Here is a 57,671-nt window from a genome sequence, read left to right on the forward strand (position 1 = left end):
TCCTCACCCAGCGTCAGGATGAAGGCGGCGCCCGCGAGCGGGACGATCAGAAGCCCGGAGAGAATGCCGAGGCCGAGCATCAGTGGGTCCCCCCAGGCACGCCGGAGACGAGGTACCACGTGATCAGGCCGGCGACCCCGACGAGCATCACGAAGGCGTAGTGGTAGACGTAGCCGGTCTGGAGGCGGACGACGCCGCGGGTGATGTCCACCACCCGAGCCGAGATGCCGTTCGGGCCGAGGCCGTCGATGATGCGGCCGTCGCCCTCCTTCCAGAGGAACAGGCCGAAGTTCTTGGCCGGGCGGACGAAGATCCGGTCGTAGATCTCGTCGAAGTACCACTTGTTGAGCAGGAAGCGGTACAGGATCGGCTGCGACTCCGCGAGGCGATGCGGCATGTCGGGCCGGCGGATGTACATCCAGAAGGCCAGAAGGAAGCCGAGCACCAGCATCACGAAGGGCGAGGCGGCGACCCAGCCCGGCGCGTCGTGGATCTTGTGCATGATGTCGTTGCCGGACCCGTGCGGGAGCGCATTGCCCCAGAACTTGTCCATGCCGTGCCCGATGAAACGCTCCTTGAAGATCAGGCCAGCGAACAGGGCGCCGAACGCCAGGATCGCCAGCGGGATCGTCATCACGAGCGGGCTCTCATGGGGCTTGTGGGGCGCATGGTCGTGGTGCTCGACCGCGCTGTGAGAGGCAGGCTCGACATCGTGCCCACGATCGTCATGGGCGACGCCCTCGTGGTGCCCCGGCGCACCGTCGGCCTCGTGCGCGGAGGCGGCGTGGGCATGGTCATGCGCTGCGTGCGCGTGGTCGTCATGACCATGGGCGCCGTGCGCGGCCCAGCGCTGCGGTCCCTCGAAGGTGAGGAAGAACAGGCGCCAGGAGTAGAACGAGGTCATCAGCGCGGCGATCACCGTGGCGAGGAACGCCAGCACGTGGCCGGGGCGGTCCGACATGTAGGCCGCCTCGATGATCGCATCCTTGGAGTAGTAGCCGGAGGTGAAGGGGAAGCCGATCAGCGCGATGGTGCCGATCGTCATCATCGCGGTGGTGAAGGGGATGTAGCGGCGCAGGCCGCCCATGTTCCGCATGTCCTGCTCGTGGTGCATCGCGTGGATGACCGAGCCGGCGCCGAGGAACAGCAGCGCCTTGAAGAAAGCGTGGGTGAAGAGGTGGAACACGCCGGTGGCATAGGCGCCGACGCCGAGGCCGACGAACATGTAGCCGAGCTGCGAGCAGGTCGAGTAGGCGATGACCCGCTTGATGTCGTTCTGCACCAGGCCGACGGTCGCCGCGAAGAAGGCGGTGATGCCGCCGATGACCGTGACGACGGTGAGCGCGGTCGGGGCCAGCTCGAACAGCGGCGAGAGGCGCGCGACCATGAACACGCCGGCAGTGACCATGGTGGCGGCGTGGATCAGGGCCGAGACCGGGGTCGGGCCCTCCATCGCGTCGGGCAGCCAAGTGTGCAGCAGGAACTGCGCCGACTTGCCCATCGCGCCCATGAACAGCAGCAGGCAGGCGAGCGTCAGGGCGTGCCAGTCGTGGCCGAGGAAGTGGAAGGTCGCATCCTTCAGCTCCGGGGCCTTGGCGAAGATCGCCTCGAAGCCGACCGAGCCGGTGAGAACGAAGACGAGGAAGATGCCGAGCGAGAAGCCGAAATCGCCGACGCGGTTGACGATGAAGGCCTTCATCGCCGCGGCGTTGGCCGAGGGCTTCTCGTACCAGAAGCCGATCAGCAGGTAGGAGGCGAGGCCGACGCCCTCCCAGCCGAAGAACATCTGCACGAGGTTGTCGGCCGTCACCAGCATCAGCATGGCGAAGGTGAACAGCGACAGGTAGGCGAAGAAGCGCGGCCGGTGCGGATCCTCGTGCATGTAGCCGATGGAGTAGAGGTGCACGAGGGTCGAGACCGAGGTCACGACCACCAGCATCACCGCGGTCAGCGTATCGACCTTGAAGGCCCAATCGACCACGAGATCGCCGGCGGTGAACCACTGGGCAACGGGCACGGTCTCGGCGCGGCCATCGCCGGTGACGAGGAAGAACGCGCCCCACGACAGCAGCGCCGCGAAGGCGAGGCAGCCCGTCGTCACGAGTTCGCTCATCCGCGCGCCGATGAACCGGCCGAACAGGCCGGCGATCAAGGCGCCGATCAGCGGGAAGAAGACGATCGCGTGATACATGGGTCGGTCGTGCCTCGCAGCAGGCGGACGAAGGGTCGGGGCTCTCTTGGGGGGAGCGTCAGCCCTTCATCATGCTCACGTCCTCGACGGCGATGGAGCCGCGGTTGCGGAAGAACACCACCAGGATCGCCAGCCCGATCGCGGCCTCGGCCGCGGCCACCGTCAGCACGAACAGGGCGAAGACCTGTCCGGTGATGTCGTTGAGGTGGGTCGAGAAGGCCACGAGGTTGATGTTCACGGCGAGCAGGATCAGCTCGACCGACATCAGGATGACGATGACGTTCTTGCGGTTGATGAAGATGCCGAGCACGCCGAGCGTGAACAGGATCGCGGCAACCGTCAGGTAGTGGCTCAATCCGATCATCGGCCTCAGACCTCCACGCCCTGCCGCGAGGGCACCTTGATGGTATCGACCGCCATGCCCTGCGTACGGGCGTTCTGGACGGTGATGTTCTGGCGCTTCACGCCGGTGCGCTCGCGCAGGGTGAGCACGATGGCGCCGATCATCGCCACCAGCAGGATCAGGCCGGCGATCTGGAAGGCGTAGACGTAGTCCGTGTAGAGCACGCGGCCGAGCGCCTCGGTATTGGTGGCGGTCTCACCGTGGGCGGCACGGCCGAGCGGCGCCTGAACGAGGCCCGGATCGATGGTCCAGGTGCCGACGACGAGCAGCAGCTCGATCAGGAAGATCGCGCCGATCAGACCGCCGACCGGCAGGTAGCGCTGGAAGCCCTGGCGGAGGGCGGCGAAGTCCACGTCGAGCATCATCACGACGAAGAGGAACAGCACCGCGACGGCGCCGACATAGACGACGACGAGGATCATCGCCAGGAACTCGGCGCCCATCAGCACGAACAGCCCGGCGGCGTTCACGAAGGCGAGGATCAGGAACAGCACCGAGGTGACGGGGTTCCTGGCAGCGATCACCATGAAGCCAGAGGCCACGGAGAAGCCCGCGAAGAGATAGAAGAAGGCGGCGGCTGCGGTCATGCGATTTTCAGCATCGGCCGCCCAAGCGAGCGGCTCCCTTCTGCCTCGGTGGACCCTCGGCCGCAGGCGGCGGCCCGTCTAGCGCATCGAGAGTGAGGCGCTAGGTTCCTGTTTCCGCATCGTCTTTTTCCGAAGGCCGGAAGCCGCCGTTCGGGACGATGCTCTATAGAACTGGGCTGTGCGGCGCACAACCGATGTCGGTGGCCGAACTAGCGGTACGGCGCGTCGACCGCGATGTTGCGGGCGATCTCGCGTTCCCAGCGGTCGCCGTTCTCAAGGAGCTTCTGCTTGTCGTAAAGCAGCTCCTCGCGGGTCTCGACCGAGAACTCGAAGTTCGGCCCCTCGACGATGGCATCCACCGGGCAGGCTTCCTGGCACATGCCGCAATAGATGCATTTCACCATGTCGATGTCGTAGCGCGTGGTGCGCCGCGTGCCGTCGTTGCGGCGGGGACCCGCCTCGATGGTGATGGCCTGGGCCGGGCAGATCGCCTCGCAGAGCTTGCAGGCGATGCAGCGCTCCTCGCCGTTGGGATAGCGGCGCAGGGCGTGCTCTCCGCGGAAGCGAGGACCCCGATGTCCCATCTCGAAGGGGTAGTTGATCGTGGCCTTCGGCTTGAAGAAGTATTTCATGGCGAGGAAGAACCCCGACACGAACTCCTTCAGGAGAAGGCTTCTGGCGACCTGATCGAGCTTCACGGCGCGATCTCCGATTCGTTGGAAGCATTTCCGAGCGAGGGGTGACCGGCTCGCGGGGAGGAAATGCAACCTCACAAGGGATGGGTCAGGCTCCCGGCGCGAGGCCGGTGAGCTTGAGGACGAAGGCGACGACGATGACCGAGATCAGCGAGAGCGGAAGGAAGACCTTCCAGCCAAGCCGCATGAGCTGGTCGTAGCGGTAGCGGGGCACCATGGCCTTCACCATGGCGATCATGAAGAACAGGAAGCTGGCTTTGAGCGTGAACCAGATCACGCCGGGTACCCAGGTGAAGGGCACGAACGGGATCGGCGAGAGCCAACCGCCCAGGAAGAGGACCGTGCCGAGCGCGCACATGGTCATGATGGCCACGTACTCGCCGAGCATGAACAGCAGGTACGGGGTCGAGGAATACTCGACCATGTAGCCCGCCACGAGTTCCGACTCGGCCTCCGGCAGATCGAAGGGCGGACGGTTGGTCTCGGCCAGCGCCGAGACGAAGAACACGCCGAACATCGGGAACAGCCAGAGCCAGTACCAGCCGAACAGGCCCAGCGCCGTGTCTTGCGCCATGACGATGCGCGAGAGGTTGAGCGAGCCGGCACAGAGCAGCACGCAGATGATGACGAAGCCGAGCGAGACCTCGTAGGAGATCATCTGCGCCGCCGAGCGCAGCGCGCCGAGGAAGGCGTATTTCGAGTTCGACGCCCAGCCGCCCATGATGACGCCGTAGACGCCGAGCGAGGAGATCGCGAAGATGTAGGTGATGCCGACATTGATGTCGGCGATCGCCCAGCCGTCGGCGAGCGGGATCACGGCCCAGGAGGCCAGCGCCAGCATGGCGAAGACCAGCGGCGCCAGCAGGAAGATCGCCTTGTTGGCGCCCGCCGGGATCACCGGCTCCTTCAGCACGAACTTCAGAAGGTCGGCGAAGGATTGGAACAGGCCCCAGGGGCCGACCACGTTCGGGCCGCGGCGCAACTGCACCGCCGCCCAGATCTTGCGGTCGGCGAGCAGCGCGTAGGCGATGAAGACGAGCAGTGCCGCCAGCAGCACGAAGCTCTTCAGCGCGATCAGGAGGACGGTGCCGAGCACTTCCCAGAAGGTCATCGCGGGCGTCCCTTATTCCGCCGCTTCGAGAGCGCGGCCCCGGGCAAGGCCGGAGCACTCGGCGAGCACCCGCGAGGCGCGGGCGATCGGGTTGGTGAGGTAGAAGTCGGCGATTGGCGAGGAGAAGGCGACCTTCGCGCTCTCGCCCGGCAGCGCCGCGAGCGTATCCAGCGTTGCCGCCGCGGCGGACGCTTCGATCTGCCCGACCGCCGCGAGATGCGGGTGCTCGGCATACATCGCCTTCCGCAGCGCGGCGAGCGAATCGTAGGGCAAGCGCTTGCCGAGCACATCCGAAAGGGCGCGCAGGATCGCCCAATCTTCGCGGGCATCGCCCGGCGGGAAGCCCGCGCGGTTGGCCATTTGCACCCGGCCTTCGAGGTTGACGTAGGTCGCGCTCTTCTCGGTGTAGGCCGCGCCCGGCAGGATCACGTCGGCGCGGCTCGCGCCGGCATCGCCGTGAGTCCCCTGATAGATCACGAAGGCGCCCGGCCCGATCACCCGCTCGTCGGCGCCGAGGTTGAACACCACGTCCAGCGCACCCGGCTCCAGCATGGCCGAGAAACTCAGCCCCCCCTCCCCCGGTACGAACCCGAGATCGAGGGCGCCGACGCGAGCGGCCGCCGTGTTGAGCACACCGAAGCCGTTCCAGCCATCGGTCACCGCATCGACATCCTTCGCCAGCGCGGCGGCGGCGGCGAGCGAACCGAGCCCGCCCTCACCGACGATCACGAGTGGACGCTCGGCCTTTTTCAGGATGTCGAGGAAGCTGTGCTCGCCCTTGGCGATGGAGGCCAGCGTGTCGGTGCCGGCGCCGAGATAGGTGTAGGGGTAGGTCAGGTCCGGCTGCTCGTCGAGGATCAGGCCGATCGAGACCGGGGCCATGCGCCAGCGCTTGCGGATGCGCACGTTGAGCAGCGAGGCTTCCGTGCGCGGGTTGGCGCCGACGATGAGAATGGCGTCCGCCTGCTCGATGCCGGCGATGGCCGCGCCGAGTGTGTAGGCGGCTCGGCCCCAGGCCGGGTCGATCGCCTCGCCGGTCTGGCGCGCGTCGAGATTCGTCACGCCGAGCGAGCCCATCAGCGCCTTGAGGGCGAAGATCTCTTCCGCACCCGCGAGATCGCCGACAAGGGCGCCGACGCGCTTGGGATCGGCGCCCTTCACCTTGGCGGCAATCGCCGAGAAGGCTTCACCCCAGGAGGCGGGACGCAGGCGGCCGTTCTCGCGCAGGAACGGACGGTCGAGACGCTGAAGGCGCAGGCCGTCGACCACGTGGCGCGTCTTGTCGGAGATCCACTCCTCGTTGATCTCCTCGCTGATGCGCGGCTCGATCTGCATCACTTCCCGGCCGCGGGCATCGATGCGGATTGCCGAGCCGACCGCATCCATCACGTCGACGGACTCGGTCTTGTGCAGCTCCCACGGGCGCACGTTGTAGCTCTGCGGCAGGTGGACGAGGGCGCCGACCGGGCAGAGATCGGCGACGTTGCCCTGAAGCTCCGAGCCCATCGCCTGTTCGAGGTAGCTCGTGATTTCCATGTCCTCGCCGCGGCCGATCGCGCCGAGATCGGGCACGCCGGCGACTTCCGCGAGGAATCGGACGCAGCGGGTGCAGTGGATGCACCGGTTCATCGCCGTGCGCACCAACGGGCCGATATACTTCTCTTCGACCGCCCGCTTGTTCTCCTTGTAGCGGGTCGAGTCGACGCCGTAGGCCATCGCCTGATCCTGCAGGTCGCAATGGCCGCCCTGGTCGCAGATCGGGCAATCGAGCGGGTGGTTGATGAGGAGGAATTCCATCACCCCCTCGCGCGCCTTCTTGGTCGTGCCCGAGCGCGTCAGCACCTCCGGCGGCTCGCCGTTCGGGCCGGGGCGGCAATCCTTGACCGCGTAGGCGCAGGAGGCGACGGGCTTCGGGGCACCCTTCAGCTCGACCAGGCACATGCGGCAATTGCCGGCGATCGACAGCCGCTCGTGGAAGCAGAAGCGCGGGATCTCCGCGCCCGCGATCTCGCAGGCCTGGAGCAGGGTGTAATCGGCCGGGACATCGACCTCGGTGCCGTCGATGAGGATTTTGGTCATCGGGTCATCTCGAAGGTGAGCATCGGGGCGGCACTCACTCCGCCGCCATCGGCACCGCATCCATGTGCGGGTTGGCGCTGTACTGGTCGATCCGCTTCTCGATCTCGGGCCGGAAGTGCCGGATCAGGCCCTGGATCGGCCACGCGGCGGCGTCACCCAGCGCGCAGATCGTGTGGCCCTCGACCTGCTTGGTGACTTCCAAGAGCATATCGATCTCGCGCTTCTGCGCCCGGCCGGCAGCCATGCGGGTCAGCACGCGCCACATCCAGCCGGTGCCCTCGCGGCAGGGCGTGCACTGGCCGCAGCTCTCGTGCTTGTAGAAGTACGAGATGCGGGCGATCGCGCCGACGATGTCGGTCGATTTGTCGAGCACGATCACCGCCGCGGTGCCGAGACCGGAGCCGAGGTTGCGCAGGGTATCGAAGTCCATCTTGGCGTCGATGATCTGCTCGGCCGGCACCAGCGGCACCGAGGAGCCGCCGGGGATGGAACACAGCAGGTTGTCCCAGCCGCCGCGCATGCCGCCGCAATGCCGGTCGATCAGCTCGCGGAAGGTGATGCCGAGCTCTTCCTCGACGTTGCAGGGCTTGTTGACGTGGCCCGACACGCAGAACAGCTTCGTGCCGGTGTTGTTCTTTCCGCCTAAGCCGGCGAACCACGCGCCGCCGCGGCGCAGGATCGTTCCGGCCACCGCGATCGACTCGACGTTGTTGACCGTCGTGGGGCAGCCGTAGAGGCCCATATTGGCCGGGAACGGCGGCTTCAGCCGCGGCATCCCCTTCTTGCCCTCGAGGCTCTCGATGAGGGCCGTCTCCTCGCCGCAGATATAGGCGCCCGCGCCGTGGTGGACGTAGATGTCGAAGGGGTAGTCGTGGACGTTGGACTTACCGACGAGGCGGGCTTCGTACGCCTCGTCAACAGCGCGCTGGAGCGCGAACTTTTCCGCCACGTACTCGCCGCGGATGTAGATGTAGCAGGCATGCGCTCCCATGGCGAAGCAGGCCAGCATGCAGCCCTCGATCAGGAGATGCGGATCGTGCCGCATGATCTCCCGGTCCTTGCAGGTGCCCGGCTCCGACTCGTCGGCATTGACGACGAGGTAGTGCGGGCGGCCGTCGGACTTCTTGGGCATGAAAGACCATTTGAGGCCGGTCGGAAAGCCGGCGCCGCCGCGGCCGCGCAGCCCCGAGCCCTTCATCTCCTCGATGATCCAATCCCGGCCCATCTCAAGCAGGAACTTGGTGCCGTCCCAGGCGCCGCGCTTCTTCGCGGCGTCGAGCCCCGGCGAGTGCTGGCCGTAGAGATTGGTGAAGATGCGATCCTGATCGGAGAGCATGATCGGCTCCTCAACCCTTGCTGCCGGCGAGGTCGGAAGCCTGTCCGACCCAGTTCTCCCGGTCGATCCGGCCGGGGAAGGCGAGATAGGCACCGACCCAGGCGATCTCTTGCGGCGACCACGCAGCGATCTGGTCGTAGTGCCAGACGCCGAGATCGTTGAGGCGGCGCTGATTGATCGGGCCGATGCCCTTGATCTTGGTCAGATCGTCGGGGCGGTCGTCGCGGGGTACGGCGAGGCCCTTCGGCCGTGTACCGACGGCATCGGCCCGGGCCTCGGGGTTCTCGCCCTCGGGCACGTCGTCCCCGGCGCCGATGGTTGCCGGATGATGCGGCGGCTCGGAGCGCAGGATCTTGTCGTCCTCGACAGCCGGGTCCTGGGCGGGCGGCGCCTTGGCGTCGCGCGCCTCGGCCTGATCCTCGGGCTTCACCGGCGCCTGGCCGGCGCTCGCCCGCTCGGCCGGCGCATCGACGGCGTTCGACTCGTTCGCGCGACCGGAGGACGGACGGGCCGGCTTGGTCTCGTCCTTGACGCGGGCCTCGGTCGAGGCGGCCTCGTCCTTCTTCACGCTCTCCTCACCGGCAGCCTCGGTCTGCTCGAAGCGCTTGCGCCACGCGCTGACACGGGAGCCGTCGAACAGGCTCTCGTCGGTCAGGGTGTTGACCGCATCCTTCGGCTCAGAGGAGATCCGGCCGATCTGCGAGCCGACCTTCACGGGGCGGCCGGCGGCGAGATCGTCGAGGAGCTTGTTGAGGCTCTCCGGCGTCAGATCCTCGTAATAGTCCTGGTTGATCTGCACCATCGGCGCGTTGCAGCAGGCGCCGAGGCACTCGACTTCGAGCCAGGAGAAGTTGCCGTCCGCCGTGACCTTGCCGGAGGGGCCGAGGCGCTCGTGGAGCGCGGCCTTCAGCTCCTTCGCCCCGCAGCAATCGCAGGGAACCGTGCCGCAGAGCTGGATCCAGAATCGTCCGACCGGCTCAAGGGCGAACATCGTGTAGAAGGTCGCGACCTCCAGGACGCGGATATGCGGCATGCCGAGTTCGTCGGCGACCGCCTCGATCGCCTTCTGCGGCAGCCAGCCGCCGTTCTGCTCCTGCGCCTTCCACAGCAGCGGGATCACGGCCGAGGCCTGCCGGCCTTCCGGATATTTCGCGATCTGGCCGCGGGCCCAGTCGGCGTTCTCAGGCGTGAACGCGAAGCTCTGGGGCTGTTCAGCGGCGGGGGCTAGCCTGCGGTTCGCCATGACGTTTCGACCCGTCTCCTCAGCGGTCCACTTCGCCGAACACGATGTCGAGCGTGCCGAGCACGCAGGACACGTCGGCGAGCAGGTGGCCGCGGCACATCCAATCCATCGCTTGAAGATGGGCGAAGCCCGGAGCGCGGATCTTGCAGCGGTAGGGTTTGTTGGTGCCGTCCGACACGAGGTAGACGCCGAACTCGCCCTTGGGCGCCTCGACGGCGGCGTAGACCTCGCCCTCGGGCACGTGGAAGCCCTCGGTGTAGAGCTTGAAGTGGTGGATGAGCGCTTCCATCGAGCGCTTCATCTCCCGGCGCGGCGGCGGCGCGAACTTGCCGTCGAGCGAGGCGATCGGCCCTTGGCCGGCGGGCTCGCGCAGCTTGGTGCAGCACTGCTTCATGATCTTCACGGATTCCCGCATCTCTTCCATGCGGATCACCTGACGATCGTAGGTGTCGCCGTTCTTCCCCACGGGGATGTCGAATTCCATCTCCTCGTAGGCCTCGTAGGGCTGCGACTTGCGCAGGTCCCACGGGATGCCGGAGCCGCGTACCATCACGCCCGAAAACCCCCAGGCCATGGCCTCGTCTACCGAGACGATGCCGATATCGACGTTGCGCTGCTTGAAGATGCGGTTGGCCATGACGAGGTTGTCGAGGTCGTCGACCACCTGCAGGAACGGATCGCAGAACGCCTCGATATCGTCGATCAGCGCAGGCGGCAGATCCTGGTGGACGCCGCCGGGGCGGAAGTAGTTGGCGTGGAGACGAGCGCCGCTCGCGCGCTCGTAGAAGATCATCAGCTTCTCGCGCTCCTCGAAGCCCCAGAGGGGCGGCGTGAGCGCGCCGACGTCCATGGCCTGCGTGGTGACGTTGAGGAGGTGGGACAGCAGCCGGCCAATCTCGCAGAACAGGGTGCGGATGAGTTGCGCCCGACGCGGCACCTCGATGCCGGCGAGCTTCTCGATCGCGAGGCAGAAGGCGTGCTCCTGATTCATCGGTGCGACGTAGTCGAGCCGGTCGAAATAGGGCGTCGCCTGCAGGTAGGTCTTGTGTTCGATCAGCTTCTCGGTGCCGCGATGCAGCAGGCCGATATGCGGATCGACCCGCTCGACCACTTCGCCGTCGAGTTCCAGCACGAGGCGCAGCACGCCATGCGCCGCCGGGTGCTGCGGCCCGAAATTGATCGAGAAGTTGCGGATGTTGTGTTCGGTCATCGCCGCAAGCCCTCAGCTCGACGTCTTCTCGTCGCCCGGCAGCACGTAGTCGGTGCCCTCCCACGGCGACAGGAAGTCGAAGTTGCGGAATTCCTGGGTGAGCTTGACCGGCTCGTAGACGACCCGTGCCTCGTCCTGGTCGTAGCGAACCTCGACGAAGCCGGTCAGCGGGAAGTCCTTGCGGAGCGGATGGCCCTCGAAGCCGTAGTCGGTGAGCAGCCGGCGCAGGTCGGGATGGCCCGAGAACAGGATACCGTAGAGGTCGTAGGTCTCGCGCTCGTACCAGTTCGCCGCCGGGAAGACGGGGATCGCGGACGGCACCGGCGTCGCGGCATCGGTCTGCACCTTCACGCGCACCCGCATATTATGGCGCAGTGAAAGCAGGTGATAGACGACGTCGAAACGGCGCGCCCGCTGCGGGTAGTCGACGCCGCAGATGTCGATGAAGCAGCGGAAGGCACAAGCCGGATCGTCGCGCAGGTAGGTCAGCGCGTAGACGATATCGCTGCCCTGAACGGTGACCGATAGTTCGCCGTGGGCGATGGTCCAATCCGTGACCGCGGGGCCGAGCGCCCCGGCGATGCGCTCACCCATAGCCCGCAGGGCGGTCTCGCCCTGGGCTGCCGCGACGGTGCGGCGGAGCGTGATGCCGTTGGTGGTGATGGCCTCCATCGCGCCCTTCCTCACCGCTCGATCGTGCCGGTGCGGCGGATCTTCCGCTGCAGCAGCAGGACGCCGTAGAGCAAAGCCTCGGCGCTCGGCGGGCAGCCCGGCACGTAGATGTCCACCGGCACCACCCGGTCGCAGCCGCGCACCACCGAGTAAGAGTAGTGATAGTAGCCGCCGCCATTGGCGCAGGAGCCCATGGAGATGACGTAGCGCGGCTCCGGCATCTGGTCGTAGACCTTGCGCAAAGCCGGGGCCATCTTGTTGGTCAGCGTGCCGGCGACGATCATCACGTCGGATTGCCGCGGCGACCCGCGGGGCGCGAAGCCGAAGCGCTCGCAATCGTAGCGCGGCATCGACATCTGCATCATCTCGACGGCGCAGCAGGCGAGCCCGAAGGTCATCCACATCAGCGAGCCGGTGCGGGCCCAGTTGATGAGCTCGTCGGCGCTGGTGACGAGAAATCCACGGTCGGCCAACTCGCTGTTGATCGACAGGAAGGTCGGATCGTTCGCGCCGATGGGGCGGCCGGTCGAGGGATCGATGATCCCCTTGGGTGCCGGCGCGATTTCAGGCGCGCGGGAGAAGGTCGGAGTCAGGGCCATCTCTGCCTCTGAGCGAGAGCGGAAGGGAAGCGACGCGGGAGGAGCCGCGCCGCTAGTCCCATTCGAGGGCGCCCTTGCGCCACTCGTAGACGAAGCCGACGGTGAGGACGCCGAGGAAGACCATCATCGACCAGAAGCCGAACCAGCCGAGTTCCCCGAAGGTGATCGCCCAGGGAAACAGGAAGGCGACCTCAAGGTCGAAGATGATGAACAGGATCGCTACGAGGTAGAAGCGCACGTCGAATTTCATGCGCGCGTCATCGAACGCGTTGAAACCACACTCGTAGGCGGAGAGTTTTTCCGGGTCGGGGCTCGAATAGGCCACGATGAACGGGGCGATCAGCAGCGCCACCGCGATGAACAGCGACACGCCGATGAATATGATGAGTGGCAGGTAATCTGCCAACAGGCCGGTCATGCCGCACCTCTCATATGGTTGCGCGTGAGGATCATGAGCGACGGCCCTCGCTACGATTTCCGGCATGCAGAATCCCTCGGATGGAATTCCTCCAATGCCAGACTGAGCGCGGGCGAGGCTTAGACGAGCCCCCCCGGCGAAACAAGGGCATTGCGCGTCGCACAATCACCTCTTTGGCTGACAGATGGGAGTATCCATGCCCCCATCCACGGGACGGATCGGCGCAGGCGCTGCCACGCTTGATACTTGCCGTTTCATCCCGCCCCTCCACAGATCCCGAGCGGTGGCATTTGGCATACCAGTGATGATGGCCGCAAGCGCGGGGCGGCAACGACTTATCAGTTTGACAAGATGGGTCCCTGCCTCCCCATTGATGGACCACTGGTTCCCAGTCCGAGCTCGGGGCGGGCTCTGCTTGAACCGTCGCCGAACCGTCGCATTCCGCGATCCTGCGGCTTGACAGCCCAAGGCGCCCCACCTAAACCCCGCCTCGTCGCCGACACGAGCCCCAAGCCGGCCGGCGACGCAGAACGCGGGCGTAGCTCAGTCGGTTAGAGTGCCGGCCTGTCACGCCGGAGGTCGCGGGTTCGAGCCCCGTCGCCCGCGCCATGTTCCCGCATCGATCGGGCATACCTCCTCCAAAATCGGTATCAAGCAGCCCATTCCAGCGTTGACGGTTGTCAGGCTGTGACTCGTTGCCGGCCCCCTCTGCGTGGCCGCTGTGCCACAAGCGGACGCCTCGTCCAGCGTTGGGATCGGGCCGCCGCGGTTTCGCCGCACCGGCCGGAGATGCGGGCGCTATCCCCTGGCCGACCGATCCAACTTCGATGCCGAACCTGCGCCTATCCGCCGTCGCGACGCTGATCGCTCTCATGCTCGCCGGCTGCGGCGGATCTCCCGTGCTTGACGCAGGGACGCCGACGCTGCCCATGATCCTCGACGAGCAGGCGGCCGCTGCCGCGATTTCCCGCTACCGGGCGCAGCACGGGCTCGGTCCGGTCACACTCGATCGCAGCCTGATCACCGCGGCCTCGTTCCAGGCGCAGGCCAACGCGAGCGCTGGGCGGCTCAGCCACGAGATCGCCGGCAGCTTCGACAGCCGCATGGCGAGCGCCGGGTTCGGCAAGCGCTACGCCTCCGAGAATCTGAGTGCGGGTTCGGAGACCTTCGAGCAGGTGCTCGCCCGCTGGAAGGCGTCGCCCGAGCACAATCGCAACATGCTCATGCCGCAGCTGCGCCGGGTCGGCATCGCCCGGGTCGATGCGCCGGCGACGCGCTACAAGCGGTTCTGGGCCCTCGTGATGGCGGGCGACTGAGGCGAACGGCCCAAGCCCCAAAGGCCCGGGCCGCCGGCATCACTGCACCTGGGCGAGCAGCGGCTCTATGCGCTTCTGCGTCAGCTTGTTGTGCTGGACGCTCTTGGCGGCTTCGAGGTTGTCGCGCTTGTCGCCGACCACGACGAGCGCAACCATGCCCATCATATAGTGCGGCGAGCACTTGAAGCCGTAGACGCCCTCACGCTCGAACGTAACGACGGCCTCCTGGCCCACGGCCGACTTCACGTATTCCGCACCGTCGGGCGCCATCCCCTTGATGGTCTCGACGTTGTGCCCCTTGTCGGTGGGCAGGAATTTGATGGTGTCACCGGGCTTCAGCCGCACGAAGGCGGGGTCGAACACCATCATCCCACCCGGCCCGCTGTTCAGCATCTTGACCGAAACCTCACCGGCCATCGCCGGCAGGGTGACGGCGAGAGCGACTGCGCCGGCAACAGCCCTGAAGATCATCATTCGTTTCATCATAATAATTCTCGATCCAATCGACGATAAAGGCCGACATTCATCGGATATCGACTCTCATACGATCTATCAAATCCACAATTTACTGCAAAATTGAATAATTACATTTTGAAATACGCTTCCGTTGCAGCCTATGGAGGCATGAGCCGAGCGGCCCTTTCAAACCTGCACGGCTGCGTGTAAACGCGGGGCTTGACGATCATCGCAGCGCCTGCGCCCCCTTGGCACCGCCCTCGAACCGGCGGCGCGCGAGGGCGAGCGCGCGCGAACCCGCTTCAAGGCGCTCAATGCCGAAACGCACCGACATCTCCTCCATTCTCATCATCGGTGCGGGCCCCATCATCATCGGGCAGGCCTGCGAGTTCGATTACTCCGGTACCCAGGCCTGCAAGGCCCTGCGGGAAGAGGGCTACCGGATCGTCCTGGTGAACTCGAACCCGGCGACGATCATGACCGACCCGGACATGGCCGACGCAACCTATGTCGAGCCGATCACGCCGGAGATCGTCGCCAAGATCATCGAGAAGGAGCGGCCCGACGCGCTGCTGCCGACCATGGGTGGTCAGACGGCGCTCAACTGCGCGCTGTCGCTCAAGCGCATGGGCGTGTTGGAAAAGTTCGGCGTGCAGATGATCGGCGCCACGGCCGAGGCCATCGACAAGGCGGAAGACCGCAACCTCTTTCGCGACGCGATGACCAAGATCGGCCTGGAGACGCCGAAATCGGCGCTCGCCAACGCCTCGGCCGCCAAGAAGGCCGACCGCGACCGCTATCTCGCCGAGAAGGCGCGCATCGAGGCCGCACAGTTGGACCCGGCCGCCCGCGTGGCGGCGCTCGCCGAGTTCGAACGGCAGTGGAGCGGCGGCGAGGGCGACCGCCGACGCCGCTACATCGAGCACGCACTCGGTCAGGCGCTGATCGCGCTCGCCGAGGTCGGCCTGCCGGCAATCATCCGCCCCTCCTTCACCATGGGCGGAACCGGTGGCGGCATCGCCTACAACCGCGAGGAGTTCCTTGAGATCGTCGAGCGCGGCATCGACGCCTCGCCGACCAACGAGGTGCTGATCGAGGAGAGCGTGCTCGGCTGGAAGGAGTATGAGATGGAGGTCGTCCGCGACAAGGCGGACAACTGCATCATCGTCTGCTCCATCGAGAACCTCGATCCGATGGGGGTCCACACCGGCGACTCGATCACCGTTGCCCCGGCGCTGACGCTCACGGACAAAGAATATCAGGTGATGCGCGACGCCTCGCTCGCCGTGTTGCGCGAGATCGGCGTCGAGACCGGCGGCTCGAACGTGCAGTTCGCGATCAACCCCGAGAACGGGCGGATGATCGTGATCGAGATGAACCCGCGCGTGTCGCGCTCCTCCGCGCTCGCCTCGAAGGCCACCGGCTTCCCGATCGCCAAGGTCGCGGCCAAGCTCGCTGTCGGCTACACGCTCGATGAGATCGCCAACGACATCACCGGCGGCGCCACGCCGGCCTCGTTCGAGCCGACAATCGACTACGTCGTCACCAAGATCCCGCGCTTCGCCTTCGAAAAATTCCCGGGCGCCGAGCCGACGCTGACCACCGCGATGAAGTCGGTGGGTGAGGCAATGGCGATCGGCCGCTGCTTCGCGGAATCACTGCAGAAGGCCCTGCGCTCGCTGGAGACAGGGCTGACCGGTCTCGACGAGATCGAGATCGAGGGGCTGGGCAAGGGCGACGATCACAACGCGATCAAGGCCGCGCTCGGCACGCCGACGCCGGACCGGCTGCTCAAGGTCGCGCAGGCGATGCGGCTCGGGATCAGCCACGAGGAGATCTACGCTTCCTGCGCGATCGATCCGTGGTTCCTGGAGCAGCTCCAGGCCATCGTCGATCTGGAGAACCGGGTGAAGGCGCATGGCCTTCCCAAGACGCCGGGCGCCTTCCGCCAGCTCAAGGCCGCCGGCTTCTCCGACGCGCGGCTGGCCGTGCTGACCGATACCGACGAGGAGGCGGTGCGCGCCGTCCGCCGCGGTCTCGGGGTTCGCCCCGTCTTCAAGCGGATCGACACCTGCGCCGCCGAGTTCAAGGCGCCGACCGCCTACATGTATTCGACCTACGTCGCGCCCTTCGCCGGCCAGACCGCCGACGAGGCGTATCCGTCGGAGCGGAAGAAGGTCATCATCCTCGGCGGCGGCCCGAACCGGATCGGCCAAGGCATCGAGTTCGACTATTGCTGCTGCCACGCCTGCTTCGCACTGACCGAAGCGGGCTACGAGACCATCATGGTCAACTGCAACCCGGAGACGGTCTCGACCGACTACGACACCTCCGACCGGCTCTACTTCGAGCCGCTGACGGCCGAGGACGTGCTGGAGATCATCGAGACCGAGCGGCAGGCGGGCACGCTCCACGGCGTAATCGTGCAGTTCGGCGGCCAGACCCCGCTCAAGCTCGCCCGCGCGCTCGAAGGCGCCGGCGTGCCGATCCTCGGCACCTCGCCGGACGCGATCGACCTCGCCGAGGACCGCGACCAGTTCAAGCGCCTCCTCGACAAGCTCGGCCTCAAGCAGCCGAAGAACGGCATCGCCTACTCGGTCGAGCAGAGCCGGCTGGTGGCCGCCGAGCTCGGCCTGCCCTTCGTGGTGCGCCCGAGCTACGTGCTCGGCGGGCGCGCCATGGCGATCATCCGCGACGAGACGCAGTTCGCCGAATACCTGCTCGGCACCCTGCCGAGCCTGATCCCCTCCGACATCAAGGCACGCTACCCCAACGACAAGACGGGGCAGATCAACACGGTACTGGGCAAGAACCCGCTCCTGTTCGACCGCTACCTGTCCGACGCGACCGAGGTCGACGTCGATGCGGTCTGCGATGGCGAGAGCGTGTTCATCGCCGGCATCATGGAGCACATCGAGGAGGCGGGCATCCATTCGGGCGATTCCGCCTGCTCGCTGCCGCCCCGCACGCTCGCGCCCGAGGTCATCACGGAGCTGGAGCGCCAGACCAAGGCGATGGCGCTGGCCCTCAAGGTCGGCGGCCTGATGAACGTGCAGTACGCGATCAAGGATGGCACGATCTACGTGCTGGAGGTGAACCCGCGCGCCTCACGCACGGTGCCGTTCGTGGCCAAGGTGATCGGCGAGCCGATCGCCAAGATCGCCGCACGGATCATGGCCGGCGAGCGCCTCGACAGCTTCGGCCTCAAGTCGAAGCAGCTCGACCACATCGCGGTGAAGGAGGCGGTGTTCCCCTTCGCTCGCTTCCCCGGCGTCGACGTGCTGCTCGGGCCGGAGATGCGCTCGACCGGCGAAGTGATCGGGTTGGACGTCGGCTTCGGCGTGGCGTTCGCCAAGAGTCAGCTCGGCTCCGGCACGGCGGTGCCGCGCACCGGCACGGTGTTCGTCTCCGTGCGCGACGACGACAAGCCCCGCGTGCTGCCGACGATCCGGCTGCTGTCCGAGCTCGGCTTCACCATCCTCGCAACTGGCGGCACGCAGCGCTACCTGGCGGATGAGGGCATCCCGACCCAGCGCATCAACAAGGTGCTGGAGGGTCGTCCCCACATCGTCGACGCGATCAAGAACGGCGACATCGCGCTCGTCATCAACACGACGGAGGGGGCCGGCGCCCTCTCCGACTCGCGCTCGCTCCGGCGGGCGGCCCTCTTGCATAAAGTGCCGTACTACACCACTCTCGCCGGCGCGATGGCGGCGGCCGAGGGGATCAAGGCCTATCTTGAAGGCGATCTCCAGGTGCGTGCCTTGCAGGAATACTTCGCGGCCTAAATAGACGTTCGTGTGCTGGGTCGCCCGCCGAGCGAAGGCGGGCGGCCAGAGGCCACACAATCGAGAGCCGTTATCCCGGCCCGGAAGGAGCGTTTCGCTCCGGCCGGGCCTCTTCATTGTGGCGTGAGACCATGAGCATCGACAAGCTTCCCATCACGGCACGCGGCTACGCAGCCCTCGAGGAGGAGCTGAAGCGGCGCCAGCAGGTGGAACGTCCCCGGATCATCCAGGCGATCTCCGAAGCCCGCGCGCTGGGCGACCTCTCCGAGAACGCCGAGTACCATGCTGCCAAGGAGGCCCAGTCCCACAACGAGGGGCGGGTGCTCGAACTTGAGAGCATGATCGCGCGCGCCGAGATCATCGACACCTCGAAGCTATCGGGCTCCAAGATCAAGTTCGGTGCCCGCGTAAAGCTGTTGGACGAGGACACCGAGGAGGAGAAAACCTATCAGCTCGTCGGTGAGCCGGAGGCGGATGTGCGCGAGGGCCGCGTCTCGATCTCCTCGCCCATCGCCCGTGCCCTGATCGGCAAGGCGGTCGGCGATACGGTCGAGGTCACGACGCCCGGCGGCGGCAAGTCCTACGAGGTCGTCGCCGTCGAGTGGGGAGCCTGAACTCCATGCGCGCCCCCGGTCTCGCGGCCGCGCTCGGCCTTCTGGCCGGGGCCGTGCTCACCGTCCCGGTCGCGGCGCAGGATTTTGATCGGGTCGGCGGCATCGCCGTCGATGTGCGGCCGTTGCAGGCCTATGCCAGAGGCCCGCAGACGGAAACGCTGCGAGCGGACCTGACCGAGGCCCTGCGGCGCAGTTTTGCTGACCGGATAACGCGGGGCGGCCCAACGCTGGTGGTGCGCGTGACCGGTCTTTCGCTCACACCCTATGCCGGTGGAGAGGGCTTCGGCCGCGGCGGCAGCCTCGGCGGCGGCGGCGCGACCGACTACCTCGACGGCGAAGCCCTGCTGGTCGGGCGCGGGGGCGAGATCCTCGCGCGTCATCCGCAGCTCTCGGCCCTGCCCGCGAGTTCCGGTGGCGCATGGTACGATCCGGCCTCCGAGCGGCGGCGGGTCGCAGCGCTTGCCGAGCACTACGCGCAGTGGCTGCGGCGCAGACTTCCGGCTCAATAGGCCGGCTTTGGTGGGACCGGAGGTTTGCGTCGCGTGAACGAACATGGGCCGGTGAAGGCCGACGGCAGCGTACCGCCGGAACTCGCGCGGGCTCGCACCTGGATTCTGACCGATGGCAAGGCCGGCGACGAGAACCAGTGCGTCGGCATCGCCGAGGCGCTCGGCCTCACCTACGAGACGCGGCGGATTCCGGACGGACGGCCTCTGACCTGGATGGCCCCCTGGGGGCCGATCGATCCGCGGGACGCGCCGGGCCGGGTCGGCGGCCTGCTGCAAGGCCCGCTTCCCGATGTTCTGATCGCGTCGGGACGGCGTGCCGTGCCCTATCTGCGCGCCGTGCGCCGCGCCTCGGGCGGCAAGACCTTCACAGCCTTCCTGAAGGATCCGCGCACCGGCCACGACACGGCGGACTTCATCTGGGTTCCCGATTACGACGACCTGCGCGGGCCCAACGTCTTCACCACGCTGACGGCGCCACACCCCGTCTCCCGCGCCCGGCTCGATGCTGCCCGTACGACACCCGATCCGCGCCTCGCGCGCCTGCCCTGGCCGCGCATCGCCGTGCTGATCGGCGGGGACAGCCGGCATCTGCGCTACCGCAAAGCCGATATGCAGCGACTCGTGCGCGACCTCACCAAGCTCGCCGAAGGCGGCTGCTCGCTGATGCTGACGGTCTCGCGGCGCACGCCGCCGGACCTGCGCACTGCGCTTGAAAACCTGGTGAAGGACAAGGGCGGCTTCTTCTGGGACGGCAGCGGCGAGAACCCCTATGTCGGCATGCTGGCGATCGCCGACCATATCGTCGTCACTTCCGATTCCGCCAACATGGTCGGCGAGGCCGCGAGCACCGGCGTGCCGCTCCTGCTGTTCGACCTTCCGCGCACCTATATTCGGCACAGGCGGATGTTCGCGGGCCTCGCCATGGCCGGCGCGCTGAAGCCCTTCATCGGGCGCCTGGAGGCCCTGCGCTACACCCCGATCGACGCGACGCCGGAGATCGCCGCAGCCCTGGCCGAAGCGTATGGACAGCATCGTCGGCGCTTCGCATCAGAACGGTCGGACGACGATCGAGCTGCGCCGGCTTCGACTTTGCGCGCACTGTTCTGAGGCGGTGGCCGAGAAAGACGGGACGTTCTCACGCGCCCCGATCTTCGGAAGGAATTTTTTTGCCCGCGCCGTGCAGGATCGGGCGCGACGGAACATAGGACGAGTGGACGGCCGGCCCTTCAGGGACCGTACCCGCCCCTGACAGGAGACGGCACAGATGGCGCACACCCATGCGAGGCTCGTGATCATCGGCTCGGGGCCGGCCGGCTACACCGCCGCGATCTACGCCGCTCGCGCCATGGTCGAGCCCCTGCTGATCTCGGGCTTTCAGCCCGGCGGGCAGCTGATGATCACCACCGACGTCGAGAACTATCCGGGCTTTGCAGAGGCGATTCAGGGCCCCTGGCTGATGGAGCAGATGCGCCTTCAGGCCGAGCATGTCGGAACGAAGATCGTCTCAGAATACATCACATCAGTCGATCTCAACGTCCGCCCGTTCCGGCTGGAGGCTGATTCCGGCGAGACGTACACCTGCGACGCGCTGATCATCGCCACCGGCGCCCAGGCGAAGTGGCTCGGCCTGCCCTCGGAGGCGAAGTTCCAGGGTTTCGGCGTCTCGGCCTGCGCCACCTGCGACGGCTTCTTCTTCCGCGGCAAGGACGTGACAGTGGTTGGTGGCGGCAACACCGCGGTCGAGGAGGCTTTGTATCTGGCCAACCTCGCGAAATCGGTGACCGTGATTCACCGGCGCGGCGAGTTCCGGGCGGAGCGCATCCTGCAGGAGCGCCTGTTCAAGCACCCCAATGTCGCGGTGAAGTGGCACCACGCGGTGGAGGAGATCTGCGGCTCCGATACCCCGCCCTCGGTCACGCATCTGCGCCTGAAGGATCTGCGCACGGGTGAGATCGTCGAGCACGCCACCGACGGCCTGTTCGTGGCCATCGGCCACCAGCCCGCCACCTCGATCTTCGAGGGCCAGTTGCCGATGCGGCATGGCGGCTACATCGCGGTCACGCCGGGCACCACGGCGACCGAGATCCCGGGCGTGTTCGCGGCGGGCGACGTCACCGACGACGTCTACCGCCAAGCGATCACCGCGGCCGGCATGGGCTGCATGGCCGCGCTCGAGGCGGAGAAGTTCCTGGCCAATCTCGATGTCGGCGAGAGCCCGGCCAAGGCCGCAGCCGAGTAGGCGCGCGGTGTCGTGCCTCACGGGCGAGCGGACCTTGGGTGTTTTACGGGCGTTTCAAGTACTGTTCAAAAGAACGCCCCCTTCACCACCATGTCGGACGCGGAGACCGAGCGGGAACAGGCGCTGTCGAAGCATTCAAACCGTTGTTCGATACGCATTTCCCTGTTGATGGCGGCAAAGACGCAACCAAATCGCAAGCCTGTCGCCCTAACCTGAATGCTGCGGGAGCCGGCAGGTTTCGCGAAGAAGCCTCTCGTCGGGCACGGCGGGGCAACAGACTGGCGTCGTGCAACGCCCGAAGGTCGTGGTCCCCGCAACGGGCTGACCGCGACGGGCCGACCTCGACGGGCGGGAGTGACGGCCTTGGATTGGGACAAGATCCGGATTTTCCTCAATGTCGCGGAAGCCGGGAGCTTCACGCGAGCAGGGGACGACATCGGCCTCAGCCAGTCGGCAGTGAGCCGACAGATCAGCGCCCTGGAGCGGGAACTGAAGGCGCCGCTGTTCCATCGGCATGCCCGCGGCCTGATCCTCACCGAGCAGGGCGACCTGCTGTTTCGCGCCGCGCGCGACATGAAGCTTCGGCTGGAGAACACCCGCGCCCGCCTCGTCGAGACCAGCGAGCGCCCCTCCGGCGACCTGCGGGTGACGACGACGGTGGGCTTGGGCACCTCCTGGCTGTCGCAGCGGGTCTCCGAATTCCTCGACCTCTATCCGGATGTGCGGATCGAGCTGGTGCTCACCAACGAGGAACTGGATCTCGCCATGCGGGAGGCCGACATCGCGATCCGCATGCGACGTCCGGCCCAGCCCGACCTGATCCAGCGGCGGCTGTTCACCGTGCATTATCACGCCTTCGCGAGCCCCGATTACGTCAAGCGCTTCGGCGAGCCGAAAACCATCAGCGACCTCGACGAGCACCGGCTCGTCTCGTTCGGCGGCAACGAGCCGTCCTATCTGCTCGCGACCCACTATCTCGCCAGCATCGGCCGCGAGGGGGACGAGCGCCGTCCGGTCCACTTCACGGTCAACAACATCACCGCCCTCCACAAGGCGATGGAGGCGGGCGTCGGCGTCGGCATCCTGCCTGACTACGCGGTCGACGGGAACGAGAGCCTCGTCCAGGTGCTGCGCGAGAGCGAGATGCCGACCATGGAGAGCTATCTCGTCTATGCCGAGGAGATGCGCTCGGTCGCCCGCGTGCAGGCCTTTCGCGATTTCCTCGTCAACAAGGCACAGCGCTGGACTTATTGAAAGCTTGGCCGGGCAACCGGCCGGCAACCGCCCTTGTCGCGCCCCGACTCCCTCGTCTAAGACCGCCCCTCCTGCCGGGCGGTTCGCGAAGCCTCCGGCCGACGCAGCCGGACGGCATGATCGCGATTCACTGCCTCAACGGGCCGAACCTCAACCTCCTGGGCCAGCGCGAGCCGGGCATCTACGGCGCCGCCACGCTCGCCGACATCGAGCGGAGCCTGCGGGATCACGCGGCCCGCCTCGATATCGCCCTGACCTTCCGTCAGACGAATCACGAGGGCGAACTCGTGACGTTCGTGCAGGAGGCCGGCGCCGCCGGGGCCGGAGTGCTCATCAACGCCGCCGCCTACACGCACACCTCGATCGCGCTCCGCGACGCGATCAAGGGAGCGGCGGTGACGGCGGTGGAGATCCACCTCTCGAATGTCCACGCCCGCGAGGAATTCCGACACGTGTCGCGGATCGCTCCGGTCTGTGCAGGTGTGATTTCGGGCTTCGGTCCCCACAGTTACATTGTCGGGCTCGACGCCCTCGCCCATCTCCTGCGCGGACAGCTCCCGTCCGCCTCCTGACGTGAACCAAGAGCCGATGGCCAAGAACGAACCCTTCGATCCCGAACTGGTGCGCGAGCTCGCCCGGATGGTCGCCGAGACCGACCTGAGCGAGATCGAGGTCGAGAAGGGTGACTTGCGCATCCGCGTCGCCCGCAAGATCGAGGCGGTCTCGGTTCAAGTCGCCCCCCCGGTCGCGGCCGCGGCGCCCGTCGCCGCCCCCCCCGCCGCCCTCGCGCCGCCCCCCGCCAAATCCGGCGCGGGCCATCCCGGCGCGGTTCCCTCCCCCATGGTCGGCACCGCCTACCTGCGCCCCTCGCCGGACGCGAAGCCGTTCATCGAGATCGGCACGAAGGTCCAGGCCGGCGACAAGCTGCTGCTGGTCGAGGCCATGAAGACCTTCAACGAAATCGTCGCGCCCCGCGCCGGTACGGTGACCGCGATCTTCGTCGAGGACGGGATGCCGGTCGAGTACGGCGAAGCCCTCCTCGTTCTCGAGTAGCCTCCCCGCGATGTTCGACAAGATCCTGATCGCCAACCGCGGCGAGATCGCACTCCGCATCCTGCGGGCTGCGAAGGAGCTCGGTATCGCCACCGTCGCGGTCCACTCGACCGCCGACGCCGACGCCATGCATGTGCGGCTGGCCGACGAGAGCGTCTGCATCGGCCCGCCGGCCGCCCGCGACAGCTACCTCAACATCCCCTCGATCATCGCCGCCTGCGAGATCACCGGGGCGGATGCCGTTCACCCCGGCTACGGCTTCCTGTCCGAGAATGCCCGCTTCGCGGAGGTGCTGGCGCACCACAACATCGGCTTCATCGGCCCCAAGGCCGAGCATATCCGAATCATGGGCGACAAGATCGAGGCCAAGCGCACCGCAAAGCGCCTCGGCATCCCCTGCGTGCCGGGCTCCGAGGGCGGCGTCAGCGATCCGGACGAGGCCAAAAGGGTCGCCGCCGAGATCGGCTATCCCGTTCTGGTGAAGGCGGCCTCCGGCGGTGGCGGACGCGGCATGAAGGTCGCCCGCTCGGAGGGCGAGCTGGAACAGGCCCTCGACATGGCCCGCACGGAGGCCAAGGCGGCCTTCGGCGACGACGCGGTCTACCTGGAAAAGTACCTGACCAAGCCTCGCCACATCGAGGTGCAGATCCTCGGCGACGGGCGCGGCGGCGCGGTGCATCTGGCCGAGCGCGACTGCTCGCTCCAGCGGCGCCACCAGAAGGTCTGGGAGGAAGGCGGCTCCCCCGCCCTCAACGCCGAGATGCGCGCCGAGATCGGCGGCATCTGCGCCAACGCGATGCGGGAACTGAGCTATCTCGGTGCCGGCACCATCGAGTTCCTCTACGAGGACGGCCGGTTCTACTTCATCGAGATGAACACCCGCATCCAAGTGGAGCATCCCGTCACCGAGATGATCACCGGGATCGACCTCGTGAACGAGCAGATCCGGGTCGCGGCCGGCGGCGGCCTGTCGGTGGCTCAGGAGGATATCAAGATCGAGGGCCACGCCATCGAGTGCCGGATCAACGCCGAGCACCCGGCGACCTTCCGGCCCTCGCCGGGGCTGATCACCTACTTCCACCCGCCGGGCGGCCTCGGCGTGCGGGTCGATTCGGCCGCCTTCCAGGGCTACCGCATTCCGCCGCACTACGACTCGCTGATCGGCAAGCTGATCGTGCACGGGCGCACCCGCAACGAGTGCCTGATGCGCCTGCGCCGGGCGCTCGACGAGTTCGTGGTCGACGGCATCGACACGACGCTGCCGCTGTTCCGCACGCTGGTGCGCAACACCGACGTCCAGAACGGTCAATACGACATCCACTGGCTCGAAGGCTTCCTGGCTCGCGAGGAACTGGCCGGCGTCGAGCCGCGGCGTTGAGAAGACAGGGCTTCGCGGCCCTGTCACGCCCGCCTCCTCGTAACGCCTGCGCCCCGGTGCCGGCTGGCGTCAGGGCCGGGAGCGCGCGACAACGCTCCGATGCATGACAGGCATCCCGTGGACATCACGCCCGACATCCTGCTGAAGGCCTACGCCGCCGGGATCTTCCCGATGGCCGAGGATGCGGATGATCCGACGATCTACTGGGTGGAGCCCCGCGCTCGCGGCGTGCTGCCCCTCGACCGCTTCCACGTGCCGAAGCGGCTCGCCCGCACCGTGCGCTCCGACCTGTTCGAGGTCGTCACCGACCGGGACTTCGACGCGGTGATCGACGGCTGCGCCGCCCCGCGGCGGGACACGGCCCGGACCTGGATCAACGCCCGCATCCGCGATCTCTACGGCGCGCTGTTCGATCTCGGTCATTGTCACACGATCGAGGTCTACCACGAGGGGCGTCTCGCGGGCGGGCTCTACGGCGTTTCGCTGGGGTCTGCCTTCTTCGGCGAGAGCATGTTTCACGAGGTGCGTGACGCCTCGAAGGTCGCCCTGGTTCACCTCGTCGCGCGGCTTCGCGCGGGCGGATACAGGCTCGCCGACACGCAGTTCCTGACGGATCACCTCAGCCAGTTCGGCGTCGAGGAGGTGCCGCGCCACATCTACAAGCGCCAGCTCGCCGCCGCGATCACCGAGCGCGCCGATTGGGGGCCGCGGGACCGGGTTTTTCGCGGCGTCGAGGCGCTGGCCGCCCTCGGGATCGGCAGCGCCGAGGCGTAATCGAGGTTTCGAAAGGACGAGCCCTTTCGCGTATCCAGGGCGGAGCCCGGGTTGAAGGGAAGCCGGGCTTCCACCGCGGCGCCCCGCCAGAGGGATGATCCCTTTGGGATCCCACTTCTTTCAGCCAGGAATCGGCTCGAGCCGCAGCAAGCGACCAGCAAGGGCTGCGGCCGCCTGCGGGTCGATCCGCACAGCCTCACCGACCAAGCCGTCGATGACGAGCGAGGCGATGCCGTGGACGAGTGCCCAGGATCGTAAGGCCTCGTCGGCGGCGCTCGCCCCCGGCACCAGCGTGGCAACCCGCGCGGCCAGCACCGCGTAGGCTGCGGCGGAGGCTTCGCACAGCGCTTGAGGCCGTGCTCCGGGACGCGTGCCGCCACCGAACATCAAGCGAAACAGCCCAGGCTGTGCGCAAGCGAAGGCGACATAGGCCGCCCCTTGCGCGTAGAGGGCTTCACGGTCTGCCCCCTCCCCTCCCTGATCCGCCGCCGCCAGCGCCGCGCGCAACCGCTCGAATCCGACAGTGGCCACCGCCGCAAGCAGAGCATCCTTGTCGGGGAAGTGACGGTAGGGCGCCATCGCCGAGACGCCCGCGCGGCGCGCGGTCTCGCGCAGGCCGAGCGAGGTCGGATCGCCCCCGTCCTCCAGGATTGAGAGGCCGGCCGCAACCAGCGCCTCGCGCAGATCGCCGTGATGGTAGCCGCCCTTGGTCAGGCTCGGATCGATCGTCGATGTTGACACTGTAAGCAACGCACCTATGATTACACCGTAAACATGAGGTTGGTGCCATGCAGAGGTCGAACAGGCAAGCGGCCGTGAACGGCCGACCCCGGCGGGACTCGGTCGATCTCTCCGCCTATCCCGGCCTCGTCGTGGTCTATCTCGGCTTCCGGGTCGGCCGATTTCGCGGGCTGAAAGCGCTACTCGGCATCGGGCGCGGGCTCGCCCAAGTGCAGCGGACGATGCCGGATGGGCTGCTGGCGCACGAGAATCTCGTCTATGGCCTCAACCATATCGGCATGCGGCAGTATTGGCGCGATTTGGAGAGCCTGGAGGCTTTCACCCGCTCCGAGCCGCATAAGACATGGTGGCACGATTTCAGCCGGGATTTCGCCGGTAACGGCTTCTGGCACGAGGCCTACCGTCTCTCTGGCGGGATGGAGGCGATCTATGTCGGCATGCCGCGTCCGATCGGGCTCGGGACCTTCGCCGCCGCCCGCCAGCCGCAGGGACCGTTCATGACTTCTCGGCAGCGGCTGGCTTCGTAAGAGACGCCCGAAGCATCGTCTTTTCAGACAAGCCGGCGGCCACCTTTCGGGACGATGCTCTACCGGAAGATCGCGTCGAAGATCGATTGCGGCTCGCGCGGGGGCGGCGGCGCCGGCGCCGGGCCCTCGTTGTTCGGGAAGAACTTTCGCGAAGGCTTCTGCTTGGGCTGAACCGGGACGCCGCGCGGCCCCTCGACATCGACCTGACCGTTCTGGTTGACCTGTTGCGCGGTCTTGGTCGGATCCGCGCCCTTCTTCTTCGGCTTCTCCTGGCGAGAAGCGAGCGCAGGCACGTCCTCCTGCTCCTTCGCCTCGGCGATCACGTCGGTGCCGCCCTTACAATCGGTCAGCCACACGTCGTAGATCGGGTGCTCGATAGCGTGCAGGCCAGGGCTCGCCGCGAACATCCAGCCTGTGAAGATGCGCCGGTACTTGCTGTCCAGCGTCACCTCGTCGACTTCGAGGAAGGCCGTGGTCTTCGGCGTCTCGGTGGGCGGGCGCGAGTAGCAGACCCGCGGCGTCATCTGCAGCGCGCCGAACTGCACCGTCTCGTCGATGGCGACCTCGAAGGTCACGATCCGGCCGGTGATCTTGTCGAGGCCGGAGAACACCGCGGTCGGGTTCTTGATCTTGTCGGCGGAGGCCGGCAGCGCGGACAGGATCAGCGCCAGCGTGCCGAGCGCGGTCCGGCGCAGAACGGTTGCGGGGATGCGGCTCAAGGCGCCCTCTTGAGTCTGACTCCGGCCGCCACGGCCGGCAAACGATCCGGTCGTTCCAACACCCGAAGGGTGGTGGAAAAAGGGCGGCCGGGTCATTTGCGCCTAGTTCCGCACCGGCTTGGCGCCGATCGACATGCGGAAGATCGTGGTCGGGAAGGCGATCATCGAGGTGCCGCCGTTCATCGCCTTGCTGCGGTTCATCTGCGCGGCCGGGATCCACAGGCCGCCCTCCTCGTCGATCCACATCGCGTCGCCCCAGACCAGCCGCGGGTCCTGCACCAGCGTGCTCTGGCTGCCGTCGGGCGCGAATTTCAGGATGCGCAGATTGTCGGTATCGGAGGCGTAGATGTTGCCGTCGGCGTCGATCGCGGTGCCGCCGGTCGAGACGGTGGCGGCGAACAGCTCGACATGCTTAGCCCGCTCGGCATCGCTCGCCTCTGCGTCGTCGAGCCACTTGGTCTCGACGCGGTAGAGCGGGCCTGTACAGGCTTGGTAATAGAACCACTTGCCGTCCGGCGAGACTTCGAGCTGGTCGGCGTGGATCGCGACCGGCTTGTCCTTCGGGTCGAGCAGCACCTTGTTCTCGCCGGTCAGCGGGCGCTGCGACACGGTCGAGGGATGCCCGTCGAGCACGCGTCGAAGCGCGCCGTCGTCGAGGTCGAGCACGATGATCCCGGGTTGGCCGGCATCGGTCAGGTAGACCTTGCGGTTATGGAAGCGGAAATCGTCGATGAAGCTCTTGTCCGTGGTCGCCTTCTCCAAGGAGAAGACCTTGCGGACCTTGTTCGCCGAGAGATCGATCTGCACGAGCTTCGGCCCGCCGGGCAGCGGCGCCCCACCGAGTTCGGCCGCGCCCTTGTCGACCACCCAGAGGTCGCCGTCCGGGCCGATGCGGATCGCGTTGGCGCCGACGAAGGCTTTTGAAGCATCCTCGCCGGTCTTCCAGCCGTTCCAGGCCGCATCCGGATAGGGCACGGGCTTGCCGTCCACCCACTCGCCGAGCTCGATCCCCTTGTCCTTCTGCTGGCGCTGAAACGGCGAGAACAGCCGCCCATCCTTCGAGCGGGTGACGCCGTTGAAGACGAGGTTCTCGGATTTCAGGACCGGCGTCAGCTCGGAGGGCGCCTGCGCGTCGGCCTCCTGGGCCTGCACGGCGCTCGCGCCGAGACACAGCAGCAGGGCCAAAGTCGTCGCTCGCATGGCTCTCACCCCTTCATCCTTCGATGGAGGGACAAGGCCCGACGCGTCGATCCGTTCAGCTAAAAAAAGCTGAAGCGAGCGATCACGGGTTCGTCTATTCGCCCGGCGTCCACGGCACGTAGTCGCCGGTGGCGGCGGGGCGCTGACCCCAGGAGAGCTGCGAGCCCTTCGGCCGGTAGGCGGCCGCCGTGCCGGTGAGGTTTTCCTCGTGGGCCTTCTGCCACTCACGAGGCTTGTAGTCCTCCTCGCTCGGGGCGACGTCGCCGTTGTGGCACAGCCATGCGCGCCAGCCCGGCGGCACGCGGGAGGCGTCGGCGTAGCCGTTATAGACCACCCAGCGCCGCTCCGAGCCGACCGAGCGGTCGATCAGCGGGCCTTGCGCCTTGTAGTACTTGTTGCCGAGCTCGTCCGAACCGACGAACGTGCCGCTGCGCGCCGTGTAGAGCGCGAGCGACATGGTTTGCCCGTTCCACCACGTGAAGATGCGCAGCAGCGTGTCCTTGAGGGCCATGGTTCCTCCGGCGGGCAACGGGTCCGCGGGCGCCGTCGCCGGGTCGTTATGGTCGTCACGCGCGCGCGAGTCCAGCGCCCTGCGGCGCTGTCGCATTTTCGGCACGCCTGCCCCGTCTCGTGCGACCGTTAACGTTATCAAATTGATCGGCGACTGGCCCGAGTCCAGCCGAGCCTGTGAATCGAAAAAATTTCGCGCGCGATTCATCCAGGCCGAAAGGCCACTTAGCGCGGCGCTCCGGATATCCACAGATTTATGGCGCAGAACACAACATCTAGCGCGGAACACGGGTAGCCGGCACTAGTTATTGACGCAGATGGCCACCCGGACGTAATGTTCGGGCATCGCTTCGGACGGCTCGGCGGGGTTTCTCAAAAACCCCGTTTCCGCATGACGGACAGGCCCGCACTTCGTCGTATGCGGGGCTACGAACCGGCCGGGGCCACTCCGGCTTTTCATCCATGAACTGCGGCCCGCGCCGCGGCACGGGGCCGCTTGGCTCCGAGGGAGAGGGATTCATGCGGTTCGAGCGGCGCTACACCACGGCAGGCCAGTCTCCCTACGCGTCCATCGCCTTCCGCGAGGCGGTGAGCGAGATCCGCAACCCGGACGGCTCGATCGTCTTCCGCCTCGATGGCATCTCGGTGCCCGAGAGCTGGAGCCAGGTCGCCGCCGACGTTCTGGCTCAGAAGTATTTCCGCAAGGCCGGCGTCCCCGCCCGCCTGAAGAAGATCGAGGAGAACAGCGTCCCCTCCTTCCTCTGGCGCTCGGTGCCGGACGAGGCCGCGCTCCGTGAACTGCCCGAGGAGGAGCGCTTCGTCTCCGAGATTTCCTCCACCCAGGTCTTCGACCGGCTGGCCGGCTGCTGGACCTACTGGGGCTGGAAGGGCGGCTACTTCTCGTCGGAAGAAGACGCCGCGGCCTTCATGGACGAGTTGCGCTTCATGCTCGCCCGTCAGATGGTGGCGCCGAACTCGCCGCAATGGTTCAACACCGGCCTGCACTGGGCCTACGGCATCGACGGACCGAGCCAGGGCCATTTCTACTGCGACCCGAAGACCGGCGCGCTGACGAAGTCGGCGACCGCCTACGAGCACCCGCAGCCGCATGCCTGCTTCATCCAGTCCGTGCAGGACGACCTCGTCAACGAGGGCGGCATCATGGACCTGTGGGTGCGTGAGGCACGCCTGTTCAAGTACGGCTCCGGCACCGGCTCGAATTTCTCGATGCTGCGCGCCGAGAACGAAAAGCTCGGTGGCGGCGGCAAGTCGTCCGGCCTGATGTCCTTCCTCAAGATCGGCGACCGGGCGGCGGGCGCGATCAAGTCGGGCGGCACCACGCGGCGCGCCGCCAAGATGGTGATCGTCGACATCGACCACCCCGACATCGAGGCCTTCATCGACTGGAAGGTGAAGGAGGAGCAGAAGGTCGCCGCTCTCGTCACCGGTTCCAAGGTCGTCTCGAAGCACCTGACCCTGGTGATGAAGGCCTGCACCCAGTGCGAGGCCGAGGGCGATGCCTGCTTCGATCCGGAGCGGAATCCCGCCCTCAAGCGCGAGATCAAGGCCGCCCGCAAGGCGATGGTGCCCGACGCCTATATCAAGCGCGTCGTGCAGTTCGCCCGTCAGGGCTTCACCAAGATCGAGTTCCCCGTCTACGACACCGACTGGGATTCGGAGGCCTACCTCACGGTGGCTGGCCAGAACTCCAACAACTCGGTCTCGTTGACCGACGAGTTTTTGCGCGCTGTGGAAGCGGATGGGGACTGGAGCCTGACGGCCCGCACCACGGGCAAGGTGACCAAGACGCTCAAGGCGCGCGAGCTCTGGGAGAAGATCGGCGAGGCGGCCTGGGCTTCCGCCGATCCCGGCCTGCACTTCAACACCACGATGAACGACTGGCACACCTGCCCGACCGGCGGGCGGATCCGGGCCTCGAACCCGTGCTCCGAGTACATGTTCCTCGACGACACGGCCTGCAATCTCGCCTCGGCCAACCTGCTGACGATGTACGATCGTCAGGCCAAGCACTTCGACGTCGAGGCGTTCGAGCACCTCAACCGCCTCTGGACGGTGGTGCTCGAAATCTCGGTGATGATGGCGCAGTTTCCGTCAAAAGAGATCGCCGAGCTTTCCTACAAGTACCGCACGCTCGGCCTCGGCTACGCCAATATCGGCGGCCTGCTGATGACCATGGGCCTGCCCTACGACTCGGATCAGGGCCGGGCACTCGCCGGCGCGCTCACCGCGATCATGACGGGCGTGGCCTATGCCACCTCCGCCGAAATGGCGGCCGAGCTCGGCACCTTCGAGGCCTACCCTGAGAACGCCGAGCACATGCTGCGGGTGATCCGCAACCACCGCCGCGCCGCTCACGGCGAGGCGGCCGGCTACGAGGGCCTGAACGTCGCCCCCGTGCCGCTCGACCACGCCAACATCCCGCAAGACGACATCGGCGCCCATGCCCGCGCCGCCTGGGATCGTGCGCTGTCGCTCGGCGAGCAGCACGGCTACCGCAACGCGCAGGCCACGGTGATCGCGCCGACCGGCACGATCGGCCTCGTGATGGACTGCGACACCACCGGCATCGAGCCCGACTTCGCCCTGGTGAAGTTCAAGAAGCTCGCCGGCGGCGGCTACTTCAAGATCATCAATCAAGCCGCCCCCGACGCCCTGCGGGCGCTCGGCTACCGCGAGGCCGAGATCGCCGAGATCGAGGCCTACGCCGTCGGCCACGGCTCGATGGGCCAGGCGCCCACGATCAACCCCGGCTCCCTGCGGGCGAAGGGTTTTTCGGACGACAAGATCGCGGCGGTGGAAGCCGGGTTGAAGTCGGCCTTCGACATCAAGTTCGTGTTCAACCGCTGGAATCTCGGCGACGATTTCCTGAAGGACACCCTCAAGGTGCCTGCCGAGAAGCTTGCCGATCCGACCTTCGAGCTGTTGCCCTTCCTCGGCTTCTCGAAGAAGGAGATCGAGGCCGCCAACACGCATGTCTGCGGAGCGATGACGCTGGAGGGCGCACCGTTCCTCAAGCGTGAGCACTACGCGGTGTTCGACTGCGCCAATCCCTGCGGACGCACGGGCAAGCGCTACCTCTCGGTCGAGAGCCACATCCGCATGATGGCTGCGGCGCAGCCCTTCATCTCGGGGGCGATCTCCAAGACCATCAACATGCCGAACGACGCGACCGTCGAGGATTGCAAGGCGGCCTACCTGCTGTCCTGGCGCCTCGCGCTCAAGGCGAACGCCCTCTACCGCGACGGCTCGAAGCTGTCGCAGCCGCTCAACTCGGCCCTGATCGCCGACGATGAAGACGAGGTGGAGGACGCGCTCGAGGCGATCATCCAGGCGCCGGCCGCGGCCAAGGCAGCAGCGGCGGCCGAGAAGATCGTCGAGCGGGTGATCGAGCGTGTCGAGCGCATCCGTTCGCGGGAGAAGATGCCCGACCGCCGCAAGGGCTACACCCAGAAGGCGGTCGTCGGTGGGCACAAGGTCTACCTGCGCACGGGCGAGTACGATGACGGGCGCCTCGGCGAGATCTTCATCGACATGCACAAGGAAGGCGCGACCTTCCGGAGCTTGATGAACAACTTCGCCATCGCGATCTCGCTCGGCCTTCAGTACGGCGTGCCTCTGGAGGAATACGTCGAGGCCTTCACCTTCACCCGGTTCGAGCCGGCGGGCTTCGTGCAGGGCAACGACGCGATCAAGAACGCGACCTCGCTGCTCGACTACGTCTTCCGCGAACTGGCCGTGTCCTATCTCGGCCGGACCGATCTCGCCCACGTCAACCCGGCCGAGATCGGCGGCACGGTGCTCGGCGGCGGCGAGGGCGACACCACCCGCGAATCCGGCAAGCCGGCTCCGGCCGCCTCGGCGATCGTCTCCCGCGGCCTGCTGCGCGGCTCCGCCGACCGGCTCACCCTGATCCAGGGTGGTCCAGGGGGCGCCACGACGGGTGTGGCCGCCGCGGCCGCGGGCCAGTCGGCGCCTGCCGGCGGGACGGTCCACGCGGTGCACGGTGCGACGGCCCTGAAGGCGGAGCCGCAGAGCGTCGGCAGCGTCGAGACGCTGCCCTTCGCCAAGCCGGAGCCGAAGGCGGAGCGCAGCGTCGCGGATCGGCGGGCTGAGGCGAAGATGAAGGGCTATGTCGGCGAGGCCTGCCCCGAATGCGCCAACTTCACGCTGGTCCGCAACGGCACCTGCCTGAAGTGCGACACCTGCGGGTCCACGACTGGGTGTTCGTAACCTGACGGCTCGCATCTGTTTGTGCGGCGCGAGGCATAAGATGTTTGGAATTGCTTCTTGGGAGGCCCTGCTTGAGAGGCAAAATTTTCCGAGCCTGCCCTTAGGTTTATTCTCACAGCATGTGCCGATGCAGGAAGCCTGTCGGTCGAAGTACATTCACCTCGACCGACAGGCTTCCGTAGAGCGGGGCGTGTGATGAAAGTTTGAGTTCACCTTCATCCAGTCTCCTCTTGAGCAGAGGTGAATAGCTTCGACTGAATAGGTTCCAGGCTGCCATTGGGATGGCAGCCTGGAACGGCGCGGGGAACAAAACGTGAAAGCTTAGCTGTTGCGCCCGGCCGAAGCTGGACGAGCGTCATCGTCGCTCGCGCAGCCTGGGTTTCCAGTGTCGGGCTCAGCCAATCATTGTGGCATCGCAGCCATTACGATTTCTAGGAATAATCATGCAAAACCGTAGCCTTGGAATAAGTATGTTCCTTGAGAAATATTGTCCCGACCCGGCTGTGTTGACAGCCGCCCTCCACGACGAGCTTCGGGTTCAGACGCTCCACGAGGGCCAAGCCCTCTGTTCAGGCAGTGAAGAGGCGGACTGCCTCTGGATCGTCGAGGAGGGACTGCTTCAGGTCATGGCCGGCGGCCCCATCGCCCGCCGCGAACGGGGCGAGATAATCGGCGAGATGGCATTCCTACGGGGCGCGCCCGGCTCCTCACCCGTACGCGGCAACGACGTTGTGGCAGCCTACCGATCCAAGGTGTGGAGGATCGACCGATCGACAATCGACGCACTCGCCGGGGAAACCAGGGCCCTTTGGTACGAGACCGTCGCGCGGGCCCTGGTCGCGAAACTCGACGAGGCGAGCCTGCAGAGGGCGAGCCAGGCGCGGGATCTCAACAGGGGTGACCGGGCTATCGCGCGCTTGGTCTGCCCGGAGGGCGTGCAGGCGACCAGCGCCATCCTACTCAATGGCGCGGAGGCCATCCCGCCGGTCAAGAGGATGGCCGTGATCTGGTTCAGCGACCTCTCGGGCTTCTCCGCCCACTCCGAGGGGCGGGACGCCGTCGAGGTGGGAGCCACCCTCCGTCGGCTTACGGACCCGCAGGTGGAGGAGATTCAGCGGTCGAACGGGCAGGTCGATAAGCATATGGGTGATGCGGTGATGGCTTTCTGGCTATGCCCGGACGCCCCTCGCCTCAGTAAGGGCGTTGCCGGAGCCACAAGGGCGGCGCTCAAGGCCGCCCGCCGCGTCCAGGCGGCAGCAGCGGAAGCCTCGGCGCCAGTAGGCATCCGGATCGGCCTGCACCTGGGGGAGGTATCCGTCGGCGACTTCGGTGGCGGCGACCGCATCGCCTTCACCATCGTCGGCCAGCCCGTCAACGAGGCGGCGCGATACGAGCAGTTCAAGCCCGACACCCAACAGTCGGGCGGGCGGGTCCGCGTCAGCGACGCGGTCTTCGAGCTACTCCCCAATGACGTTCGCGCCTCCTTTCTACCGAGCCCGGTCGAATTCTTCGACAAGCACCGCAAGCGCTTCGTCGCCTTCCTGTCCTCGAATTAGCCTTAGGTGCCGACATGGCCTGGGATCCGATCCGAAGCCGAAACCGCATCGCGCGGTTCATGACGACCGTACCGCAGTCGGCCATCGACGTGCGAACCTTTGACCAAACGTACCTCTTGCAGCGTGTTCGGGACGCGCAGGCCCGCGGCAAGAGGCTCGGCTTCGATGAGTCGCCTATCTTTGCCGTCCCGCGGAACCGCGCGGTTCTCGTCGATGGTGTGCACGTCTACGTCCAGTTGCTCGACTACCACGATCGGCTTCAGGATCAGGGCCGCGAGACCGAAGCCAGCCATAAGCGCGTCCTACAGTTCCTGCACCTCCACTACTCGGCAACCGATAGGGTCGTGGAGGAGTTCGAGGCGCAGCGCGTCGACTACCACGGCCCCCGGCTGCACGCCGTCCTGGTGACGCCCGTCGGGGACGAGCGCCAACGCGTCCTCCGGGCCGTCGCATTCGCAGTGACCTTGAAGGAGACGATTGAGGCCGCCGGCCAGAACATCGGCGGCGCCCGCCTCCAGACCCGGGTCAGGATTGGTATCGACACGGGGCGTGCGGTCGCCGTGAGCAGCGGTCGGGGCGCGGATATGGAGCCGCTCTTCCTCGGCAGCCCGGCCAACCACGCAGCCAAGCTGGCAGAGGGTGACCATCCCGGCATCTATCTCAGCGACCGCGCCCGCGAGGTTCTGGGCGAACCAAGCGTCGGCTGGGCCTCGGAGCGCTCCACCTCGCTCGCGGAGGACCGTCAATACGGGCTTGCCAACGCGGGCTACGGCCAGGCGTGGTCCGGCCTCGATCCGGCGCCGATCCGGGCACGGGTGCTCGCCGCGGTCCGCGCTCTGCAAACGGACATGGATCTGACCGCGCTCACCTCCCCCGAGGCGACGTTCCGCTTCCACCGCCACGAGCCGCCGCTCAAGACCATCGACTTCGCCGAGTTGATGCCGAGCCGTTCGATCAGGATGGGGCTCGCCTCGGTCTTCGCCGATCTATCCGGCTTCACCGCCTACGTGGACGCGTGCATCAGGGGTCGACGCATCGCCGAGATGACGGCGAACCTGCACGTCATCCGGGGCGAGTTGGCGGCCTGCGCCCGGGACGACTTCGGCGCCAGGAAGGTACGCTTCATCGGCGATTGCCTCCACGGCCTTGTGGCCGTGGGCACGCGGCTGGCGACCGAGCCGGCGAGTACGGTGGACGCCGCCGTCATGCTCTGCGGGGGCCTTCGCTCCTCGTTCAACCTCTGCAAGGCGACGCTGCCCGGCATCCGCAAGATGGGCATCGCAATAGGCTCGGAGTTCGGGGAGACCCCGGTCAGCAGGGTGGGCATCCGGGGCGACAGGAGCGTCCGTTGCGCCACCAGCAAGGCAGTCTCGACCTCCGAGGCCATCCAGTCCGACCTGAACGGACGGCAGACCGCCCTCGGGCCGAACGCACTCGCCAACGCCTCCCCGGCGGTCAGGCGGGCATTCGGGGCCGGACCGGTCTATGACAGGGACCACGACCAGGCCGGTCACGTCGTCACGCCGGCCCCTGCCCCGTCGGTGGCGAGGCCGGCGGCGCTCTCGTCCGGCCTGCTGATCTCCCAGGGCGCGACCGCTGCCGGATCTGTGCGGGAGCGAGGCAGCGGACGCCATGCATGAGGCGTCGATCCGGCGGCATGCGGCTGTCGAGAGGATTCGCGAGTGCCTCCGGGAACTGCACGGTGTCGACCCGACACCGTTGGGACGAAGGGCCCTCGCCGCATACCACCACCGTTTCCGGATAAAGTCGGGTTGGCGACTGCCCGTCGACTTCGGCGAACCGCATCCACGGCACATCGACGTGCTGATACCCGAGGGTTTCCCGCTCGTACGACCGCAGTTCGGCCTGCTGGAACGGCCGCCGTTCCTCACGTGGCCCCACGTCGAGCGCGATGGCAGTCTGTGCCTACTCGCCAACATGAGCGAATTCGATCCCGACGATCCGGCCGGAGTGGTGGTCCGGCTGCTCGGAAAGAGCTGCACCCTCGTTCGGGACCTTTTGGAAGGGGGCATGGTGGAGAGGGACTTCCTCGATGAGTTCCTCACCTACTGGCGCTACGATCGGAACGCCTCGGACGGACGCCAGACGAGCATCCTGCGGCTAGAGCGGCCGTCACGCGAGATCGCCGTCTGGCAGACCACGGGCCTCCGCCTGCTCGGAGACACCGAGGAGCAGGTCACGGGTTGGCTGCGGAACCGTTATGGAGACAAAGTCCTCCGCCCGTCGCGACTGCAAAAGGGCCTGCTCGTGTGGCTCGACCGGCCGATGCTGCCGTCCGAGTACCCGAGGACGGCGCGGGACGTGCAGGTCTTGGTGGAGAGGTGTGGCGGCGAGGCACCGCGTCTCCTATCGGACCTCGTCTCCGCGCGGCAGGACAGCATCGTCACGGTCATCGCCGCGGAGGGACGGTTCGGCCCTGGGATTGTGACGGCCGCTATCGCGCCCCCGCGGGGCGCACGCAGCTGCGGCGGCTCGACAGCGCCACTTTACGACGGCTTCCGGCCCTCACGCCTGCCGAGCGGACTGCTGGTACGGCGATACCTTGGCAGCGATCCCGTCGTGCGCGACGAGCCGGCGCGAGCGGATGCCCCTTGGATCCACGGTCGCGGGCACGATCTGCGCACGGAACGGCTGACAGGCGCGACGGTCACGGTCTTGGGCTGTGGATCGGTCGGCGCGCCGGTGGCGGTCGCGCTCGCGCTCGCGCAGGCGGGCGTCGGGCACCTGAATCTTATCGACCATGATGCACTTGATTGGGCCAACGTCGGGCGCCATCCGCTCGGCGCCGCCTGCGTGCGCGGGAACAAGGCGGAAGGGCTGGCTGCGAAGCTGCGGATTGGCTACCCGCACGGGAAATTCGATGCCTTCCCGGTCGTGGCGCAGGCGATGTTGGCCGTCGATGAAGGAACGCTCCGGGGAAGTCACCTCATCGTGTCGGCGATGGGGGATTGACGCGCGGAAAGCCAACTCAATGACTGGCAGTGCCGGCTGGGCAGGCCGATGCCCGTCGTCTACGGCTGGCCGAGGCGCACGCTGTCGCGGGGCATGCGGTGGCCATCACGCCTGGGGGTGGCTGCCTCAGGTGCGGGCTGGACCGGACGGGGGTACCCCATTTCCGGGTGGTGGCTTGGCCCGACGAGCGGGCAGTCGCTTTTGAAGAGCCCGCTTGCGGCGCCCACTATCAGCCGTACGGGCCTGTCGAGCTCGGGTTCGTCACGTCGCTGGTCGCCCAGCTGGCCCTGGACTGCCTCCTGGGGAAGGTGACGCGTCCGTGCCATAGGATTCATGCCGCGCGGCGTGCTTCGCTCACCGAGGCGGGCGGCCGTTGGTCCGACCGGTGGATCGACCAGTACCCCACCATGACCGAGGGTGGAGTGCAGGTCGAGCGGGAATGGTTATCCGGAACCTGCGCGGCGTGCTCGGCATCCAAGATCGCGTGACGGGTATTGAGTAGCTGGTAACGTCGGGCAGGCGACTGTACTGCCGCATGTAGTTTGCTTGTCGGACGATGCCGATCGCAACCATGCCCAGAACAATCTAGACATAGATTACAGCCTTTAGAAGAAGCGTATGATGAGACGCCTCAACGCCGATCCACACTCATGAAGACAGATGGCGGACATCAATGCGGACGACGAACCGCCGGAAGCCAGATCACGAAGATCGATCCTCGCTCAAGCTCGCTGTGGACCGTGATTGTACCGCCGTAGCGGGCGATCGGCGTGTAGCTGATGGAAAGGCCTAGCACTACTTTGGCAGATTGTCCTTAAGGCGGCTGGTCGAGGGCGGCCTCACAGTACGGGCATCGCCGCGGCGGTGGCCGGCTGAGGTGATCCAGGATGGCTTGGCGGATCGCCGACATCGAGGGCTGGGGCGGTGGGCAGGCGATTCTTTTTTTTCCGTCCCGTCGCTGCGAGGCGCCGGGATTGGAGGAAGGCGTAGGCCATCATCGTCATCAGCACGTGGCGATGCAGCCCAGTCCAAGAGCGGCCTTCGAAGTGGTCGAGGCCGAGTTCCTCCTTCATCTGCTGGTGCGCCTGCTCGCAGATCCAGCGCGCCTTGATTGTTGCGGCCAGTTGCTTGAGGGTCGCGTCGGCGGGGAGGTTCGTGAGGTAGTATTTGCGCTCGCCCGAGCCGCGCTCCTCGCGCACCAGCCAGACCTCGTCTCCCGGCAGGTGTTGGTTGCCTTTTGTGCCAATCCGCTGGGTCGGACCATCGGCCATCCGGACGCGCAACGCGCAGAAGCGGCCCCGCAGCCGACCCTTGGTGCCGTGCCGCCAGGCCACCGCCCGGCCGGTCATGTCTGACAGGATCGTCTCGGCCGCAACCGAGACCTGATCTGGGACGTGACGCTTGCGCGGTCGTCCGCGCCCCGCGACGGGGAAGATCATCGTCGCGCCAGCCGGATTGACCTTGCTGCGCCCCGAAATCCTGACAGCCCAGGTCAGGCCACGCGCGCTCAGGGCCTGTCGGAACGGGGCGGACCCATAACCCGCATCGGCCAGCACGCAGCCGAAGCGTACGCCCCCCTCCCGGACCCGGTCGATCTCCGCGACGGCGATCTCCAGCTTGGTGCGGGCCTCGCGCCGATCCTCGGGGACACCGGCCCTGGTCATCCCGGCCTGCCTTCTCGAGGACTGCGCCCAGGCGTCGAAGCCCGAAACCGCCGCCTATGGGGGGGCCATCTGGCCGATCGCAGCGATTAAGACTTGCCGGAAACACGGCATGGCACTGGTCAAGCTCGAGCATCAGGAGACCTCGCGAAACCACGACTTCGCGAGGCTGCTGAAGCCACACCTGCCGGATCTCGGAGCGCTTTCCGAGAGGGCCACCTGCCGTACCGCCTCGAGCCTCGAAACCTATGTGCTCGACCGCCTCGACGAAGGACGCGGAAACATCCACTGGTTGGACACGCTGCCTCTGCATGTCGGCATCGGGGTTTGTGAGACCATCGGCGCCGTTGCACGCTTCGGCCGCGACGTCCGTTTCAACACCCTCGCGGACGACGACTGGTGCGCAGCCGGAACAACGGGTGTCGCGATCGCGGAAAAGGGCGAGGTCGGCATCCGCGAGTTCATGGACGGGCTCGTCTGCTCCTATCCCTACACCCGCAGCGCGACCGAGGGACCGCAGGCTGTTCTCGGGCGGTGGTTCAAGGTTCTGTCATTCGAGAAGTTGCACCCCGACTTCGACGTGGTCCGGGATCTCGTCGCGGAGTTCATCGCCGAGAGGATGCCGTTCGGTTCGGGAGACACGATTTTCGGAAAGCCGGTCGAGCGCCGCATCCTGCACTCCGTGTACACCGCGTCCCAGGAGTTGCGGATACATCCCAAACGTCTGCGAAAGATCCTCCAGGCGACCGGCATCCTAACGAAGGAGCAGGCTGAGCTTCCAAACGGTAGTGCATTGTTCGACGCCGTCGCAGCATCCCCGACTCTCGCGGACGCCGCCGACGGCTTGTTCATGACGGAGGTCAAGGAGTACCTCGGCGCTGGCCGCGTCCAGACGAAGCTGCTCGTCGACGGCGGGTTCATCAAGCCCATGTTCCCAAAGCGGCCGGAACTCGATCACCTGTTCAGGCGCCGCGACCTCGACACGTTCCTGACCAGGCTGTTCGCCGATGCCGTGCCCGTCGCGGAGCCCGACGAGGACATGGTCGACATTCAGAGAGCGGTGAAAAAAGTCTGCTGCAGCACCGCCGAGATCCTCGATCTCGTCCTCGGGCGCAAGCTGGCCTGGGTCGGTCGACGGAGAGACGCTCACGGCTTCTCGGCTCTGCTCGTTCGGGTGTCTGAGGTTCGTGATCGGACGCGGGGCTCCATGGACGGCTGTACGACAGCCCGAGCGGTTGAGAAGGTGATGCGCACGAACTCCGCGGTCGTCCGCAAGCTGATCGATCTAGGCTTTCTCCAGACGACAACGATCGTCAGTCCTTTGAACCGATGCCCCGTGAACGTGATCAGGGAAGCCGACCTCGAGGCATTCCGTGCGGAGCACGTCACCCTGTTCGAAGCGATGGCAACAACGGGGACTCACTTCCGGCAGATCCAGAAGCGACTGACCGCACTCGGCATCGAGCCACGAATCCGGCGCGAGGAGGTAGGGGCCGCCTTCTATCGAAGATCGGACTTGGCGCGCATCTAAAGAGATCGCGTGAACGAGGTCACAAGCCCCCGCCGAGAAATCCGCGGGGGCTTTTTCATCGTGTCGATTGTAATTCATGCGGGCCTTCGGCGATCCAATGGCCGGCCTGCCGAGCATCTTAATGTGCTGGAATGAGCATCTTTCGTTATTTCTCCAGATCGATCACAGAAATAATTACGATTTAACAATGACTTAGCTGATACGTAAATTCCATGTTTTGCCTCACGCCACAGGTACGTGCTGCGCGCCGTAGATCGCTGTTCCTCGCGCCTTCGCTGAGCGGGAGAGCAGCCTCGCTGTGACGATACCAGGGCGCACCGAGACATCGGTGCGCCCCTTCTTCATGTGCCGAGTTGGAACTCACGGTGATGCGAAGCAAATTCGCACGTCATGGGCACGTTGTGACTCGCACAAAACATCTTGCGGCAGAGATTGTACGCCGCAGCGAGTGTTCGTCCAGCAACAGATCAAATGATGATGGAGGATACGTCATGCGAAGGGCTGCTTTATGCGCCATTACTACGGAAATGCTGCTGGGAATAAATATCTACGCCGCGGCGCCTGCGCGAGTAGGCCGGAAAAGATCATGACGACCCGCGATATGAGTATCGAGTGTCACGGCAACGGGTGGGTCGGACGCGGCCCAATGGCTTGCTGCAGCGGTCGTCGCGAAGTGCTGAAACCTCACCGATGCCGATGCCAACAAGCCCTCATTCTGAAGTATCGCTCTACGAAAGTCGTCTCAGCCTCAGACAACGATGCATCATCCGGTGTGTCGAGCATCGCCTGAGGGCTCAAGGCCCAGGGTGATGCTCGACATGACGGAAGCAACGGCATCGCGGCCACCCGGTGGCGACAGGCCGAGGCCGTGGTCACCGGGTGTCGCCCGCTTCCGGGCTCAGTTGGTCTTCGGGTCGGTCACGGTGAAGGCGAGCGTCGCCCCGTAGCTGTCCGCATCGGCGAGCGCCGGGGTCTGCGAAGGGGTGACGCGGTGGCTGACGCCGAGCACCTGCGGGCCGGAACGGCGCAGCGAGACGACCGCCACGCCCTCCGAATCCGTCGTCGCGCGGGCCTGATCCGCATCGCTCTTGAAGTTGACGCCGTCGGTGGCGACCACGCTGGCCCCATTGAGCGGACGCCCCTCGAACAGCACCCGCACCCGGATCTTGCCCGAGGCCGAGGCCGGTTCCTCCAGCGGAACGATCTCCAGCGGCTGGCCGACGACCTTGTCCCACGGTGCCGTCGGGCCGGACACGGCCTTGGCAAACTTCACCGACCAGAGGCTCTTGTCGGCCTGCGGCAACATCCGCTTGCTGGCATTGCGGTAGCTGCCGTCCGGCAGGCGCACCCAGTAGCCGTTGTCGTAGGACGCCGCGAACAGTGCATCGCCGTGATGCGCAGCCCTGAGCGCCGGCGCCGGGCCGGATTCCAGATTGGCCTTCAGCGCCACCGTGCCGGACGGCTCATAAGCGGTCAGGCTCATCAGCTTGCCCGCGCTCGGCAGTTCCGGCTCGTGCGGGTGCCCGTAGAGGACCTGCACGCCGCTGCCGGTCGGGTCGAGCCAGATGTCGTGGGCGGAGGCCGGCGCGCCGAGGGCCAGGGGGGCGGCCAAGAGGGTGGCCAAGAGGGCGATGCGTCTCATCGTGTAGGTACTCCCGTTGCAAAGCCGTAGGTGATGCCGGCCAGCAGCGTCAGGCGCGGCTGCGGACTGGTGAAGATCTCGGCGGCCACGGCAGAGACCGACGAGCCGAAGTTGAAGATGCTCTCGCTGGTGCGGTCGCCGGGATACCAGGTGGCCTGCCCGAAGGTGGTCCAGCCGCTCTGGTGGAGGTAGGCGATCCGGCCGCTCACCCGCGGATAGGGCGAGGAGCGTAAGCCCCCGTCCTCGGTCAGCGGCTTGGCGCCGGTATAGGACAGGTAGGCCGCGCCGGTCAGGCGGCCGGGGCCGAGCAAGGCCGGCGCACTGACGTCGAACTCGGCGCCGACGGTGGCGAGGAAGGCCGGCACGTTGGGGACGAAGACCGACGGCGCACCGTTGAGCAGCCGGGCTGAGACGCCCGAGTAGTTGGCGAAGACGGCAACCCGGTCGAGGCCCTCGCGGTAGGCCAGGAGCTTCGCTTCGACCTCGAAGCCGTCGCGACGGGACTTGCCGAGGTTCTGCACCGGCAGGCCGGGCGCCGGCTGGAACACCTCGTTGGCGATGTCGGTAAAGAACACCGTGCCGAGGAGGCTGAACCGGTCGAACACGAGCCGGCCGCCGCCCTCCGTGCTCTCGATGGTCAGCGGGGTGAGGCGGGGATTGTTCGTCAGTTCGCTCGACGCGGAGGGGCTGCGGAAGCCCTGCCCGTAATTGGCGAACAGCTCCAGCCAGTCGAAGGGCGTGACCGCCGCCCCACCTTTAGGCGAGACCACGTTGGGGCTCACCTTGGGCGACAGGGCGGGGTCGAGACGGTTGCGCACGTCGTAGACGAACTGGTCGAAGCGGGCGCCGCCGGTCAGCTTGAACCAGGGCGCCGGCTTGATCTGCACCTGCGCATAGGCCGCGAGGTTGTGCTGGAGAAGGTCGAGATCGAGGGTGCGCGCAGTGAAGCTGCGCGCCACCGAGGGGCCGGTGTTCACGTCGAGTGCGTCCGTGCGCCAATCCCCGCCCACGAGGATCTGGGCCGGAAGAGCATCGAACAGGCTCGTCGTCCAGACCTTGCGGAGGCGCCCGCCGACGGTCTCACGCTCCTCGACCTGTCCGCGCTGGCCGCCGCCGAAATCCGAGAAGCGGCTGAACACGTCGTGGCTGACGTAGAGGAGCGCCGACAGCGCGTCGTCGGGCGCGCCGTTGACGTAATTGGCCACGAAGGTTTGCAGGGTCTTGCCGCCGCCATCGGTGACGTTGGTCGCCGCCCGCGGCGAGACGAGGCCGGCCCGCACGAGATCGCGCTCCAAGTAGCCCGGCTGCCCGAAGCCGGTGCCGTACATCTGCACCCGCAGCGACAGACTGGAGCCGAGATCGAGAGGGATCGTGACCTTGTTGAAGGCGTTGTAGCGCCCGAGATCACCGTTCTCGCGGTAGCCGCCGGTGCCGTAGCCCTCGTAGGCGAGGAAGGGCTGGAGCCCGGGGCCGAGTTGGCTGAAGGTGGCGAGCCCTCGCGCCGTGCCGAAGGAGCCGCCCGATACGCCGAGGGTCGAGAAGGGCTCAGACCGTTTTGTGTCGATGAAGATCGCGCCGCCGAGATTGGCATCGCCCGCCTCGACCGAGAACGGCCCGCGCACGATGCTGATCGAGGCGATGGTCTCCGGGATCAACGGATTGAGATCGACGTAGTTCGGCGTGTGGATCGAGGAGACTTCGTTGATCGGCACGCCGTCGATGAAGACGGCCACGTCGCGCCCGTGCTCGGCATCGCTGAAGCCGCGCAGCGCGATGCCGTAACCGACGCCGCCCTGACCATAGTTCGAGACGTCGAAGCCGGCCACCGGACGGAAAAGGTCGCCGTAGCTCTGCACGGGCAGTCGGGCGATTTCCGCCGCATCGATCACCGTGGTGTTGCCCGGCAGGGCCGAGACCGAGGGAGACAGCGCCGCCTTCAGGTTCGCGGTCGGGCCCGAGACCGTCGCCACCGGGTTCGCGGGTCCAGACTGCGCCGTGACCTGCAATTCCTCCAACTCCACCGCGGCCGGATCGAGCGCGTAACCGGGGAGCAGGGTCGCGCCCCAGGCACCGGCCGATGCGAGCAGGCGCGTCAGGAGCGACGACATCGTGCAACCCAGGGCTCAGGGCATCCGAGCGGCACTAGATCGCAAATACTTGGTATGCACAAGTCAGAAGTTTTTCATACGCGCATCTCAGCGGAGCGAGGCCCGCACTAACATTTGCTGCCCGAGCGCCACCGAAGAGGAAGCCTACGTTGGCCCGAATACCGACGCGATCGATCGGCCCGCCTCACCGTCCGGGCCAAATCCTGCCCGCCATCGTCCCTCAGGCCGCGACTTCGTCGCGCGGCTCCTGCATCGAAGCGAGGGAGGCTTCCAGGCGGCAGACGAGGCCGGTCGGCGCGTAGGTGAGCTTGACCTCTCCGCCCACCTCGACGGCGAAGCTGCGCTCGATCAGGCGCGAGCCGAAGCCGCGGCGCGACGGCTGGGCCAGGATCGGGGGACCGCCCTGCTCCGACCACGTCAGGCAGAAGCGGGGGGTCTCGCCCTCGTGCACCACGTGCCAGCGCAGGTCGACACATCCCTCCTCGTTGGACAGAGCGCCGTACTTGGCCGCGTTGGTGGCCAACTCGTGCAGGGCGAGAGCCAGCGCAAGCGCCGCCTTGGCACCGAGGAGCACGCCCGGCCCGCTCGCGCGGATGCGCGCCGTCGCGGCACCGCGATGGACCGCCAGAGCGCCTTCCACGACCTCAATGACGGGCGCCTCGGTCCAGCTCGACCGGGTCAGGATGTCGTGCGCACGACCGAGCGAGATCAGGCGCGCCGCGAAGGCCTCGCGGGCCGCATCCGGGTCCGAGGCGTTGCGGAAGGTCTGGCTGGCAATCGCCTGGACGAGCGTGAGCGTGTTCTTGACCCGGTGCTGCAACTCGCCGGTGAGCAGACGCTGGTGCTCCTCGGCCCGTTTGCGCTCACTGATGTCGAGCATCGCCCCGATCATCCGCACCGCCGTCCCGTGCCCGTCGCGGATGACGTAGCCCCGGTCGAGAATGTCGGCATAGGTGCCGTCGGCGCGCAGGAACCGGTACTCGTCGCTCCAGGCAGTGCCGGTTCCGTCGATGACGGCGTGGATGGACGCATCGATCCGCGCCCGGTCGTCGGGATGGATGTGGCTGATCCACCAGTCGCCCGTCGGATCGACCGCCTCCGGAGGATAGCCGTAGGCGACCGTGAGTGCCTCGTTCCAGAGGACATGGTTCGTCGCGAGGCTCCAATCCCAGATCGCGTCGTTGGTGGCCCGGGCGGCCAGGCGGTAACGCTCCTCGGTCTCGCGTAAGACCTGCTCGGCCCTCCGGCTCTGCATGACGTCACGCGCGGTGCCGATGAAGCGAACGGCGCGGCCGTCGGCGGCAAAGACCTGCCCCTTGGCGGCGACCCAGCGCTCGATGCCATCCTCCAGCCCGACGGTCCGGTAGGCGATGTCGTAGCTGCCGTTGCCGGCCGGGTCGAGCGCGGCCTTGACCGCCCTGTCGACCCAATCCCGGTCGTCCGGGTGCAGGCCTGCCAGGAAGACCTTGTAACTGACGGGCGCTCTAGGATTCAGGCCGAACAGAACGCGGGTCCGCGCGTCCCATTCCAGCGTGTCCGTGATCAGATCGTAGTCGAAGATGCCGGTTCCGGTCGCCTCGACCGCCAAGTGCAGTTGCTCCCGCGCCTTGCGCAGTTCCTCCTCGACTTGGCGCCGATCGTGGATATCGCTGTTGCTGCCGAGCCAGCCGATCACCACGCCGCTGGCGTCCCTCAGCGGCTCGGCCCGGATCAGGAACCAGCGGTAGGTTCCCTCGTGGTGTCGCAGGCGAGCCTCGGTGTCGTAGACGATCTCGCGGGTGCGCGCCGTGTCCCAGGCCCGGAGCAGACCGTCCAAGTCGTCCGGATGGACCGCCTCGCCCCAGCCGAGCGGCAGCGCCTGTTCTGCCGTCTGGCCGGTATAGGCGTACCAGCGGTCGTTCAGGTAGCTGAGGCTGCCGTCGGGATTGCCGAACCAGATGATGGCCGGGGCCAGTTCGGTGAGTGCCTCGAAGCGTTCCTCGGCGACCTTGCGCTCGTGGATATCGAGGGTGGTGCCGATCCAGCTCCTGAGGTCGCCCGCCTCGTCGCGCACCGGCTGCGCCCGCGACAGGAACCAGCGGTACTGTCCGTCGCCGCGGCGGAGGGGGAACTCGATTTCGTAAGGGCCCTGGCTCCGCGCTGCCGCGAGCCACGTGTCGCGAACGCGCTCGCGATGATCGGGGTGGATCGCCCCCATCCAGCCCACCTCACCGGTCTCGCCGGAGGGAAGCCCCGTATAGTCGTACCAGTAGGCGTTACAGTAGGTGATGTTGCCCGCCTCGTCGCCGAACCACACCACCTGCGGGCTGACCTCGACCAGGGAGCGGTAGCGCATCTCGCTTTCCCGCAGCGCCGCCTCCGAGACCCGCGGCCCGGTCCGGTCGCGCAGGATCTTGAGGAAGCCGATGAGTTCACCGCCCTCGGAGGTCAGCGGCATCATCTCGCCCGAGGCCCAGAAGCGGGTGCCGTCCCGGCGCATGTGCCAGCGCTCGTCCGGGGCGCTGCCGGTCTCCGCGGCCAGGCGCTTCTCGACCGCGGGCCTGCCATCCGCCCGATCCTCCGGCGTGAAGAACGCATCGACCGCTTGGCCCAGCATCTCGGCCTCGCTCCAGCCGAGGATGCGCTCGGCGCCGGTGTTCCAGCGCGTGATGCGGCCCTGGGGATCCATGGCCACGATCGCGTAATCGGTGGCGCTGTCGAGGATGCGCTCGTGCAGCAGACGCTGCTCCTCCTGCTCCCGCAGCGAGCGGCGCAGTTCCATCTGGGCCATGGCCTGGCGGGCAAGCCGCATCAGGCCGCGACGCTGCCGCTCCGAGAGTTCCCGCGGCCGGGTGTCGAGCACGCAGACGGTCCCGATCGGCTGCCCCTCGGCGGTCTTCAGCAGGGCGCCGGCGTAGAAGCGCAGGCCGGGCTCGCCGCTGACGAGGGGATTGCCCTCGAAACGCGGATCACGCGCCGCGTCCGGCACGTAGAGGAAGTCGTTGTGCAGGATGGCCTGCCGACAGAAGGAGGTCTCGAGCGGCGTCTCGCGCACGCCGAGGCCAACCTCCGCCTTGAAGAACTGCCGCCCGTCACCGACCAGATTGACCACCGCGATCGGCGCCTCGCACAGCTCGGCGGCAGCCTCCGCGATCTCGTCGAAATCCTGCTCGCGCGACGTGTCGAGCAACCAGTAGCGCTCCAGGGCGCGAAGGCGCGCAGCCTCGTGCTCGCTCGTCGTGGCGGGGGTCATTGTAAAGACAGGTTCGGGATAGCTGGAATGTTCCACCATGCCGGTCGGGCGGAGGCGAAAGTGAGGCCGACCTGACCGTGATGCCGGCACGTCAAAGCTCGGATGGCATTGAGGCCGTCCCTTTCCTCTTCACAACTGTCTTGCCGCAATGGGCGGCAACCGGCGACCGCCTCCCCCCGTTACAGTTCGCGAGATGGTGAAACGGGGCACGCCGAGATGCCCGCCCGCGATGAATCGACAGGTTATCTGACCGCCATGTTTGGTCGCCTCTCTCGAAACGCGAAGCGCCCGACGGGGGTGGTTCGATCCAACGTGACCGGTGGTGAAGCCGTCGTCGGCCGCAAAGCGATGGATGGGTTGGCGCGTAGAGATCTCCGGGTGCCCGGCTTCGTGCGTCATGGATGACGCCTTCTCGTTCCTGCCGCCCGGGGGACAGACCGGCGCCGAGATCCGCGCCCGCGATTGGTCGGCGACCTCGATCGGACCGCCGGAGCACTGGCCGCAATCGCTGCGCAGCACGCTGTCCCTGATGCTGTCCTGCCCCACGGCGATGTTTCTCGCCTGGGGACCGGACCTGCTCTGCTTCTACAACGACGCCTACCGGCCGATCCTCGGCTACCGGCTCGCGACGGCCCTCGGGCTGCCCTTCCGCGAGGTCTGGGCGAGCATCTGGGACGAGATCGGCCCCCTGGTGGACGCCACCCTCGCGGGCGAGAGTCAGACCCTCACCGACGTCATGCTGGACCTCTCGCGCGAGGGGAGACCCGAGCAGGGCTGGTGGTCCTTCACCTACTCGCCCGCCTACGACGACGCCGGTGCCGTCAGCGGCCTGTTCTGCGTCACGGCCGAGAGTACGGACCGCGTCCTCGGTGAGCGCCGCCTGCGGGAGAGCGAGGACCATTACCGGCACACGGTCGAACTCAATCCTCAGGTGCCCTGGACCTGCGACCCGAACGGCAACATCACGTCCTACTCGAACCGTTGGCTCGAACTGACCGGGCAGGCGCCGGGCGAGCCGGACGGCTCCGGCTGGGCCAAGTCGCTTCATCCCGACGACGTGCCCTGGACCATGACCGTGTTCGCGAGCTGTCTCGCCTCGGGCGAGCCGATCGATTTGGACTACCGCATCCGCATCGTCCGCACCGGCGAGTACCGGTGGATGCGGGCGCGTGCCCGGCCGAGGCGCAACGAGGGTGGCGCAATCATCCGCTGGTACGGCGTCGTCGAGGACATTCACGACCGCAAGCTCGCCGAGGAGCGCCTGCAGGACATGAACGCCACGCTGGAGCGGCGCGTCGCGGACGCACTGGTCCAGCGCAAGCTCTGGGCCGACGTGTTCGAGACGACCGACGCCCTCGTGGCCGCGCTCGACCGCGATTACCGCGTGCTCGCCGTGAACCGCGCCTATGCGAACGAGTTCGAGAGCCTCTACGGTGTGCGGCCCGGCGTCGGCGACAACCTCCTCGACCTGCTCGGCAGCCGGCCCGACCACCGCGCCGCGGCGCAGGCGGTCTGGTCGCGCGCTCTTTCCGGCGAGGAATTCACCCTCGTCGAGGCGTTCGGCGATTCCGAGCGCAAGCGGCCCTCCTACGAGCTGCGGTTCACGACGCTGCGGGACGCCGAAGGACGCAGGATCGGCGCGTTCCAGTATGCCCAGGACGTCACCGAACGGCTACGCGGCCAGGAGCAGCTCGCCCGAGCCGAGGAAGCGCTCCGCCACGCCCAGAAGATGGAGGCCGTCGGGCAGCTCACCGGCGGCGTAGCGCACGACTTCAACAACCTGCTGACCATCATTCGCTCATCCGTCGAGTTCCTGCGCAGGCCGAACCTTCCGGAGGAGCGGCGCAGCCGCTACCTGGAGGCGGTCTCGGATACCGTCGATCGCGCCGCCAAGCTGACGAGCCAGCTCCTGTCCTTTGCACGGCGGCAGCCTCTCAAGCCCGAGGTGTTCGACCTCGTCGAGCGGCTTGCCGGCGTTGTCGACATGCTGAATGCGGTGACCGGCACCCGCATCCACATCGCGGTGGAGGTGCCGGAGGCACCCTGCCACGTGCGGGTCGACCCGAGCCAGTTCGAGACCGCGCTTGTCAACCTCGCGGTCAATGCCCGCGATGCGGTGGCCGGCGAGGGCACGCTGACGCTCCGGCTCGCCTGCGGGAAGGCGCTGCCCTCGATCCGCGGCCATACCGACGCGGCCGGACCCTTCGCCGCGATCTCGGTCTCCGACGATGGGACCGGCATCGCACCGGAGCATCTGACACGCATCTTCGAGCCCTTCTACACCACGAAGGCGGTGGGCAAGGGGACGGGATTGGGCTTGAGCCAGGTCATCGGCTTCGCCAAGCAGTCGGGCGGCGACATCGACGTGACGAGCGAACTGGGAAGCGGCACCACCTTCACGCTCTATCTTCCCGAGGTCGGTGCGCCCGAGCCGGAGGCGAAGCGGGCGGATGACGCGGCCGAGTCCCCGCTCGAGGAGCGGGCGCTCTGCGTGCTCGTGGTTGAGGACAACCTCGATGTCGGGCGCTTCTGCACGCAGCTTCTGGAGGATCTCGGCCACTCGATCGTCTGGGCGCACGACGCCGAGACGGCGCTCGTCGAGTTCGAGAAGGCACCGTTCCGGTTCGATGCGGTCTTCTCGGACGTGGTGATGCCGGGCATGGGCGGGGTCGAACTCGCGCGGCGGCTGAAGGCCGACCACCCGAACCTGCCGATCATCCTGACCACCGGCTACAGCGACGTGCTGGCCCAGGACGACGCCCACGGCTTCGATCTCGTCCGCAAACCCTACTCGGCCGAACAGGTCGCACGGGCCCTGCGCGGTGCCCTGAACCGGCGCGCCCGGCCGGCGGTCGCCTCCAGCCACCGACCCGTACCGGCTTAGAGCATCGTCCCGAAAGGTGGCCACCGGCTTGTCGAGAAGACGATGCAAAAACAAGAAGCGAGAGGACCGTACGGAGCGACGACCCTTTGTCCACAGATTCGTCCGGATGACGCCGATCCCGTCGAAGTGCTTGGGGCGGGACGGCTCGTCTGATGCGTCCCATCGATGAGCCGCCACCCTTGCCGGGATCAGGCACCCGACGGACCCGTGGAACCGCCGGGAGACTGCGGGCTGCTGCCGGCAGCCGGCGTCGGGGTTGCCGGGCCGTCCGCGGTAGAGGGCGATGCCGACTCGGCGCTTCCGGGCATCGACACCTCCGGTCCCGACAACGCCGCCTGCAGCCGGCTCTCCTGCTCCGGTGAGAGCGAGGAGCGGATCACGCGCCCGCGGAACTGCGACATCTCCGCGAGGACCTTCTCCGGCTGCGCGCGGCGCACGAGGACGAACAGGGCCGAGGTGTTCGGCTGCAGGGCTTCGGAGACGGAGCGGATGAAATCATCGTTGATGCCGTAATCGCCGAGCTTGCCCGACAGCGCCCCCGCCCCTGCTCCGAGGGCAGCCCCCGTGGCAAGGCCGAGCAGCGGGTTGAGGAAGAGGAGGCCGACCAGTGAGCCCCACATCGCGCCCCAGATGCCGCCGGAGGCCGCCCCGGCGCCGACCAGATCGACACTCTGCTTGAGCCGCAGCTTGCCGTCAGGACTCCGGAGGGCGACCACCGCATCCTCCAGATCGATCAGATACTCGGTCTGCAGGCGTGCCAACTCGTTCAGAGCGCGGTCCGCCTCGTGCGGATCCTCGAAGCCAATCACCACAAGCTCGGCCATTCATTCCTCCTCGATGGATGCGACGCGACAGCTATTCCCGGCCGTGGCCGGGCCAGGATGTCGAACGAAGCCCGCTGAAGACGGCCATCCTTCGCCGATCACGGGCCGTTGAAGAAAATTCCAAATTTACAACGGATGCGGGCATGAGGATGCAGCGCCCGGAGGCTCTCCGACGGTTGAACGCGCGCCACGCTGTGACTTCTGAAAGTTTTCTGGCGCTACGCGTCGGTCGCAAAACCTGCCATCGAGGCCATGGCAATGCACAATCGCTCGCCAAGCCAATACCAGCTCAATCCATTCTGCCGATTACAAGCGATCTGCAGATGCATCGCTACACGTCATCCCATCGCTGCATGAAATCAGCCACTTTTTACCAACCTTTGAGGGCCGGCTCCCAACCGTATCCCACGATCTGGCAGCATCAATTGATCTGCCTCATTGGAATACCCAACAGGTCGACCAAGAAAGTGCTCCGGCCGGGAACCAAGGTTGCAACCATGCGTAGGGCAAGCACTCGTCCGGCATTCATGCCCGCGGCGTCGAACCGATGACTGCCTGATCCGTCGCGCCGCAGCGAACGACACCGCCCGCTTTCTGGGAGAAGCACAATGGCCGGGGCCCATCCAGGCGAAGAAGGCCGCGATTTCATCGTCGAAGCGGACGCATCGGCTGCCTATTGGCACCATCGGCCCGACAACACGCTGCCGCCTCCGGACATGATGGGCGCCTACATGCGCAATCGCCCCGTGCCCGCGCAGCGGGTGGAGGGGCGCAAGGCCTGGATCATCGGCAGCGGCATCGCCGGACTGGCGGCCGCCTTCTACATGATCCGCGACGGCGGCATGAAAGGCGAGGACATCACGATCCTCGACGCCTTGACCATCGAGGGCGGCTCCCTCGACGGCGCCGGCAATCCGGAGGACGGCTACATCATCCGCGGCGGTCGCGAGATGAACTGGAACTACGACAATCTATGGGACATGTTCCAGGATGTTCAGGCCCTCGAACTGCCCGAAGGCTACAGCGTCCTCGACGAGTACCGGCTCGTCAACGACCGCGACCCCAATTACTCCAAGGCGCGGCTCATGCACCAGCAGGGGCAGATCCGCGACTTTTCAAGGTTCGGACTCACGAAATCCCAGCAATGGGAGTTGATCCGGCTGCTGCTCAAGCGCAAGGAAGATCTCGACGACATCACGATCGAGCAATATTTCAGCAAGGGGTTTCTCGAGACCAATTTCTGGTTCCTCTGGCGATCCATGTTCGCGTTCGAGAATTGGCAGAGTCTTCTCGAAATGAAGCTCTACATGCACCGCTTCCTCGACGCGATCGACGGATTGACGGACATGTCAGCGCTCGTCTTCCCGAAGTACAATCAGTACGACAGTTTCGTCCGTCCGCTAGTCGAACACCTCCAGGCCCGCGGCGTGAAGGTGCGGTTCGGCGCGCGGGCGTACGATCTCGCGATGCGCGTCGATGGCGAAACCCGAACCGTCACGGGCATTCACATCAGGGCGGATGGCAAGGATGAAGTCATCCCGATCGAGAGCAAGGACGTAGTCTTCGCACTGACGGGCTCGATGACCGAGGGCACGGCCTACGGCGACATGGACCATGCCCCAGTCCTCGAGCGGGGTCAGCACGATCCGGGCGAAGACAGCGATTGGACGCTCTGGAAGAACCTGGCCGAGAAATCCCCGATTTTCGGGAAGCCCGCAAAGTTCTACGGCGACACCGAAAAATCGATGTGGGAGTCGGTGACGCTGACCTGCGAACCCTCACCCCTCGTCGAGCGATTGAAGGAACTGGCGGTCAACGATCCCTATTCAGGCAAGACCGTGACGGGTGGGATCATCACCTTCACGGATTCCAATTGGGTGCTGAGCGTGACCTGCAACCGCCAGCCGCATTTTCCCGAGCAACCCAAGGACGTGCTGGTCCTCTGGGCCTACGCCCTCCTGATGGACAAGGACGGAAACCACGTCGGGAAGCCGATGCCGGCCTGTACCGGCCGGGAGATCTTGAGTGAACTCTGCTATCACCTCGGGATTGCGGATCAGTGCGAGGCAGTTGCGGCGAAGACGAAGGTGCGCCTGGCGCTCATGCCCTACATCACGGCGATGTTCATGCCTCGTGCCGCGGGCGATCGGCCGCATGTGGTGCCGAAGGGCTGCACGAATCTGGGCCTGATGGGTCAGTTCGTCGAAACCTCGAACGACATCATCTTCACGATGGACAGCTCGATCCGCACTGCGCGTGTGGCCGTCTACACTCTGCTCGACCTCGCCAAACAGGTGCCGGATATCAGTCCGGTACAGTACGACATCCGCAACCTACTTAAGGCAGCGCGCGCGCTGAACAACAACGAGCCCTTTCCCGGCGAACGCCTGCTGCATCGATTGTTGGGCCGAACCTACTACGCGCATATTCTGCCGCCTCTGCCGGACCTTGAGGGCCCACCCCACGGATCGGCTCAGCTTGAGATGAAGCATTTGCTCAGCAGGAGACACCAAGCCCTGAACGCCATCAGCGCATCCTTCGAGCAGATCCGGGGGCGCCTCGGGTCGCACAAATGATCATAGCGACATGACTTATAAGCCAGCCTATCGCGAACGGATGCTTTTCGTTCCACGCATGAAAATCAAATCATCCATATCGATGCAGCCCGCCGATTGAGAAAAATATCCAAGCATCAACACACCCGGGACACAACTGCCAAGACCGGTCCCGCGTCGCATCAGTACGCTCCCCGAATGCAATCCGGCGCTATTCCGATGCCGGCCCGGCCCAAAGTCCGCTCCGGTTTTACCCCCGCCCGACCACGATCTCGCCCCAGAATCGCCGAGTGCGGCCGCACACTTGGTTGACAATCGATTGACCGGCTGCGGGGGCGTTGCGCCCGCGCCGACAGGGCGGTTCAGGAGCGAAGGCTGCTCCGGGACGAGATTTCGGGCGGCGCAGCATGGCACATCCTCTCTTCTCGTGGGCTCTGCCCACGGCCGCCTATCTGAGCGCGGCGCTGATCCTGGCCTCTTCCGCTCCGTTCGGATCGTTCGGTCTGCCGCCCCGGCAGGCCGTAGTGGCGCCTATTGCGGCAGAGCCCGTGCCGGATGTCCCCGTGAAGGCGGTGGCCGAGACCGCGGCCCCAGCGCCCGTCACCGCACCGCAGGCCGCAGAGCCGCCGGCTGAATTGCCCCTGGTCGAAGTGCTCACCGAGTGGACGCCGCAAGACCTGTCCGCTCCGGCCGAGGCCCGGTTCGGGATGGCGGCTCTGTTCTGGCTTCCGGACGCGCCGACGACGCCAACCCTCGCGCAGGTCGTGCCCCTGCCCGTGCGCCGTCCGCCCGAGCTTTCGCGCCTCGGAGCGGCGGAAGCCCTGCGCCGGGCCGAGCGGCTCGCCGCCCGCCGGTCCACGGTGGCGGCCGCGCCGACCCAGACGGAGGACACCCGCACGTTCTTCGAGAAGCTGCTCGGCGTCGAGAGACCAGCCTCCCCCGCGCCCGCTCTCGCCTATGCAGCCCTGGAGAACGGCGCGGCCGAGTCGGCCGCCCGCCGGCCGCTCACATCGCCGGTTCCGGCCTCACCGCCGGCCGGCGAAGGCGGTATCGCGGTCTACGACATCAGCGCCCAGAGCGTCGTCCTGCCGAACGGCGAACGGCTGGAAGCGCATTCCGGTCTCGGTGAGAGTATGGATGACCCGCGCTTCGTCCATCTCAAGATGCGCGGTTCCACACCGCCGGGCAGCTACGACCTGACCGAGCGGGAGGCGCTGTTCCACGGCGTGCGAGCCCTGCGCCTCACGCCGGTCGGCGGCAGCGAGGCGATCCACGGCCGCGTCGGCCTGCTCACTCACACCTACTTGCTCGGGCCGAACGGTGCCTCGAACGGCTGCATCTCGTTCAAGGATTACGACAAGTTCCTCCAGGCCTACCTGCGCGGCGAGATCCGCCGCGTCGTGGTCGTCCCGGGTCGCGGTCGTGATGCGAACTCGCTGGTTGCTTCGCGCTGAGGACGCGCAACACCCGATTTGCTTTCTTTCAAAGAAAAATTAATTCTCTTTACGCTCGATTGTGGCCCGATCTTCGCATAGGGTTCTAGGGGTAGTTGGAACCGCTCGGCGGTTTTGGCGCCCCGGGGACAACTCCGCCCGCTCGCCGGGCGGGGCAGTGTGTGTATCGGAGTCGTGGCGTATGCGTGTGATCCAACGCGTCCTTGGCAACCGGTCGGAGGCGGGGCTCGCCGAGCGCCTGCATCACCTCGAGCATCACGGCGCGGTGGACATCCTGCGCGTGCCGAGTGCCGATGTCGCCCGGCGTCGCCTCCGGGCGAAGACAGTGGCCGGCGAGGAAATCGCGCTCGCCCTGCCGCGGGATCAGGCCCTGTTCGATGGGGCTGTGCTCGTCCTCGACGATCATCATGCCCTGGTCGCCCGCGTCGGTGCCGAGCGCTGGCTGCGGCTCGTACCGGCCTCGGTCCCCGACGCGCTCGAGCTCGGCTATCACGCCGGCAACCTGCACTGGCGGGTCCGCTTCGAGGCTGGGGCCATCCTCGTCGCGCTGGAGGGACCGGCACAGGATTATCTCGTCCGCCTCGGCGCGCTGGTCACGGAGGGTCGCGTCACCCACTCCGTTGACGCGGGCGAGGAGGGTTGAGGCGTTGCTCGCCGCTCTCACCGCGCTTCAGCATGCCGATACCGCCTTTCCAAGCGGCAGCTTCGCCTTCTCCAACGGCCTCGAAGGGTTGATTGCGGACAACCCCGCCTTCGACGAGGCGGCGCTCGCCCGCACCGTCGCGGCCGCCTTACGCTTCCGCTGGGCCGGGACCGACCGGGTCGCGCTGATCCGCGCTCATCGCGCGGGTGGCGGGATTGAACGACTCGCGGCAATCGACGCGGCGGTCGAGGCCGCCTCGCTCTCTGAACCGATGCGGGTCGGCAGCCGTCGCAACGGCGCCTCGCTGCTCGCCTCACATAGCCGTCTCGGCACGCCGGGTGCCGCCGATCTTCGCGCGGCCGTACGCGGGGGCCGGCTTCTCGGGCACTTGCCTACCGTCCAAGGTGCTCTCTGGCCGGGGCTCGGCCTCGACGAGCGCAACGCGGTGTCCGTCTCCGGCTACCTCTTCGCCAGCGGCCTCACCTCGGCCGCCGTACGGCTCGGCGCTATCGGGGCGATCGAGGCGCAGCGGGTGCTCGGCGGCGCGCTGCCGCTGATCGCCGAACTCTTGGAGCAGCCCGTGCCAGAACCGGAAGGCCCGATCGAACTCACCGGCTTCACCCCTCTGATCGAGATCGCCGCCATGCGCCAAGCCCAGGCCGAACTCCGCCTGTTCGCGAATTGAAGGAGCCGAGCCGATGCTGCTCACGCCGACCGAACTCGAACGGCTCACGA

Annotated in this window: 46 protein-coding genes, 1 tRNA gene and 1 pseudogene (2 of these 48 running past the window's edge); 24 read left to right on the plus strand and 24 right to left on the minus strand. The window is 66.7% G+C overall.

The window, feature by feature from the left end; all coding sequences use genetic code 11:
• From FHU13_RS15040 to FHU13_RS15100, 13 genes are all read right to left on the minus strand, one after another.
• Positions 1-80, minus strand: partial view of an NADH-quinone oxidoreductase subunit M gene (locus tag FHU13_RS15040; RefSeq protein ID WP_183436677.1) — the 5' end (the start) only. It extends 1,504 nt beyond the left edge of the window; the window shows 80 of its 1,584 coding nt (coding positions 1-80); its start codon is at positions 78-80; its stop codon lies beyond the left edge, outside the window.
• On the minus strand, positions 80-2,191 hold the full coding sequence (nuoL, locus tag FHU13_RS15045; protein WP_183436678.1) for an NADH-quinone oxidoreductase subunit L: 2,112 nt from the start codon (positions 2,189-2,191) through the stop codon (positions 80-82). Before nuoL ends, FHU13_RS15040 begins: the two co-directional genes overlap by 1 nt.
• Before the next feature lie 58 nt (positions 2,192-2,249).
• Complete coding sequence (gene nuoK, locus FHU13_RS15050) at positions 2,250-2,555, minus strand: NADH-quinone oxidoreductase subunit NuoK (RefSeq protein ID WP_003598182.1); 306 nt, start codon at positions 2,553-2,555, stop codon at positions 2,250-2,252.
• A 5-nt stretch (positions 2,556-2,560) separates the two neighbouring features.
• Positions 2,561-3,181 carry an NADH-quinone oxidoreductase subunit J gene (locus FHU13_RS15055; protein WP_183436679.1) on the minus strand — a complete coding sequence of 207 codons (621 nt, stop codon included), beginning with the start codon at positions 3,179-3,181 and terminating at the stop codon, positions 2,561-2,563.
• A 209-nt stretch (positions 3,182-3,390) separates the two neighbouring features.
• On the minus strand, positions 3,391-3,879 hold the full coding sequence (gene nuoI / locus FHU13_RS15060) for an NADH-quinone oxidoreductase subunit NuoI (RefSeq protein ID WP_056205043.1): 489 nt from the start codon (positions 3,877-3,879) through the stop codon (positions 3,391-3,393).
• A gap of 85 nt (positions 3,880-3,964) precedes the next feature.
• The gene (nuoH, locus tag FHU13_RS15065; protein WP_003598188.1) at positions 3,965-4,987 is read right to left on the minus strand and encodes an NADH-quinone oxidoreductase subunit NuoH; all 1,023 of its coding nucleotides are present in this window, start codon (positions 4,985-4,987) and stop codon (positions 3,965-3,967) included.
• 12 nt (positions 4,988-4,999) lie between these two features.
• Positions 5,000-7,066, minus strand: a complete 2,067-nt coding sequence (nuoG, locus tag FHU13_RS15070; protein ID WP_183436680.1) for an NADH-quinone oxidoreductase subunit NuoG — start codon at positions 7,064-7,066, stop codon at positions 5,000-5,002.
• Between the two features lie 34 nt (positions 7,067-7,100).
• Positions 7,101-8,402 (minus strand): NADH-quinone oxidoreductase subunit NuoF, encoded by a 1,302-nt coding sequence (nuoF, locus tag FHU13_RS15075; protein WP_183436681.1) that lies wholly within the window; start codon positions 8,400-8,402, stop codon positions 7,101-7,103.
• A gap of 10 nt (positions 8,403-8,412) precedes the next feature.
• Positions 8,413-9,645, minus strand: a complete 1,233-nt coding sequence (nuoE, locus tag FHU13_RS15080; protein ID WP_183436682.1) for an NADH-quinone oxidoreductase subunit NuoE — start codon at positions 9,643-9,645, stop codon at positions 8,413-8,415.
• A gap of 19 nt (positions 9,646-9,664) precedes the next feature.
• The gene (locus tag FHU13_RS15085; RefSeq protein ID WP_183436683.1) at positions 9,665-10,855 is read right to left on the minus strand and encodes an NADH-quinone oxidoreductase subunit D; all 1,191 of its coding nucleotides are present in this window, start codon (positions 10,853-10,855) and stop codon (positions 9,665-9,667) included.
• 12 nt (positions 10,856-10,867) lie between these two features.
• Positions 10,868-11,527: an NADH-quinone oxidoreductase subunit C gene (locus FHU13_RS15090; protein ID WP_183436684.1), complete on the minus strand. Its 660-nt coding sequence runs from the start codon at positions 11,525-11,527 to the stop codon at positions 10,868-10,870.
• Between the two features lie 11 nt (positions 11,528-11,538).
• Positions 11,539-12,126, minus strand: coding sequence for a NuoB/complex I 20 kDa subunit family protein (locus FHU13_RS15095; protein WP_183436685.1), 588 nt, complete (start codon positions 12,124-12,126; stop codon positions 11,539-11,541).
• Between the two features lie 52 nt (positions 12,127-12,178).
• Positions 12,179-12,544: an NADH-quinone oxidoreductase subunit A gene (locus tag FHU13_RS15100; RefSeq protein WP_183436686.1), complete on the minus strand. Its 366-nt coding sequence runs from the start codon at positions 12,542-12,544 to the stop codon at positions 12,179-12,181.
• 532 nt (positions 12,545-13,076) lie between these two features.
• Between FHU13_RS15100 and FHU13_RS15105 the strand changes: the two genes are divergently transcribed.
• Positions 13,077-13,153 (plus strand) — tRNA-Asp (locus tag FHU13_RS15105).
• Positions 13,154-13,371: 218 nt separating this feature from the next.
• Complete coding sequence (locus FHU13_RS15110) at positions 13,372-13,860, plus strand: CAP domain-containing protein (protein ID WP_183436687.1); 489 nt, start codon at positions 13,372-13,374, stop codon at positions 13,858-13,860.
• A 39-nt stretch (positions 13,861-13,899) separates the two neighbouring features.
• Here the strand turns inward: FHU13_RS15110 and FHU13_RS15115 are convergent, their stop codons facing one another.
• Entirely contained in the window at positions 13,900-14,334 is a 435-nt protein-coding gene (locus FHU13_RS15115; protein WP_183436688.1) for a pseudoazurin, read from the minus strand.
• Positions 14,335-14,630: 296 nt separating this feature from the next.
• On the opposite strand from FHU13_RS15115, the gene carB reads away from it, so the two are divergent.
• The 10 genes from carB to aat all read left to right on the plus strand — a co-directional run bounded on the left by carB (position 14,631) and on the right by aat (position 25,925).
• Entirely contained in the window at positions 14,631-18,104 is a 3,474-nt protein-coding gene (gene carB, locus FHU13_RS15120; protein ID WP_183436689.1) for a carbamoyl-phosphate synthase large subunit, read from the plus strand.
• Between the two features lie 137 nt (positions 18,105-18,241).
• Positions 18,242-18,718: a transcription elongation factor GreA gene (gene greA / locus FHU13_RS15125; protein ID WP_173390180.1), complete on the plus strand. Its 477-nt coding sequence runs from the start codon at positions 18,242-18,244 to the stop codon at positions 18,716-18,718.
• A gap of 5 nt (positions 18,719-18,723) precedes the next feature.
• Positions 18,724-19,227: a hypothetical protein gene (locus FHU13_RS15130; RefSeq protein WP_183436690.1), complete on the plus strand. Its 504-nt coding sequence runs from the start codon at positions 18,724-18,726 to the stop codon at positions 19,225-19,227.
• 33 nt (positions 19,228-19,260) lie between these two features.
• Positions 19,261-20,334: a mitochondrial fission ELM1 family protein gene (locus FHU13_RS15135; RefSeq protein WP_183436691.1), complete on the plus strand. Its 1,074-nt coding sequence runs from the start codon at positions 19,261-19,263 to the stop codon at positions 20,332-20,334.
• 157 nt (positions 20,335-20,491) lie between these two features.
• Complete coding sequence (gene trxB / locus FHU13_RS15140; protein ID WP_183436692.1) at positions 20,492-21,466, plus strand: thioredoxin-disulfide reductase; 975 nt, start codon at positions 20,492-20,494, stop codon at positions 21,464-21,466.
• A gap of 363 nt (positions 21,467-21,829) precedes the next feature.
• Positions 21,830-22,720, plus strand: coding sequence for a LysR family transcriptional regulator (locus FHU13_RS15145; protein WP_003598214.1), 891 nt, complete (start codon positions 21,830-21,832; stop codon positions 22,718-22,720).
• 116 nt (positions 22,721-22,836) lie between these two features.
• Positions 22,837-23,292, plus strand: a complete 456-nt coding sequence (gene aroQ / locus FHU13_RS15150; RefSeq protein WP_183436693.1) for a type II 3-dehydroquinate dehydratase — start codon at positions 22,837-22,839, stop codon at positions 23,290-23,292.
• A 16-nt stretch (positions 23,293-23,308) separates the two neighbouring features.
• Positions 23,309-23,773, plus strand: coding sequence for an acetyl-CoA carboxylase biotin carboxyl carrier protein (gene accB, locus FHU13_RS15155; protein WP_183436694.1), 465 nt, complete (start codon positions 23,309-23,311; stop codon positions 23,771-23,773).
• A 10-nt stretch (positions 23,774-23,783) separates the two neighbouring features.
• Positions 23,784-25,151 (plus strand): acetyl-CoA carboxylase biotin carboxylase subunit, encoded by a 1,368-nt coding sequence (gene accC / locus FHU13_RS15160; RefSeq protein WP_183436695.1) that lies wholly within the window; start codon positions 23,784-23,786, stop codon positions 25,149-25,151.
• Between the two features lie 99 nt (positions 25,152-25,250).
• Entirely contained in the window at positions 25,251-25,925 is a 675-nt protein-coding gene (gene aat / locus FHU13_RS15165) for a leucyl/phenylalanyl-tRNA--protein transferase (protein WP_183436696.1), read from the plus strand.
• 120 nt (positions 25,926-26,045) lie between these two features.
• Here the strand turns inward: aat and FHU13_RS15170 are convergent, their stop codons facing one another.
• Positions 26,046-26,666, minus strand: coding sequence for a TetR/AcrR family transcriptional regulator (locus tag FHU13_RS15170; protein ID WP_183436697.1), 621 nt, complete (start codon positions 26,664-26,666; stop codon positions 26,046-26,048).
• A gap of 47 nt (positions 26,667-26,713) precedes the next feature.
• Here FHU13_RS15170 and FHU13_RS15175 point away from each other — a divergent pair, with 47 nt between their 5' ends.
• Positions 26,714-27,193, plus strand: coding sequence for a monooxygenase family protein (locus tag FHU13_RS15175; protein ID WP_183436698.1), 480 nt, complete (start codon positions 26,714-26,716; stop codon positions 27,191-27,193).
• A 59-nt stretch (positions 27,194-27,252) separates the two neighbouring features.
• Here the strand turns inward: FHU13_RS15175 and FHU13_RS15180 are convergent, their stop codons facing one another.
• The 3 genes from FHU13_RS15180 to FHU13_RS15190 all read right to left on the minus strand — a co-directional run bounded on the left by FHU13_RS15180 (position 27,253) and on the right by FHU13_RS15190 (position 29,623).
• Positions 27,253-27,912, minus strand: coding sequence for a DUF2155 domain-containing protein (locus FHU13_RS15180; RefSeq protein WP_183436699.1), 660 nt, complete (start codon positions 27,910-27,912; stop codon positions 27,253-27,255).
• A gap of 102 nt (positions 27,913-28,014) precedes the next feature.
• Complete coding sequence (locus FHU13_RS15185; RefSeq protein ID WP_183436812.1) at positions 28,015-29,112, minus strand: SMP-30/gluconolactonase/LRE family protein; 1,098 nt, start codon at positions 29,110-29,112, stop codon at positions 28,015-28,017.
• A 94-nt stretch (positions 29,113-29,206) separates the two neighbouring features.
• The gene (locus FHU13_RS15190; RefSeq protein ID WP_183436700.1) at positions 29,207-29,623 is read right to left on the minus strand and encodes an NADH:ubiquinone oxidoreductase subunit NDUFA12; all 417 of its coding nucleotides are present in this window, start codon (positions 29,621-29,623) and stop codon (positions 29,207-29,209) included.
• A 518-nt stretch (positions 29,624-30,141) separates the two neighbouring features.
• Between FHU13_RS15190 and FHU13_RS15195 the strand changes: the two genes are divergently transcribed.
• The 4 genes from FHU13_RS15195 (at position 30,142) to FHU13_RS27825 (ending at position 38,402) form a co-directional block, all read left to right on the plus strand.
• Positions 30,142-33,873: a vitamin B12-dependent ribonucleotide reductase gene (locus FHU13_RS15195; RefSeq protein ID WP_183436701.1), complete on the plus strand. Its 3,732-nt coding sequence runs from the start codon at positions 30,142-30,144 to the stop codon at positions 33,871-33,873.
• Positions 33,874-34,343: 470 nt separating this feature from the next.
• Positions 34,344-35,429, plus strand: coding sequence for an adenylate/guanylate cyclase domain-containing protein (locus tag FHU13_RS15200; protein ID WP_246714681.1), 1,086 nt, complete (start codon positions 34,344-34,346; stop codon positions 35,427-35,429).
• Between the two features lie 59 nt (positions 35,430-35,488).
• On the plus strand, positions 35,489-37,069 hold the full coding sequence (locus tag FHU13_RS15205; protein WP_246714682.1) for an adenylate/guanylate cyclase domain-containing protein: 1,581 nt from the start codon (positions 35,489-35,491) through the stop codon (positions 37,067-37,069).
• Positions 37,062-38,402: an E2/UBC family protein gene (locus FHU13_RS27825; protein WP_281411616.1), complete on the plus strand. Its 1,341-nt coding sequence runs from the start codon at positions 37,062-37,064 to the stop codon at positions 38,400-38,402. The genes FHU13_RS15205 and FHU13_RS27825 overlap by 8 nt, the downstream gene beginning before the upstream one ends.
• A gap of 670 nt (positions 38,403-39,072) precedes the next feature.
• Here FHU13_RS27825 and FHU13_RS28600 read toward each other — a convergent pair.
• Positions 39,073-39,198: a hypothetical protein gene (locus FHU13_RS28600; RefSeq protein ID WP_409518503.1), complete on the minus strand. Its 126-nt coding sequence runs from the start codon at positions 39,196-39,198 to the stop codon at positions 39,073-39,075.
• A 43-nt stretch (positions 39,199-39,241) separates the two neighbouring features.
• A pseudogene (locus FHU13_RS15220) lies at positions 39,242-40,063 on the minus strand (IS701 family transposase); the annotation flags it as partial.
• A 112-nt stretch (positions 40,064-40,175) separates the two neighbouring features.
• Here FHU13_RS15220 and FHU13_RS15225 point away from each other — a divergent pair.
• Positions 40,176-41,594 carry a hypothetical protein gene (locus tag FHU13_RS15225; protein ID WP_183436704.1) on the plus strand — a complete coding sequence of 473 codons (1,419 nt, stop codon included), beginning with the start codon at positions 40,176-40,178 and terminating at the stop codon, positions 41,592-41,594.
• 898 nt (positions 41,595-42,492) lie between these two features.
• Here FHU13_RS15225 and FHU13_RS15230 read toward each other — a convergent pair.
• The 3 genes from FHU13_RS15230 to FHU13_RS15240 all read right to left on the minus strand — a co-directional run bounded on the left by FHU13_RS15230 (position 42,493) and on the right by FHU13_RS15240 (position 48,576).
• Entirely contained in the window at positions 42,493-43,236 is a 744-nt protein-coding gene (locus FHU13_RS15230) for a DUF4198 domain-containing protein (RefSeq protein WP_183436705.1), read from the minus strand.
• On the minus strand, positions 43,233-45,344 hold the full coding sequence (locus tag FHU13_RS15235) for a TonB-dependent receptor (protein ID WP_183436706.1): 2,112 nt from the start codon (positions 45,342-45,344) through the stop codon (positions 43,233-43,235). The genes FHU13_RS15230 and FHU13_RS15235 overlap by 4 nt, the downstream gene beginning before the upstream one ends.
• A gap of 220 nt (positions 45,345-45,564) precedes the next feature.
• Positions 45,565-48,576 carry a PAS domain S-box protein gene (locus FHU13_RS15240; protein WP_183436707.1) on the minus strand — a complete coding sequence of 1,004 codons (3,012 nt, stop codon included), beginning with the start codon at positions 48,574-48,576 and terminating at the stop codon, positions 45,565-45,567.
• A 397-nt stretch (positions 48,577-48,973) separates the two neighbouring features.
• On the opposite strand from FHU13_RS15240, the gene FHU13_RS15245 reads away from it, so the two are divergent.
• Positions 48,974-51,460, plus strand: a complete 2,487-nt coding sequence (locus tag FHU13_RS15245) for a PAS domain-containing protein (RefSeq protein WP_183436708.1) — start codon at positions 48,974-48,976, stop codon at positions 51,458-51,460.
• A 188-nt stretch (positions 51,461-51,648) separates the two neighbouring features.
• Here the strand turns inward: FHU13_RS15245 and FHU13_RS15250 are convergent, their stop codons facing one another.
• The gene (locus tag FHU13_RS15250) at positions 51,649-52,284 is read right to left on the minus strand and encodes a DUF1269 domain-containing protein (protein ID WP_183436709.1); all 636 of its coding nucleotides are present in this window, start codon (positions 52,282-52,284) and stop codon (positions 51,649-51,651) included.
• Positions 52,285-52,892: 608 nt separating this feature from the next.
• Here FHU13_RS15250 and FHU13_RS15255 point away from each other — a divergent pair.
• The 5 genes from FHU13_RS15255 to FHU13_RS15275 form a co-directional block, all read left to right on the plus strand.
• Entirely contained in the window at positions 52,893-54,860 is a 1,968-nt protein-coding gene (locus FHU13_RS15255) for an oleate hydratase (protein WP_183436710.1), read from the plus strand.
• Between the two features lie 386 nt (positions 54,861-55,246).
• Entirely contained in the window at positions 55,247-56,293 is a 1,047-nt protein-coding gene (locus FHU13_RS15260) for a tlde1 domain-containing protein (RefSeq protein ID WP_183436711.1), read from the plus strand.
• A gap of 181 nt (positions 56,294-56,474) precedes the next feature.
• Positions 56,475-56,936, plus strand: a complete 462-nt coding sequence (gene ureE, locus FHU13_RS15265; protein ID WP_183436712.1) for an urease accessory protein UreE — start codon at positions 56,475-56,477, stop codon at positions 56,934-56,936.
• A gap of 4 nt (positions 56,937-56,940) precedes the next feature.
• Complete coding sequence (locus tag FHU13_RS15270; protein WP_183436713.1) at positions 56,941-57,621, plus strand: urease accessory protein UreF; 681 nt, start codon at positions 56,941-56,943, stop codon at positions 57,619-57,621.
• 13 nt (positions 57,622-57,634) lie between these two features.
• Positions 57,635-57,671, plus strand: partial view of an urease subunit gamma gene (locus FHU13_RS15275; RefSeq protein WP_183436714.1) — the 5' end (the start) only. The gene runs 659 nt beyond the window's last position; 37 of the gene's 696 nt are visible here — the first part of the coding sequence; it begins with the start codon at positions 57,635-57,637; its stop codon lies beyond the right edge, outside the window.

Source organism: Methylobacterium sp. R2-1, assembly GCF_014191355.1.
Lineage (GTDB): Bacteria > Pseudomonadota > Alphaproteobacteria > Rhizobiales > Beijerinckiaceae > Methylobacterium.

Bases quoted from the DNA above. Each gene is read 5' to 3' on its own strand.
- nuoL (WP_183436678.1), bottom strand. From the start codon at position 2,191: ATGTATCACGCGATCGTCTTCTTCCCGCTGATCGGCGCCTTGATCGCC.
- nuoK (WP_003598182.1), bottom strand. From the start codon at position 2,555: ATGATCGGATTGAGCCACTACCTGACGGTTGCCGCGATCCTGTTCACG.
- FHU13_RS15055 (WP_183436679.1), bottom strand. From the start codon at position 3,181: ATGACCGCAGCCGCCGCCTTCTTCTATCTCTTCGCGGGCTTCTCCGTG.
- nuoH (WP_003598188.1), bottom strand. From the start codon at position 4,987: ATGACCTTCTGGGAAGTGCTCGGCACCGTCCTCCTGATCGCGCTGAAG.
- nuoG (WP_183436680.1), bottom strand. From the start codon at position 7,066: ATGACCAAAATCCTCATCGACGGCACCGAGGTCGATGTCCCGGCCGAT.
- nuoF (WP_183436681.1), bottom strand. From the start codon at position 8,402: ATGCTCTCCGATCAGGATCGCATCTTCACCAATCTCTACGGCCAGCAC.
- nuoE (WP_183436682.1), bottom strand. From the start codon at position 9,645: ATGGCGAACCGCAGGCTAGCCCCCGCCGCTGAACAGCCCCAGAGCTTC.
- FHU13_RS15085 (WP_183436683.1), bottom strand. From the start codon at position 10,855: ATGACCGAACACAACATCCGCAACTTCTCGATCAATTTCGGGCCGCAG.
- FHU13_RS15090 (WP_183436684.1), bottom strand. From the start codon at position 11,527: ATGGAGGCCATCACCACCAACGGCATCACGCTCCGCCGCACCGTCGCG.
- FHU13_RS15095 (WP_183436685.1), bottom strand. From the start codon at position 12,126: ATGGCCCTGACTCCGACCTTCTCCCGCGCGCCTGAAATCGCGCCGGCA.
- FHU13_RS15100 (WP_183436686.1), bottom strand. From the start codon at position 12,544: ATGACCGGCCTGTTGGCAGATTACCTGCCACTCATCATATTCATCGGC.
- FHU13_RS15110 (WP_183436687.1), top strand. From the start codon at position 13,372: ATGCCGAACCTGCGCCTATCCGCCGTCGCGACGCTGATCGCTCTCATG.
- FHU13_RS15115 (WP_183436688.1), bottom strand. From the start codon at position 14,334: ATGATGATCTTCAGGGCTGTTGCCGGCGCAGTCGCTCTCGCCGTCACC.
- carB (WP_183436689.1), top strand. From the start codon at position 14,631: ATGCCGAAACGCACCGACATCTCCTCCATTCTCATCATCGGTGCGGGC.
- FHU13_RS15130 (WP_183436690.1), top strand. From the start codon at position 18,724: ATGCGCGCCCCCGGTCTCGCGGCCGCGCTCGGCCTTCTGGCCGGGGCC.
- trxB (WP_183436692.1), top strand. From the start codon at position 20,492: ATGGCGCACACCCATGCGAGGCTCGTGATCATCGGCTCGGGGCCGGCC.
- aroQ (WP_183436693.1), top strand. From the start codon at position 22,837: ATGATCGCGATTCACTGCCTCAACGGGCCGAACCTCAACCTCCTGGGC.
- accB (WP_183436694.1), top strand. From the start codon at position 23,309: ATGGCCAAGAACGAACCCTTCGATCCCGAACTGGTGCGCGAGCTCGCC.
- accC (WP_183436695.1), top strand. From the start codon at position 23,784: ATGTTCGACAAGATCCTGATCGCCAACCGCGGCGAGATCGCACTCCGC.
- aat (WP_183436696.1), top strand. From the start codon at position 25,251: ATGCATGACAGGCATCCCGTGGACATCACGCCCGACATCCTGCTGAAG.
- FHU13_RS15175 (WP_183436698.1), top strand. From the start codon at position 26,714: ATGCAGAGGTCGAACAGGCAAGCGGCCGTGAACGGCCGACCCCGGCGG.
- FHU13_RS15185 (WP_183436812.1), bottom strand. From the start codon at position 29,112: ATGCGAGCGACGACTTTGGCCCTGCTGCTGTGTCTCGGCGCGAGCGCC.
- FHU13_RS15190 (WP_183436700.1), bottom strand. From the start codon at position 29,623: ATGGCCCTCAAGGACACGCTGCTGCGCATCTTCACGTGGTGGAACGGG.
- FHU13_RS15195 (WP_183436701.1), top strand. From the start codon at position 30,142: ATGCGGTTCGAGCGGCGCTACACCACGGCAGGCCAGTCTCCCTACGCG.
- FHU13_RS15200 (WP_246714681.1), top strand. From the start codon at position 34,344: ATGTTCCTTGAGAAATATTGTCCCGACCCGGCTGTGTTGACAGCCGCC.
- FHU13_RS15205 (WP_246714682.1), top strand. From the start codon at position 35,489: ATGACGACCGTACCGCAGTCGGCCATCGACGTGCGAACCTTTGACCAA.
- FHU13_RS27825 (WP_281411616.1), top strand. From the start codon at position 37,062: ATGCATGAGGCGTCGATCCGGCGGCATGCGGCTGTCGAGAGGATTCGC.
- FHU13_RS15225 (WP_183436704.1), top strand. From the start codon at position 40,176: ATGGCACTGGTCAAGCTCGAGCATCAGGAGACCTCGCGAAACCACGAC.
- FHU13_RS15230 (WP_183436705.1), bottom strand. From the start codon at position 43,236: ATGAGACGCATCGCCCTCTTGGCCACCCTCTTGGCCGCCCCCCTGGCC.
- FHU13_RS15235 (WP_183436706.1), bottom strand. From the start codon at position 45,344: ATGTCGTCGCTCCTGACGCGCCTGCTCGCATCGGCCGGTGCCTGGGGC.
- FHU13_RS15240 (WP_183436707.1), bottom strand. From the start codon at position 48,576: ATGACCCCCGCCACGACGAGCGAGCACGAGGCTGCGCGCCTTCGCGCC.
- FHU13_RS15245 (WP_183436708.1), top strand. From the start codon at position 48,974: ATGGATGACGCCTTCTCGTTCCTGCCGCCCGGGGGACAGACCGGCGCC.
- FHU13_RS15250 (WP_183436709.1), bottom strand. From the start codon at position 52,284: ATGGCCGAGCTTGTGGTGATTGGCTTCGAGGATCCGCACGAGGCGGAC.
- FHU13_RS15255 (WP_183436710.1), top strand. From the start codon at position 52,893: ATGGCCGGGGCCCATCCAGGCGAAGAAGGCCGCGATTTCATCGTCGAA.
- FHU13_RS15260 (WP_183436711.1), top strand. From the start codon at position 55,247: ATGGCACATCCTCTCTTCTCGTGGGCTCTGCCCACGGCCGCCTATCTG.
- ureE (WP_183436712.1), top strand. From the start codon at position 56,475: ATGCGTGTGATCCAACGCGTCCTTGGCAACCGGTCGGAGGCGGGGCTC.